Source organism: Mesorhizobium sp. M0037, from assembly GCF_040323635.1.
GTDB lineage: Bacteria > Pseudomonadota > Alphaproteobacteria > Rhizobiales > Rhizobiaceae > Mesorhizobium.
In genome coordinates, this window is the sequence record NZ_JAMYVB010000005.1 from 224,661 (window position 1) to 280,574 (window position 55,914).

The 55,914-nt window shown below is 63.4% G+C and carries 57 protein-coding genes and 1 tRNA gene (2 of these 58 running past the window's edge); 36 read left to right on the plus strand and 22 right to left on the minus strand.

Translation table 11 applies throughout. The annotated features are described in order from the left end of the window. The 8 genes from flgK to NKJ78_RS11100 form a co-directional block, all read left to right on the plus strand. A protein-coding gene (gene flgK, locus NKJ78_RS11065; RefSeq protein WP_352562433.1) for a flagellar hook-associated protein FlgK crosses the window boundary here: on the plus strand, positions 1 to 51 show its 3' end. It extends 1,404 nt beyond the left edge of the window; 51 of the gene's 1,455 nt are visible here — the last part of the coding sequence; its start codon lies beyond the left edge, outside the window; its stop codon occupies positions 49 to 51. A 3-nt stretch (positions 52 to 54) separates the two neighbouring features. Continuing rightward, positions 55 to 1,098 carry a flagellar hook-associated family protein gene (locus tag NKJ78_RS11070; protein WP_023671892.1) on the plus strand — a complete coding sequence of 348 codons (1,044 nt, stop codon included), beginning with the start codon at positions 55 to 57 and terminating at the stop codon, positions 1,096 to 1,098. Between the two features lie 30 nt (positions 1,099 to 1,128). Continuing rightward, positions 1,129 to 1,476 (plus strand): flagellar biosynthesis regulator FlaF, encoded by a 348-nt coding sequence (gene flaF, locus NKJ78_RS11075; RefSeq protein WP_023671893.1) that lies wholly within the window; start codon positions 1,129 to 1,131, stop codon positions 1,474 to 1,476. Further along, positions 1,473 to 1,916, plus strand: coding sequence for a flagellar biosynthesis repressor FlbT (flbT, locus tag NKJ78_RS11080; RefSeq protein ID WP_023671894.1), 444 nt, complete (start codon positions 1,473 to 1,475; stop codon positions 1,914 to 1,916). Before flaF ends, flbT begins: the two co-directional genes overlap by 4 nt. Next, positions 1,916 to 2,323, plus strand: coding sequence for a flagellar hook assembly protein FlgD (gene flgD, locus NKJ78_RS11085; protein ID WP_352459804.1), 408 nt, complete (start codon positions 1,916 to 1,918; stop codon positions 2,321 to 2,323). Before flbT ends, flgD begins: the two co-directional genes overlap by 1 nt. Before the next feature lie 24 nt (positions 2,324 to 2,347). Continuing rightward, positions 2,348 to 2,614, plus strand: coding sequence for a flagellar biosynthesis protein FliQ (gene fliQ, locus NKJ78_RS11090; RefSeq protein WP_023671896.1), 267 nt, complete (start codon positions 2,348 to 2,350; stop codon positions 2,612 to 2,614). A gap of 71 nt (positions 2,615 to 2,685) precedes the next feature. After that, entirely contained in the window at positions 2,686 to 4,554 is a 1,869-nt protein-coding gene (asnB, locus tag NKJ78_RS11095; protein WP_023691732.1) for an asparagine synthase (glutamine-hydrolyzing), read from the plus strand. A 223-nt stretch (positions 4,555 to 4,777) separates the two neighbouring features. Continuing rightward, entirely contained in the window at positions 4,778 to 6,421 is a 1,644-nt protein-coding gene (locus NKJ78_RS11100; protein WP_023671898.1) for an MFS transporter, read from the plus strand. A gap of 23 nt (positions 6,422 to 6,444) precedes the next feature. On the opposite strand, the gene NKJ78_RS11105 is transcribed toward NKJ78_RS11100, so the two are convergent. The 8 genes from NKJ78_RS11105 to NKJ78_RS11140 all read right to left on the minus strand — a co-directional run bounded on the left by NKJ78_RS11105 (position 6,445) and on the right by NKJ78_RS11140 (position 13,220). Continuing rightward, positions 6,445 to 6,813, minus strand: a complete 369-nt coding sequence (locus NKJ78_RS11105; RefSeq protein WP_081725355.1) for a cupin domain-containing protein — start codon at positions 6,811 to 6,813, stop codon at positions 6,445 to 6,447. Between the two features lie 58 nt (positions 6,814 to 6,871). Beyond that, positions 6,872 to 8,257, minus strand: coding sequence for an NAD(P)/FAD-dependent oxidoreductase (locus NKJ78_RS11110; protein WP_352459802.1), 1,386 nt, complete (start codon positions 8,255 to 8,257; stop codon positions 6,872 to 6,874). Between the two features lie 35 nt (positions 8,258 to 8,292). Next, complete coding sequence (locus NKJ78_RS11115; RefSeq protein WP_023686365.1) at positions 8,293 to 9,408, minus strand: ABC transporter ATP-binding protein; 1,116 nt, start codon at positions 9,406 to 9,408, stop codon at positions 8,293 to 8,295. Next, positions 9,405 to 10,202 (minus strand): ABC transporter permease, encoded by a 798-nt coding sequence (locus tag NKJ78_RS11120; RefSeq protein ID WP_352459801.1) that lies wholly within the window; start codon positions 10,200 to 10,202, stop codon positions 9,405 to 9,407. Before NKJ78_RS11120 ends, NKJ78_RS11115 begins: the two co-directional genes overlap by 4 nt. Further along, on the minus strand, positions 10,202 to 11,074 hold the full coding sequence (locus tag NKJ78_RS11125) for an ABC transporter permease (protein WP_023691735.1): 873 nt from the start codon (positions 11,072 to 11,074) through the stop codon (positions 10,202 to 10,204). The genes NKJ78_RS11120 and NKJ78_RS11125 overlap by 1 nt, the downstream gene beginning before the upstream one ends. Positions 11,075 to 11,096: 22 nt before the next feature. After that, positions 11,097 to 12,173: an extracellular solute-binding protein gene (locus tag NKJ78_RS11130; RefSeq protein WP_023728389.1), complete on the minus strand. Its 1,077-nt coding sequence runs from the start codon at positions 12,171 to 12,173 to the stop codon at positions 11,097 to 11,099. A 37-nt stretch (positions 12,174 to 12,210) separates the two neighbouring features. Next, positions 12,211 to 12,864: a helix-turn-helix domain-containing protein gene (locus tag NKJ78_RS11135; RefSeq protein WP_027049833.1), complete on the minus strand. Its 654-nt coding sequence runs from the start codon at positions 12,862 to 12,864 to the stop codon at positions 12,211 to 12,213. A gap of 71 nt (positions 12,865 to 12,935) precedes the next feature. Then, positions 12,936 to 13,220, minus strand: coding sequence for a hypothetical protein (locus NKJ78_RS11140; RefSeq protein ID WP_023671906.1), 285 nt, complete (start codon positions 13,218 to 13,220; stop codon positions 12,936 to 12,938). A 170-nt stretch (positions 13,221 to 13,390) separates the two neighbouring features. On the opposite strand from NKJ78_RS11140, the gene NKJ78_RS11145 reads away from it, so the two are divergent. Further along, entirely contained in the window at positions 13,391 to 13,705 is a 315-nt protein-coding gene (locus NKJ78_RS11145; RefSeq protein ID WP_155921527.1) for a hypothetical protein, read from the plus strand. A gap of 39 nt (positions 13,706 to 13,744) precedes the next feature. Here NKJ78_RS11145 and NKJ78_RS11150 read toward each other — a convergent pair whose 3' ends face one another. Further along, positions 13,745 to 14,044: a putative quinol monooxygenase gene (locus NKJ78_RS11150; protein ID WP_023671907.1), complete on the minus strand. Its 300-nt coding sequence runs from the start codon at positions 14,042 to 14,044 to the stop codon at positions 13,745 to 13,747. A 123-nt stretch (positions 14,045 to 14,167) separates the two neighbouring features. Between NKJ78_RS11150 and flhA the strand changes: the two genes are divergently transcribed. From flhA to NKJ78_RS11185, 7 genes are all read left to right on the plus strand, one after another. Beyond that, positions 14,168 to 16,255 carry a flagellar biosynthesis protein FlhA gene (flhA, locus tag NKJ78_RS11155; RefSeq protein ID WP_023671908.1) on the plus strand — a complete coding sequence of 696 codons (2,088 nt, stop codon included), beginning with the start codon at positions 14,168 to 14,170 and terminating at the stop codon, positions 16,253 to 16,255. Next, on the plus strand, positions 16,252 to 17,004 hold the full coding sequence (gene fliR / locus NKJ78_RS11160; RefSeq protein ID WP_023686374.1) for a flagellar biosynthetic protein FliR: 753 nt from the start codon (positions 16,252 to 16,254) through the stop codon (positions 17,002 to 17,004). Before flhA ends, fliR begins: the two co-directional genes overlap by 4 nt. Before the next feature lies 1 nt (position 17,005). Beyond that, positions 17,006 to 17,389 (plus strand): hypothetical protein, encoded by a 384-nt coding sequence (locus NKJ78_RS11165; RefSeq protein ID WP_023701060.1) that lies wholly within the window; start codon positions 17,006 to 17,008, stop codon positions 17,387 to 17,389. Positions 17,390 to 17,679: 290 nt separating this feature from the next. Next, positions 17,680 to 18,252, plus strand: coding sequence for a rod-binding protein (locus NKJ78_RS11170; protein ID WP_023701058.1), 573 nt, complete (start codon positions 17,680 to 17,682; stop codon positions 18,250 to 18,252). Positions 18,253 to 18,265: 13 nt separating this feature from the next. Continuing rightward, positions 18,266 to 18,682 carry a hypothetical protein gene (locus NKJ78_RS11175; RefSeq protein ID WP_023671919.1) on the plus strand — a complete coding sequence of 139 codons (417 nt, stop codon included), beginning with the start codon at positions 18,266 to 18,268 and terminating at the stop codon, positions 18,680 to 18,682. Positions 18,683 to 18,710: 28 nt separating this feature from the next. Then, positions 18,711 to 19,259: a hypothetical protein gene (locus tag NKJ78_RS11180; RefSeq protein ID WP_023683275.1), complete on the plus strand. Its 549-nt coding sequence runs from the start codon at positions 18,711 to 18,713 to the stop codon at positions 19,257 to 19,259. A 195-nt stretch (positions 19,260 to 19,454) separates the two neighbouring features. Continuing rightward, complete coding sequence (locus tag NKJ78_RS11185) at positions 19,455 to 19,739, plus strand: SCP2 sterol-binding domain-containing protein (RefSeq protein WP_023671921.1); 285 nt, start codon at positions 19,455 to 19,457, stop codon at positions 19,737 to 19,739. Positions 19,740 to 19,808: 69 nt separating this feature from the next. On the opposite strand, the gene NKJ78_RS11190 is transcribed toward NKJ78_RS11185, so the two are convergent. Next, entirely contained in the window at positions 19,809 to 20,405 is a 597-nt protein-coding gene (locus NKJ78_RS11190) for a GNAT family N-acetyltransferase (protein WP_023701057.1), read from the minus strand. A 90-nt stretch (positions 20,406 to 20,495) separates the two neighbouring features. After that, the gene (odc2, locus tag NKJ78_RS11195; RefSeq protein ID WP_023671923.1) at positions 20,496 to 21,629 is read right to left on the minus strand and encodes an ornithine/lysine decarboxylase; all 1,134 of its coding nucleotides are present in this window, start codon (positions 21,627 to 21,629) and stop codon (positions 20,496 to 20,498) included. Between the two features lie 541 nt (positions 21,630 to 22,170). Here odc2 and NKJ78_RS11200 point away from each other — a divergent pair. From NKJ78_RS11200 to NKJ78_RS11215, 4 genes are all read left to right on the plus strand, one after another. Further along, positions 22,171 to 23,370, plus strand: a complete 1,200-nt coding sequence (locus tag NKJ78_RS11200) for an amidase (RefSeq protein ID WP_023737662.1) — start codon at positions 22,171 to 22,173, stop codon at positions 23,368 to 23,370. A 2-nt stretch (positions 23,371 to 23,372) separates the two neighbouring features. Next, the gene (locus NKJ78_RS11205; protein ID WP_352562438.1) at positions 23,373 to 24,272 is read left to right on the plus strand and encodes a LysR family transcriptional regulator; all 900 of its coding nucleotides are present in this window, start codon (positions 23,373 to 23,375) and stop codon (positions 24,270 to 24,272) included. A gap of 89 nt (positions 24,273 to 24,361) precedes the next feature. Beyond that, entirely contained in the window at positions 24,362 to 25,039 is a 678-nt protein-coding gene (locus NKJ78_RS11210) for a DUF1007 family protein (protein ID WP_023737661.1), read from the plus strand. Further along, positions 25,039 to 26,205 (plus strand): nickel/cobalt transporter, encoded by a 1,167-nt coding sequence (locus NKJ78_RS11215; RefSeq protein WP_032923663.1) that lies wholly within the window; start codon positions 25,039 to 25,041, stop codon positions 26,203 to 26,205. Before NKJ78_RS11210 ends, NKJ78_RS11215 begins: the two co-directional genes overlap by 1 nt. Positions 26,206 to 26,215: 10 nt before the next feature. On the opposite strand, the gene denD is transcribed toward NKJ78_RS11215, so the two are convergent. The 4 genes from denD to NKJ78_RS11235 are packed head-to-tail and all read right to left on the minus strand — an operon-like array spanning position 26,216 to position 29,149. Then, positions 26,216 to 27,199, minus strand: a complete 984-nt coding sequence (denD, locus tag NKJ78_RS11220; protein ID WP_023737659.1) for a D-erythronate dehydrogenase — start codon at positions 27,197 to 27,199, stop codon at positions 26,216 to 26,218. An 11-nt stretch (positions 27,200 to 27,210) separates the two neighbouring features. Continuing rightward, the gene (locus NKJ78_RS11225) at positions 27,211 to 27,417 is read right to left on the minus strand and encodes a hypothetical protein (RefSeq protein ID WP_023686390.1); all 207 of its coding nucleotides are present in this window, start codon (positions 27,415 to 27,417) and stop codon (positions 27,211 to 27,213) included. Between the two features lie 58 nt (positions 27,418 to 27,475). Beyond that, positions 27,476 to 28,447: a cation diffusion facilitator family transporter gene (locus tag NKJ78_RS11230; protein WP_023737657.1), complete on the minus strand. Its 972-nt coding sequence runs from the start codon at positions 28,445 to 28,447 to the stop codon at positions 27,476 to 27,478. Positions 28,448 to 28,462: 15 nt separating this feature from the next. After that, a complete protein-coding gene (locus tag NKJ78_RS11235; protein ID WP_023737656.1) occupies positions 28,463 to 29,149 on the minus strand; it encodes a GNAT family N-acetyltransferase in 687 nt (228 codons plus the stop codon). 83 nt (positions 29,150 to 29,232) lie between these two features. Between NKJ78_RS11235 and NKJ78_RS11240 the strand changes: the two genes are divergently transcribed. Next, complete coding sequence (locus NKJ78_RS11240; protein ID WP_023737655.1) at positions 29,233 to 30,417, plus strand: pyridoxal phosphate-dependent aminotransferase; 1,185 nt, start codon at positions 29,233 to 29,235, stop codon at positions 30,415 to 30,417. A gap of 12 nt (positions 30,418 to 30,429) precedes the next feature. Here NKJ78_RS11240 and NKJ78_RS11245 read toward each other — a convergent pair whose 3' ends face one another. Together NKJ78_RS11245 and NKJ78_RS11250 are read right to left on the minus strand one after the other, a co-directional pair. Beyond that, positions 30,430 to 31,191: an SDR family oxidoreductase gene (locus NKJ78_RS11245; protein WP_023737654.1), complete on the minus strand. Its 762-nt coding sequence runs from the start codon at positions 31,189 to 31,191 to the stop codon at positions 30,430 to 30,432. A 332-nt stretch (positions 31,192 to 31,523) separates the two neighbouring features. Further along, positions 31,524 to 32,261, minus strand: coding sequence for a tellurite resistance TerB family protein (locus tag NKJ78_RS11250; RefSeq protein ID WP_023671935.1), 738 nt, complete (start codon positions 32,259 to 32,261; stop codon positions 31,524 to 31,526). Positions 32,262 to 32,464: 203 nt separating this feature from the next. Between NKJ78_RS11250 and NKJ78_RS11255 the strand changes: the two genes are divergently transcribed. Continuing rightward, positions 32,465 to 32,827: a YybH family protein gene (locus NKJ78_RS11255; protein WP_352562434.1), complete on the plus strand. Its 363-nt coding sequence runs from the start codon at positions 32,465 to 32,467 to the stop codon at positions 32,825 to 32,827. A 23-nt stretch (positions 32,828 to 32,850) separates the two neighbouring features. Here the strand turns inward: NKJ78_RS11255 and trhO are convergent, their stop codons facing one another. After that, positions 32,851 to 33,777: an oxygen-dependent tRNA uridine(34) hydroxylase TrhO gene (gene trhO / locus NKJ78_RS11260; RefSeq protein ID WP_023686394.1), complete on the minus strand. Its 927-nt coding sequence runs from the start codon at positions 33,775 to 33,777 to the stop codon at positions 32,851 to 32,853. 174 nt (positions 33,778 to 33,951) lie between these two features. Here trhO and NKJ78_RS11265 point away from each other — a divergent pair, with 174 nt between their 5' ends. Next, on the plus strand, positions 33,952 to 34,590 hold the full coding sequence (locus NKJ78_RS11265; RefSeq protein WP_023671938.1) for a 2-dehydro-3-deoxy-phosphogluconate aldolase: 639 nt from the start codon (positions 33,952 to 33,954) through the stop codon (positions 34,588 to 34,590). A 137-nt stretch (positions 34,591 to 34,727) separates the two neighbouring features. On the opposite strand, the gene NKJ78_RS11270 is transcribed toward NKJ78_RS11265, so the two are convergent. The 3 genes from NKJ78_RS11270 to NKJ78_RS11280 all read right to left on the minus strand — a co-directional run bounded on the left by NKJ78_RS11270 (position 34,728) and on the right by NKJ78_RS11280 (position 38,671). Beyond that, positions 34,728 to 34,801: transfer RNA gene (locus tag NKJ78_RS11270), tRNA-Gln, on the minus strand. Between the two features lie 115 nt (positions 34,802 to 34,916). Further along, a complete protein-coding gene (mepK, locus tag NKJ78_RS11275; RefSeq protein WP_352459799.1) occupies positions 34,917 to 36,743 on the minus strand; it encodes a peptidoglycan L,D-endopeptidase MepK in 1,827 nt (608 codons plus the stop codon). Between the two features lie 389 nt (positions 36,744 to 37,132). Beyond that, complete coding sequence (locus NKJ78_RS11280) at positions 37,133 to 38,671, minus strand: sigma-54-dependent transcriptional regulator (protein WP_023686396.1); 1,539 nt, start codon at positions 38,669 to 38,671, stop codon at positions 37,133 to 37,135. Positions 38,672 to 38,817: 146 nt separating this feature from the next. Here NKJ78_RS11280 and NKJ78_RS11285 point away from each other — a divergent pair, with 146 nt between their 5' ends. The 12 genes from NKJ78_RS11285 (at position 38,818) to NKJ78_RS11340 (ending at position 53,176) form a co-directional block, all read left to right on the plus strand. Beyond that, positions 38,818 to 40,656: a M3 family oligoendopeptidase gene (locus NKJ78_RS11285; protein ID WP_023737651.1), complete on the plus strand. Its 1,839-nt coding sequence runs from the start codon at positions 38,818 to 38,820 to the stop codon at positions 40,654 to 40,656. Positions 40,657 to 41,068: 412 nt separating this feature from the next. Next, a complete protein-coding gene (locus tag NKJ78_RS11290; protein ID WP_352459798.1) occupies positions 41,069 to 41,785 on the plus strand; it encodes a helix-hairpin-helix domain-containing protein in 717 nt (238 codons plus the stop codon). A gap of 163 nt (positions 41,786 to 41,948) precedes the next feature. Next, a complete protein-coding gene (locus tag NKJ78_RS11295; protein ID WP_352459797.1) occupies positions 41,949 to 43,094 on the plus strand; it encodes an aminodeoxychorismate synthase component I in 1,146 nt (381 codons plus the stop codon). Then, positions 43,043 to 43,705 carry an aminotransferase class IV family protein gene (locus NKJ78_RS11300; RefSeq protein WP_031253204.1) on the plus strand — a complete coding sequence of 221 codons (663 nt, stop codon included), beginning with the start codon at positions 43,043 to 43,045 and terminating at the stop codon, positions 43,703 to 43,705. Before NKJ78_RS11295 ends, NKJ78_RS11300 begins: the two co-directional genes overlap by 52 nt. 52 nt (positions 43,706 to 43,757) lie before the next feature. Further along, positions 43,758 to 44,681: a heme-dependent oxidative N-demethylase family protein gene (locus NKJ78_RS11305; protein WP_023737647.1), complete on the plus strand. Its 924-nt coding sequence runs from the start codon at positions 43,758 to 43,760 to the stop codon at positions 44,679 to 44,681. A gap of 2 nt (positions 44,682 to 44,683) precedes the next feature. Further along, on the plus strand, positions 44,684 to 45,922 hold the full coding sequence (locus NKJ78_RS11310; protein ID WP_023737646.1) for a hypothetical protein: 1,239 nt from the start codon (positions 44,684 to 44,686) through the stop codon (positions 45,920 to 45,922). Positions 45,923 to 46,049: 127 nt separating this feature from the next. Next, positions 46,050 to 47,495, plus strand: a complete 1,446-nt coding sequence (locus tag NKJ78_RS11315; RefSeq protein WP_352459796.1) for a homospermidine synthase — start codon at positions 46,050 to 46,052, stop codon at positions 47,493 to 47,495. A gap of 188 nt (positions 47,496 to 47,683) precedes the next feature. Further along, positions 47,684 to 48,061, plus strand: a complete 378-nt coding sequence (locus NKJ78_RS11320; RefSeq protein ID WP_023686405.1) for an Omp10 family outer membrane lipoprotein — start codon at positions 47,684 to 47,686, stop codon at positions 48,059 to 48,061. Positions 48,062 to 48,258: 197 nt separating this feature from the next. Then, a complete protein-coding gene (locus NKJ78_RS11325; RefSeq protein ID WP_352562435.1) occupies positions 48,259 to 50,286 on the plus strand; it encodes a 5'-nucleotidase C-terminal domain-containing protein in 2,028 nt (675 codons plus the stop codon). A 155-nt stretch (positions 50,287 to 50,441) separates the two neighbouring features. After that, positions 50,442 to 51,506, plus strand: coding sequence for a ferrochelatase (gene hemH / locus NKJ78_RS11330; RefSeq protein ID WP_023686407.1), 1,065 nt, complete (start codon positions 50,442 to 50,444; stop codon positions 51,504 to 51,506). Positions 51,507 to 51,664: 158 nt separating this feature from the next. Then, positions 51,665 to 52,615 (plus strand): SPFH domain-containing protein, encoded by a 951-nt coding sequence (locus NKJ78_RS11335; protein WP_023686408.1) that lies wholly within the window; start codon positions 51,665 to 51,667, stop codon positions 52,613 to 52,615. A 96-nt stretch (positions 52,616 to 52,711) separates the two neighbouring features. Beyond that, on the plus strand, positions 52,712 to 53,176 hold the full coding sequence (locus NKJ78_RS11340; protein ID WP_023686409.1) for an NfeD family protein: 465 nt from the start codon (positions 52,712 to 52,714) through the stop codon (positions 53,174 to 53,176). 82 nt (positions 53,177 to 53,258) lie between these two features. On the opposite strand, the gene NKJ78_RS11345 is transcribed toward NKJ78_RS11340, so the two are convergent. Continuing rightward, on the minus strand, positions 53,259 to 54,254 hold the full coding sequence (locus tag NKJ78_RS11345; RefSeq protein WP_023828225.1) for a KpsF/GutQ family sugar-phosphate isomerase: 996 nt from the start codon (positions 54,252 to 54,254) through the stop codon (positions 53,259 to 53,261). Positions 54,255 to 54,404: 150 nt separating this feature from the next. Here NKJ78_RS11345 and NKJ78_RS11350 point away from each other — a divergent pair, with 150 nt between their 5' ends. Then, on the plus strand, positions 54,405 to 55,914 hold the 5' portion of the coding sequence (locus NKJ78_RS11350) for an outer membrane beta-barrel protein (RefSeq protein ID WP_352459795.1). 275 nt of this gene lie beyond the right edge of the window; only the first 1,510 of its 1,785 coding nucleotides appear in the window; it begins with the start codon at positions 54,405 to 54,407; its stop codon lies beyond the right edge, outside the window.

Genomic DNA, 55,914 nt, shown 5'->3' on the forward strand with positions numbered 1-55,914 from the left:
ATGAAAACCGTCGACGACATGCTGTCGGCCCTGCTCGATGCCGTAGGATAAGCCATGAAAGCCACATCCGTCTCATCAGCCGCCCTCTCCAACGCCGCGCGCTATCAGCAGATGCGCATGCAGGCCGAACTGGTCAAAGCCACCAAGGAATCGACGACCGGCACCGTCGCCGATGTCGGTCTGGCGCTCGGCGCGCGCACCTCGCAGGCGGTCACCTTCTCGCGCGACCTCGACCGGTTGAACGTCATCATCGATTCCAATTCGCTGGTCACCGCGCGGCTGTCCTCGACGCAGGCTGCGCTTGGCCAGCTTTCCGACACTGCGCAGAATTTGCTGACCGCGCTGACCGCCGCCGGCAATTCCTCGAGCACCATCACGCAGCAAGCCGGCAAGGCCGCCGTGCAGCAGATGACCTCTATCCTCAACGCCAGCGTCAACGGCGAATATCTGTTTGCCGGCACCAACACCGACGTCAAGCCGATCGACGATTTCACCGCCGCGGGCTCGCCGGCCAAGGCGGCGTTCGACGCTTCCTTCTCGTCGTATTTCGGCTTCACGCAGGCCGATCCGCTCGCTGCCAACATCACCGCCGCCCAGATGGACGGCTTCATCACCAGCAATGTCTTGCCGCAGTTCATGGGCTCCGGCTGGCAGGCCAACTGGTCGAACGCCACCGACCAGCAGATCGTCAGCCGCATTTCGCTGGGCGAAACCACCCAAACCTCGGCCAGCGCCAATGACGACAGCATCCGCAAGCTCGCCATGGCTTCCGCCCTGATCACCGGCCTGCTGTCCGGCAATATCAGCCAGGCGGCGAAGACCACCGTTGTCGGCCGCGCCCAGGCGATGGTCGGCGAGGCGCTGGGCGGGCTAGGGCAGCTGCAGGCCGAGACCGGCCTTGCCGAGAAGCGGGTCTCCGACGCCAGCGACCGCATGAAGACGCAGGTCGACCTGTTCGAGCGCCATATCCTTGATCTGGAAGGCGTCGACCCCGCCGAGGCAGCCACCCGCGTCGCGGATCTGACGCAGCATATCGAGACGTCCTTCGCGCTGACCGCGCGCCTGCAGCAGATGAGCCTGCTGAACTACCTGACCTGACAATCTCAACCGCAACGGTAGAGCCAAACGATGTACCAATTCTCCTACGCCGACATCCAGACCGACTCCGTTGCCGATGCGAAAGATCGCGAGCGGCAGCTTTTGACCCGCTCGATCGAAATGCTGGCGGCGGCGGCGGCGGTCGGCCACACCTCGATGGAGGCGGTCGAAGCGCTGCACTTCACCAACCGGGTCTGGACCACCTTCGTCGAGGATCTCGGTTCCAGCGACAATGTCCTGCCCAAGGAACTGCGCGCCAACCTCATCTCCATCGGCCTGTGGCTGCTGCGCGAGGCCGAGGACATCCGCCAGGGCCGCACCGACAATTTCGAAGGGCTGATCGAAGTGTCCCAGATCATCCGGGACGGCATTCAATGACCAACACGCTGAAGATATCGCTGAAGCCGAACGAGAAGATCTACATCAACGGCGCCGTCATCCGCGTCGACCGCAAGGTCACCGTCGAGCTGATGAACGACGTACAGTTCCTGCTCGAGAACCATGTCATCCAGGCCGACGATGCCTTGACGCCGCTCAAGCAGCTCTATTTCATCCTGCAGGTGATGCTGATGAACCCGGCCGGCGCCATCGAGGCGCGCGCCATGTTCCGCCGCTCGCTGCCCTTGCTTTTGGCAAGCTTCGAGGATGAGCAGATCAGTGGCGCGCTGAAGCAGATCGACCGCATGGTCGGCGAAGACCATATCTATGAAGCGCTGAAGGCTATCCGTGCGCTTTATCCGCTCGAACGCCGCGCACTTGGCGGCAATGACGATGTTCAGGGTGCGAAGCGCCCGCTGGCCGTGGGAGCACAATACTGATGAATGTGGACATGACGACGACGATCCCCACGGGCGCCAACCAGGGCACCCAGCAGACGTCGAAGACAGCGGTCGACTACCAGTCGTTCCTGAAGCTGTTGATCGCCGAGATGAAGAACCAGGATCCGACGAAACCGATGGATTCGACGCAGTATGTCGCCCAGCTCGCCACCTTCTCGCAGGTAGAGCAATCGGTGCAGACCAACACCAAGCTCGACCAGATCATGCAGTCCTCGGCGCTGTCGCAGGCCGATGCCTTGATCGGCCGCTCGATCACCTCGGCCGACCGCAAGACGACCGGCGTCGTGGCCTCGGTCAAGCTTGCAAGCAACGGCGTGATCGCCGTGTTGCAGAACGGCACCGAAGTGCCGGTCGGCGCGGGCGTTTCGATAAAGCCGGCCAGCTAGACAGTTCCATAGAGGCGCGCTCACATGAACGAGGCCGACGCACTCGACATCGTCCAGTACGCGGTATGGACGGTGCTTGTTGCTTCCGCGCCGGTGGTGCTGGTCGCCATGGTGGTCGGCATCGGCATTGCCCTGATCCAGGCCCTGACCCAGATCCAGGAAATCACCCTGACCTTCGTGCCCAAGATCGTCGCCATCATGCTGGTCGTGGCGCTGACCGGTCCGTTCATCGGCAGCCAGATCTCGGCCTTCACCAACGTCATTTTCGAGCGCATTGAAAACGGGTTCTAGGCAGCGCTTGCAGGCGGCTGTGTTCCGGCTAGATTGCAGGCCATGACTCAGGCAGAACTCACCGGCAGGCCATGTGCGGAATAGCCGGCGTCTGGCGCAAACGAAACCCGATCGACGCCAACGACCTGTCGGATGTCGCCAGCATGATGCAGGCGTTGGTACATCGCGGCCCCGACGATCATGACAGCTGGCACAACAATCGGCTGGCGCTCGGTCACCGCCGACTTACCATCATCGATCCCTCGCCCGCCGCCCGTGAGCCGATGCTGACTTCTTCCGGCGATGGCGTTCTCGTCTACAATGGCGAGGTCTACAATTACCGCTCGCTGCGCGAAACGCTGCAGGCGCAAGGCGTCGTCTTTCGAACCATCTGCGATGCCGAAGTGGTTCTCGAAGCCTTGCATCACTGGGGCCCCGAAAAAGCCGTGCCGCTGTTCGACGGGATGTTTTCCTTCGCCTATTTCGACGCTCGCAGCAGTGCGCTGTGGCTTGCGCGTGACCGTCTTGGAATCAAGCCGATGTCGGTGGCCGACACGCCGGAGCGAATCCTGTTCGCCTCGGAGGACAAGGCGATCCTCGCCTGCGACGGTTTTCCGCGCGACATCGACAGCCGCGAGATCACCTTGCGGCTTGCCTGGCAGAGCCGCGATTCCAGCTACAGCCTGTTCGACCGCATCGAGCGCCTGCCGCCCGCCGGCCTGTGGAAGATCACCGATGGCGTTATCGAGAAGCGCCGCTTCTGGCATGTGCTGGACGTGCTGGAGACCGCGCGCATTACCGGCGATGCATCCGCTGATGCTGAACACATGGCGACGCTCGAGGCGTTGCTCAAGGACAGCGTCGGACTTCACTGCATCGCCGATACCAGCGTTGCCACCGCCTGCAGCAGCGGTGTCGATTCCGGCCTGATAACGGCGCTGGCAAAGCGGTTCAGGCCGGAAGTCCACGGTTATGTCGTCGACCCGCAGCTCGGCAACAGCGAGGCCGAAGACGCCGAACGCACCGGCCGCCATGTCGGCGTGCCCTTGCGCCGGGTGCCGGTCGACAGGAACCGGTTTTTCGAACTTTGGCCAAGGGTAATCTGGCATCTTGAAAGCGATGGCTGGCACGCCAGCCATGTCGCACTGCTGGCGCTTGCCGAACGATGCCGGGCCGATGGCGTCAAGGTGCTGCTCACCGGCGAAGGCGCAGACGAATTGTTTGGCGGCTACCCCTTGCAGGCCTTGAGCATGAAGAAGTGGCGTTCCTGGTCGTGGCCCCGGCGCCTGGTCCATTCGAAGCGCTCGCTCGACCGGAGATTCGAGCAACAGCGTCATGCCCCCTACAAGGTCTCGGCTGGAAGCCACTCACAAATGGATCGCAGCATGGTCCTGCGTGCTTTGTCGCCGGAGCTGAATTTTCTGCAAACCGAGATCTTCGACCGCCTGGAGCCGGTTATGCCGCCCGCGGATCGCGCCTTTCTCGGTAGTTGCCTCTACGACCTCTATTCGCATCTGCAGGACATCCTGCACCGGCACGACCGGCTGAGCATGGCGGCGTCCGTGGAACTGCGGGTCCCGTTCCTGGAAAACCGCCTGATCGACTTCGCCATCCATTTGCCGAGGCGGCAGAAATACCGCGACAAAACAGGAAAATGGCTTTTGCGAAAGGTCGCTGAAAAGCATATTCCGCGCCAGAACGTCCAGGCGCGCAAGATCGGCTTCGAGATGTCGTCGCAATTTTCGGCCGGCACGGAGACTTTGCTACGCGGCGGTTTCCTGCGCGATGCCTTGAAATGGCCCGCCGCGAATTTGGAGGACATGGTCCAGTTGGCGCGGCGCGAGCAACCGTCCAGGCTGCGGCTTGTCGGCATGGAGCTTTTCCTGCGCCTTCACGCCGGCGGCGAGACGACAGGCACGCTGACCGAAGCCTTGCATACCGCTGCCCGGGACAGAAGCTGACTTCGCGCGCGGCCGACAGCCCCGCGCAGTGGACCAATGAGAACATCGCTCTGGGTAGCGGACCATTCCCGGCTGACGTATTTTCGCCTTGCTATCCTGTTGTTGGACCATGATCTTTTTCGAAGACGCGTTCGCCCTTTTGGATGTCGTGCTCTATTTCAAACGGATGCCATGATTGTCGTCCCCGCGGACGAAACCAGCACGTTAAGGTGGGACAGGTCTGATGATCGATGACGAGCCGGACAGCGAACGCGTTTCGGCGCTGGCGCCGTTCCGGCACGGCATCTTCCGCGCCGTCTGGTCGGCCAGCCTGGTGTCGAATTTCGGTGGCCTGATCCAGGGCGTCGGCGCCGCCTGGATGATGACCACCATCGCCACGTCGCCCTATCAGGTGGCGCTGGTCCAGGCCTCGGCCACTCTGCCGATCATGCTGTTTGCACTCGTCGCCGGCGCCATCGCCGACAGCTTCAACCGGCGCAAGGTGATGCTGATCGCCCAAATCTTCATGCTGGTCGTCTCTGCACTTCTAACGCTGTTCACCTGGAACGGCTGGATGACGCCGTGGACGCTGCTTGCCTTCACCTTCCTAATCGACAGCGGCACGGCGCTCAACAACCCGTCCTGGCAGGCATCGGTCGGCGACATGGTGCCGCGCAACAAGCTGCCGGCCGCGGTTGCACTCAATTCACTGGGCTTCAACCTGACACGCAGCGTCGGCCCGGCGATCGGCGGCATCATCGTTGCCGCCGCTGGTGCGGCTGCTGCGTTCGCCGCCAATGCGCTGAGCTATATAGGTCTCATCATCGTGCTCTTCCGCTGGAAGCCGGAGCTGCCGGTCTCGACGCTGCCGCGCGAGACGCTGGGCGCCGCCATGGGCGCCGGCCTGCGCTATGTCGCCATGTCGCCCAACATCGGCAAGGTGCTGGTCAGGGGCTCCGCCTTCGGCTTCAGCGCCGGCGCGGTTTTGGCGCTGCTGCCGCTGGTGGCGCGCGACGTCGTCAAGGGCGATGCCTTGACCTACGGCATCATGCTCGGCGCCTTCGGCATCGGCGCCGTCGGCGGCGCGCTGATAAGCGTGCGTCTCAGACAATTGCTGTCCAGCGAGACGATGGTGCGGATGGCCTTCGCCGGCTTTGCCGTCTGCGCCTTCAATGCCGCCATCAGCCTCAATGCGTGGCAGACTGCGGCGGGTTTGCTCATCGGCGGCGCCTGCTGGGTGATCGCGCTGTCGCATTTCAACGTCACGGTGCAGATGTCGACGCCGCGCTGGGTCGTCGGCCGGGTGCTGTCGGTCTACCAGACGGCGACCTTCGGCGGCATTGCGCTGGGCAGCTGGATCTGGGGCGTCGTTGCCGATGCGCATGGCGCCGAAACCGCGCTGATTGCGGCGGCCATCGCGATGCTTGTTGGCGGCGCCATCGGCCTGTTCCTGCCGCTGCCGCAGCAGACGACTCTCAACCTCGACCCGCTCAACCGCTTCAAGGAGCCGCATCTCGGCCTCGACCTGAAGCCGCGCAGCGGCCCCATCGCCATCATGATAGAGTACATTATCCGCGACGAAGATGTACCCGAATTCCTCGCCACCATGGCCGAGCGCGGGCGCATCCGCCGCCGCGACGGCGCCCGCAACTGGACGCTGGCTCGGGACCTAGAAAATCCCGCAGTCTGGATCGAACACTACCACACGCCGACCTGGCTGGAATACATCCGCCACAACCGGCGCGCCACCCATGCCGACGCCGTCGTCGGCGAGCGGGTGCGGGCGCTGCACAGCGGCGACGAACCGCCGCGCGTGCGCCGCCTGATCGAGCGCCCGACGACCGCCGGCACCGCGCTGGTCTCGCCGAAGGGGCCGATCGATCACTGAGCTCGCCATAGCCGTAGCGCCGGTCAGCCGGCGCTCTGGATCATGTAGAGCTTGCGCGTGGTCTCGCGTATCAGCCACTCGCCCTTCCAGCCCTGCGGCAGGACGAGGAGATCGCCCGGACCGAGTTCCCGCACCTCGCCATCGATGCGGCTCAGTTCCACGCGCCCCGAAATGATGTGGCAGATCTCCGACGAGTCCGAACGATCGGCGGTGAAGCGGCCGGGCGTGCATTCCCAGATGCCGACATCGACAGTCCCGTCCGGCGATTGAAAGAACGAGCGCACGGCCTCGACCTGATCGCCTTCAATCGAGCTTGGCTTAGGAGAGAACGCGCCGATCTCGGCCTTGGCGAGATCGTGGAAGGTCGAAAGATCGATCAAGTCTAGCTCCATGGATAAGAGCAATTCCAGGAAAGGGGTCTGCCCCGGAATTGCGTGAGAACAAATGGCTTTAGTGGCCGGTGATGCTGTCGGCCAACGCGGCCAGCTTCGAGGTGCGCGCAAGCCCTGCCGCCTCGCGGCCATCGGCAATGCGATAAAGCTGGTACATCGAATGCACGCCCAGCCAGCGGAAGGGCTCCGGTTCCCATGGCCTGACCTTGCGGTTGACCCAGGGCAGCTTCGTCAGCTCGGTGTTTGCCCCGAGAACAAGGTCAGCCAGCGTGCGCCCCGAAAGGTTGGAGCTGGACACGCCGAGGCCGACATAGCCGCCGGCCCAGCCGATGCGGGTCGCGGGGTCGAGGCCGACCGTGGTGCACCAGTCGCGCGGCACGCCGAGCACGCCGCACCAGGCGTGATCGATGCGGCATCCCTTGGTCTGCGGCAAGAGCGTCGTCAGGATCGTGTGCAGCTGGTCGATCGTGGCCTGCTGCGTCTGGCCGTTGACGTCGGTGCGCGAGCCGTAGCGATAAGGCACGCCGCGTCCGCCCATCGTGATGCGTCCCTCACGCGTGCGCTGGGCATAGCAATAGGCATGCGCCGCATTGCCGAGCAGTTCGTGCCCTTCCCAACCGATGTCGCGCCACAGGTCGGGCGGCAGCGGCTCGGTCACGATCTGCGCGCTGTTGAGCGCCAGCCAGGTCCGCTCCTCGCCGGGGATGCCTGATGTAAAACCCTCGGTCGCGCGGATGATCGTCTCCGCCTGCACCGTACCGCGGTCTGTCGTCACGCTGCCCTTGGCGATGCTTGTCACCGTCGTCTTCTCATAGATCGGCACGCCCAGCCGCTCGGCGGCATCGGCAAGCCCACGCACCAGCTTGGCCGGCTGCACCCGCGCCTGGCCATGCACGACGAAGCCGCCCATGACGTTACGGATGTTGATGCGCGTGCGCGTTGAGGCGGCGTCCAGCATCTCGACGCGGTTCGGGTCGACATCCCAGGAACGGATCGTCTCGCATTCTTCGCGCACGCGCTCCAACTGCGCTGCGTTGGTGGCCACCGTCAGATTGTCGACGCGGCGAATGTCGGCGTCGATGCCTTCCTCGGTCGCGACCCGGATCACTTCGTCGACGCAGCCTGCCATCGCAGCCTGCATCGCCATCACGCCTTGGCGGCTCGATGTCTTGAGATATTTTTCGCGCGACCAGCTGAAGCCGCCCGACAGCCAGCCGCCATTGCGCCCCGAAGCGCCGAAGCCGGCAAATTCGCGCTCGACGATCACGACGCGCAGCGATGGCTTCGCCTTTTTCAGATAGTAGGCGGTCCACAGGCCGGTATAGCCGGCGCCGACAATGGCGACATCGGCCTCGATGTTTCCAGGCAAGGGCGGGCGCGGAACGGGAACCGCCCCCAGATCCGCATACCAGAACGATATGTCGCCGTTGCGCTTGGCTTGCATGGAATGACTTTCAGATGGGATCAGGCCAGATGGGATCAGGTGAGTGTGGTGTCGGCGCTTGCGTCGTCCGCCAGCAGCTTGGCATCGCTGCCGTCGAAGCAGAGCTCGACCTTGTCGCCGAGGCCAAAACTCTCGCCGGTCAGTGGTGAGCGCACGATCGCGGCCGAGCCGTCGGCGAGCTTAACTTCGTATTTCGATTCCGAGCCGAGATAGATGGCTTCCGCGATCGTCCCCGACAGGCGGTTGGCGCCATTGGCAGCACTTTGGCCGGCTCTTCGGATCGCGAGCTTTTCGGGACGCAGCAGCATCACCGGACTGGCTTCTCCCGACAGCTTACGCGGTACCGTCACCGTCTCGCCGGCGATGCTCAGCGCGGTGCTGTTGCCATCGCTGCGCGCCTTGCCGCGCAGCACGGTGGAATCGCCGATGAAGCGGCCGACGAACAGCGTTGCCGGCTCGTCATAGAGCTGGCGGCCGGTGCCGACCTGCTCGATGCGCCCGCGGTTGAACACGGCGATGCGGTCCGACAGCACCAGCGCCTCTTCCTGATCGTGCGTGACATAGACGAAGGTGGTGCCGAGTTCGCGATGGATGCGCTTGATCTCGAGCTGAAGCCATTCGCGCAGCTTCTTGTCGAGCGCGCCGAGCGGCTCGTCCATCAGGAGCAGCGGCGGGTCGAAGACGATGGCGCGTGCCAACGCCACGCGCTGCTGCTGGCCGCCCGACAATTCGCTGGGATAGCGATGCGCGAAATCGCCCATCTTGACCATGTCGAGCGCCCTTGCCACGCGTGTCTGCCTCGTCGCCTGGTCGACGCCGCGAAGCGTCAGCGGATAGGCGACGTTGCGGCCGACGCTCATATGCGGGAACAGCGCGTAATGCTGGAAGACGACGCCGATGTTGCGCTTGTGCGCCGGCACGCCGACGACGCTTTTTTCCCCGACCAGAAGCTTGCCGCTGGTGACATCGGTGAAACCGGCAATCACGTTGAGCGTCGTCGTCTTGCCCGAGCCGCTGGGGCCGAGCAGCGTCATGAACTCGCCGGGCTCGATGCGCAGCGACACGCCGTCCAGCGCCTTGAAGCCGCCATAGGCCTTGCTGATCGCTTCGAGATCGATCGCCGCGCCCTTGCTTGTCGGCTTCGGATTCATTGGCGTCCTTTCCGCTCGCGGCCAAGAAGGAGCATGCCGCCGCCGATCAGGATCGTGGTCGCGAAAAGCAGGATCGTGCCGACAGCCGCCACCGTCGGATCGGCGTCGCGCGTGATCGAGGCAAAAATCTGCACCGGCAATGTCTTGAGATAGGCGTTCGTGATGAACAGCGACACGACAATCTCGTCGAACGAGGTGGCGAAAGCGAACAGCAGGCCTGAGAGCACGCCCGGCGCGATCAGCGGCAGCGTCACCGTGCGAAACGTGGTCAGTGCGCCGGCGCCCAGGCTCGCGGCGGCTGTCTCCAGCCGGCGGTCGAACACTTCGAGACTGGCCGAGACCGCGATCAGCACGAAGGGCAGCGCAAGGATGGTGTGGGCCAGCACGAAGCCGAGCAGCGTGCCGACGAGCTGCGTGTCGAGATAGACGGCATAGATGCCGATCGCCAGCACCACGCCCGGCACCACCATCGGCGTCAGCATCAGCATACGCAAAAGGTTCGCCGGCCGCGCCTTCATGCGGTCGAGGCCGAAGGCGGCAAGCGTGCCGAGCACCGTTGCCAGGACGGCAACGATGGAGGCGACTTTCAGCGAGTTCAGGAAGCTGTTCGACCAGTCCGGATTGGTGGCGAAATTCTGGTACCACTGCCAGGAAAAGCCTTGCGGCGGAAACGCCAGCGATTTGATTTCGTTGAACGACATCGGCACCACGACCAGCGTCGGCGCCACCAGCCATATCGCCACCAGCAGGCAGACGAGCCCGAGAAGAACGCGGGTGAGCGGCTTCATCTCCATCAGCGCCGCCCCGCTTCCCGATGACTGGACCGCATCACAGGTGCTGCCAGCGCCAGCAGCACGAAGGTGGTGACCAGCAGAACGACGCCCATGGCGCCGCCCCTGCCCCATTGCAGCAGGCTGAGCACCTGCGTCTGCACCAGCGTCGACAGCATGGTCGAGCGCGGGCCGCCGAGCAAAGCAGGCGTGATGTAGAAGCCGAGCGACAGGATGAAGACGATGATCGCGCCGGCATAGACGCCGGGCAGCGACAGCGGCAGATAGACGGTGAAGAACGCGCGCGACGGCCGCGCACCGAGGCTTTGCGCCGCACGCATCAGCCTGAGGTCGATGCCTTGCATCACGGAATAGAGCGGCAGGATCATGAACGGCAACAGCACCTGCGCCATGCCGATGACCACGCCGGTCTGGGTGCGGATCAGCTTGACGCCGCCGAACCCGACCGAGCGCAGCAACGAATTGATGACGCCCGAATCCTGCAGCAGGATCACCCATGACAGCGTTCGCACCACACCACTCACCCAGAACGGGATCAGCACGCAAAGCACAAGCACCAGCCGGACGCGCGGCCCGACCGCGGTCATCAGATAGGCATAGGGATAGGCCGCGATGACGCAGACCAGCGTCACCCAGGCCGAAATGACGAAAGTCCGCTGCAGCACTGTCAGGTTGACCGGCGCGCCGAAGAACCAGGCATAGTTCTGCAGCCCCCACTCAGGTTCCGACAGGCTGCGCAGCACGATGGTGAGCAGCGGATACCCGATCACCGCGACGAGCAGGATGAGCGCCGGCGCCGTGAGCGCGAACGGCCGCCATGCCCGACCCGGCCGCGCATGGGCGGCGGGTTGGGCGATGGGTTCGGACGCGCTCACGGCCTGGCTCTCACTTGGCTGTTCAGTTGCCTGCCATCAGCGCCGACCACTTCTCCTGCGCCACCGGGAAGTTCTCGACCCAGAACTTGATGTTCTGCTTGTAACCCTGCTTCTGGCGCTCGGGCGTGTTGGTCAGGAAGGCGGCGACCGACGCATCGACCTTGGGCTGCGCGTCATTGTTGATCGGCGTATAGGAGGTCTGCTGCGCCAGGATCTCCTGCGCCCCCTTGCCGAGATAGGCATTGAGCAGCGCATAAGCCGCATCCGTATCCTTGACGCCGACCGGAATGGTCATCTGGTCCATCACCACCAGCCAGTCCTGCCAGGCCGGCGCATATTTGGCGCCGTTCTTCACCGCCGTCATGGCACGTCCGGTCCACATCATCAGCATGTCGGCTTCGCCAGATTCGGCAAGCTGCTGCGACTCAGCGCCGGTCTTCCAATAGATCGTGTCGGGACCGAGCTTGCGGATGACATCGATGGCCTTGTCGATGTCGGCCGCCGTCATCGCCTTCGGGTCGCCGCCAGACGCCTTCAACGCCTGCTCCAGCAGGCCGCCCGTCGGGTCGCCCGAACCGTCGAGCGCGCGCGTGCCGGGGAATTTTGCCGTGTCGAAGAAATCGGCCCAGTTCTTGGGCGGGTTATCCCCATACTTCTCCTTGTTGTACATCAGCACGACGCCGTAGTTCATGGCCGGCACCGAGCATTCGCCGACCTGGCCCTCGGGCACCTTGGAGACGTCAAGCTTGCTGAAATCAAGCTTCTGGAACAGCTTGCCGCAATAGACGTAAGGCGGCAGGTCGGCGGTGTCGACGACGTCCCAGGTGACGTTGCCGGATTCGACCTGCGCCTGCAGCTTGGCGATCTCTGTCGGCCCGTCATTGAGCAGCGTGGCGCCGGACTTTTCGACGAACTCCTTGAGCGCGGCGGCCTGGCCGTCCTGGTAGATGCCGCCATAGGAGACGAGCGTCAGCGTCTTGCCCTTGAGCGAGCCTTCCTTGACCTCACCCGCGACAGGCTTTTCCTGCGCGAACGCTGCGGTTGCCAGAACGCCGAGCGCCAGCACGGCGCCAAGGCCAAGATGTCTTGTTTTCAGCATGATTATTGTTCTCCCATTTGACCCGCATGGATTGAACCTACCTGGCTGCGAGCGGTTTCCAGGCCCTGTATTGATCGAGTTCGGCGCGCACCGAAGTCGGTGGCGCAATGATCCACATCACCTCGGCTCGGCCACTGCCGATGTTCTCTGAGCGATGTGCTGTCGATGTCGCGTATTCGATGCTGTCGCCCTCTTCCAGCACATGCCTGACATCGCCGAGCGAAACCTCGACGATGCCGCGCAGCACGACGAGCATCTCGTGCGCGTCGCCATGGGTGTAGAGCGCTGGGCCGGTCGAGCCGCCGATTTCGAACTCGCCGACATAGACTTCCATGTCGCTTAAAGGGGGACGCGAGAGCAGCATCTTGCGGCAGCCGTCGCTGGGCGGCAGGCTCGGCCGCTCGCTGCGCAGCAAGACCCCGCGCTGCCCGGCGGCACTATCCTCGAACAGCATCGCCACGCTTACACCCAGCGCCGAGGCCATCTGGTTGAGCGAGGCGGTGCTGGCGCCGGTCAGGCCGCGCTCGAGCTGGCTGATGAAGCTGGCGCTGGTCCCGGTCAGCTCGGCGAGTTCGCGCAGCGAAAGCCGCCGGCCGAGACGCAGGCTCTTCAGCCGCTGGCCCAGCATCTGATGGGCATGCGTCGCCGTCGAGGCGACGCCATTCTTGACCGGAGCCTGGTCGGTGCTCATCCCGTCTTTTTCTCCCACTGAACAATTTGTACAGTGACACTGTACACGTGGCAAGCGCCGAGTAGGGACATTTAAGATGCCGGCCGAGGCCTAGTCTTCGCCCGGTCGCGCCGCGCCTTGTCGAGTTCCTCCGCGTAGCGCCGCATCAGATGGCCCTCGGTCAAAAGCCCGACAACGGCCCGGTTGTCGAAATTCTCGACCACCGCCAGTTCCTCGGCGACGGCGCGCTGGATGGTTTCGGCGGTGGACCGGACGTTCATGGTCGGCACCAGCACCGCATGCCGGAATTTGGCCGGCGCCAGCACCGGCGTCTCACCATCGGACGGATCGCTGTGCAGTTCGGCGACGATCAGCACGCCGACATAATGCCGGCTGCTTGCGGCGCCATTCTGGCGCTGAGGCGCAGTCAGGCTTGCCGCCCCGCTTCAATTCCCCGCGAGCGTGTCGAGGTATATGAGCGATCGCTTACGCAATCGACGCAGCTGTGTTATTTTTGGCCGTCTCTATTTCCCTCAAGGAGGAGAAGATGAGTGCGCGGGGATTTTTTTCATTAGCTGTTGGCATGATTTTTTTGAGCTCGTCTGCGGTGAGCAATTCAAGCATGGATATGCCGGTTAGGTCTGTTGTGTCACACCCGATGTCTCTTTTTTTGGCGGGAGGCAATCCGGAAAACCAAAGCCGGCCGGCAAAGGAATTTATCCAGACTGCACAACAAGATGTTTGCTGTCCCGGCGGCTACCCTTGGTATCGCAATTCGACGAACACCTGCTACGGCAGCTATGAAGACTGCCACGATACCGATGGCGGCGGATGGTCCTGCAGACAGGTCAACGCCTGCTAGATTTTCTTGGGCCCACGCCTTCTTGACTGTGCCCGGTCCTCAGATCGGCTTCGGCTCGCCGGCCTCATAGAGCATGAGGTTGCGCTCGCCTATGCCGAGCGATGCCCAGCTCGCCCGCCAATCGGCGATGTGAGGCGAGCGGAAATGCGCGTCGAGCGCGGCCCTGTCGCTCCACACCTCGGTTACATGGATGAGCCCGACGTCGAGCACGTCCTGCGCGTAGGAGTATTCGATGCAGCCGGGCTCCGCACGGCTGCCCAGTATCATGCGCCGCATGGCCGGCCTTGCCTCGTCGAGCAGTTGCGCAGGCAGGCGAATGGTGCCGATGATCACCAGCATGATCTCTCTCCTCAAGGCCTCTGTCGTCCTGGCAAGTAACCAGTCCTCCCACCCTCGCGCAAGCTTGACCGGTTAGGCTCGAAGGGCTGTCGCGTGCTCGGCAGGCTTGTGATTGGGGACGATATGGCCGTCAGCGAAAGCTTAGCGACAGGAACAGTGGCCAAGAACGGCCGCGATGTCTTCTTCGCCATCGGCATCGTCATCATCCTGGCCGTGCTGTTCCTCCCGATCCCCGCCTTCCTCATCGACATCGGCCTCGCCTTCTCGATCGCACTGTCGGTGCTGATCCTGATGGTGGCGCTGTGGATCCAGCGGCCGCTCGATTTCTCGTCCTTCCCGACCGTGCTGCTGATCGCCACCATGCTACGGCTATCGCTCAACATCGCCACCACGCGCATGATCCTGTCGCACGGCAATGAGGGCACGCACGCCGCCGGCTATGTCATCGCCGGCTTCTCCAAACTTGTGATGGCCAGCGATTTCGTCATCGGCCTGATCGTCTTCATGATCCTGATTGTGGTCAACTTCATCGTCATCACCAAAGGCGCCACCCGTATTGCCGAAGTCGGCGCCCGCTTCACCCTCGACGCGATCCCCGGCAAGCAGATGTCGATCGACGCCGACCTGTCCGCCGGCATGATCGACGACAAGACAGCGCAACTGCGCCGCCGCGAGCTGGAAGAGGAATCCTCCTTCTTCGGCTCGATGGACGGCGCCTCGAAATTCGTCCGCGGCGACGCCATTGCCGGCCTCATCATCACCGCCATCAACATCGTCGGCGGCATCGCCATCGGTTACATCAGGCACGGCATGGGCATGGGCGAAGCCGCCGATGTCTTCATCAAACTGTCGGTCGGCGACGGCCTCGTCACCCAGATCCCGGCGCTTATCGTTTCGCTCGCCGCCGGCCTGCTTGTGTCCAAGGGCGGCACGCGCGGCTCGACCAACCAGGCGGTGTTCGGCCAGCTCGGTGCGCATCCGCGCGCGCTCTATGTCGCGGCCTCGCTGCTCGTCCTGCTCGGCCTGATGCCCGGCCTGCCGTTCTTCCCGTTCTTCACGCTAGCCGCCGGCATGGCCGGCCTTGGCTACGTCATCCCGATGCGCGCCAACCGCGAGGCTGCCGCCGCCGAAGCGATCAAGGATCTGGAGAAGGCGAACAAGGTCGAGGAAGAGAAGAACTCGGTCAAGGCTTCGCTGACCACCGCCGAGATCGAGCTTCTGATCGGCAAACAGCTGTCGACGCGGCTGCTGGTGTCGCATCAGGAACTGGTGTTCCGCATGGCCAAGATGCGCAAGAAATTTGCCACGCAATATGGCTTCGTCGTGCCGGAAGTGCGCGTCGCCGACGATTTCGGCATCCCGCCGAAAAGCTACCAGATCAAGGTCCACGGCACCGTCGTCGCCGAATACCAGATGCGCGTCGGCGAGATCATGGTGCTGCTCGGCAACCGGGATTTGCCCGACGTTCCCGGCGAGGAAATCCGCGAGCCGGCCTTCGGCATGCGCGCCTTCTCGGTGCTCGAAACCTTCGCCGAGGATCTGAAGCGCGAGAACTACACCTTTGCCGACAACATGTCGGTGCTGCTCACCCATTTGTCCGAGGTGATCCGCAACAACCTGCCGCAGCTTCTGTCCTACAAGGACATGAAGGCGCTGCTCGAGCGCCAGGATCCGGAATACCGCAAGCTCGCCGACGAGATCTGCACCTCGCACATCTCCTATCCCGGCCTGCAGGCGGTGCTGAAATTGCTGCTGGCCGAACGCGTATCGATCCGCAACCTGCATTTGATCATCGAGGCCATCGCCGAGATCGCGCCGCATGTGCGCCGCACCGAGCAGATCGTCGAGCATGTCCGCATCCGCATGGCCCAACAGATCTGCGGCGATCTCTCCGAGGGCGGCATGCTCAAGGTGCTGCGCCTCGGCAACCGCTGGGACCTCGCCTTCCACCAGAGCCTCAAGCGCGACGCCAAGGGCGAGGTGCGCGAATTCGACATCGACCCGCGCCAGCTGGAGGAATTCGGCCAGGACGCGACCAAGGCGATCCGCAAGCATCTCGAGGCCGGCGAGCGTTTTGTCCTCGTCACCGCGCCCGATGCGCGGCCTTATGTGCGCATGATCATCGAGCGCCTGTTCACGACGCTTCCCGTTCTCTCCCATGTCGAAATCGCCAAGGGCGTCGAGATCAAGGTGCTCGGGACGATCTCGTGAACATACTGTCGCAAGGCGTCGTCATCGCCGCCTTCCTCGCCTTCTGTCGCATCGGCGCCTGCTTCATGCTGATGCCGGGCCTGTCCAGCGCCCGCGTGCCGATCCAGGTTCGGCTGTTCGCGTCGATCGCCGCAACCGGTGGCCTGCTCGCCTTCCTGTGGGACAAGATCTTTCCCTTCGTCGATGCGCGTCCGCAGGTGCTGGCGCCGATGATCATCTCCGAACTTTTGGTCGGCGGGCTGATCGGCGCGATGACCAGGCTTTACATGGAGGCGCTGCGCTTCATGGGTTCGGCCATCGCCATGCTGATCGGCTATGGCGGCACAGGCGGACCGGCGATCGAGGAGCCGGAACCGCAGGCGGCGCTCGCCGCCATCATCTCGTTTTCGGCGCTGCTGCTGCTCTTCGTTTTCGATTTCGACCACGAGATCATCCGCGCTCTGGTCGCCTCCTACACGGTGGCGCCGGTCAACGTCTTCTTCAATCCGCAGGCCGCCCTGGTCGATCTCACCGACACGGTGTCGGACGCCTTCTTCCTGGTCATCCGGCTCGGCAGCCCGTTCATCGCCTATGCCATCCTGGTCAATTTGACGATCGGCTTCGTCAACAAGCTGACGCCGCAAATCCCGGTCTACTTCATCTCGCTGCCTTTCGTCATCGCCGGCGGCATGATCATCTTCTATTTCGCCATCGGGACCATGCTGTCGCTGTTCGTCGACGGCTTTGTCGACCTGACGCTGGCGAGGTGAGATGAGCACGCGCAAGGAACGGCTGAAGAAACTGGTCAAGGTGCAGGAGCAGCTGAAGGCCCTGCACGAGACGCGCCATGCGGCCTTCCTGGCGGCAGCGGCAACCGCCGAAACCGAGGCCAAGGAACTAGTCCAGCATTTCGACGCCGACCAGTCGATGGCGGTGCTGTTCCCTGACCTCTACCATCGCCGCATCGCCAATGCGCTGGTCCGGCAGGAAGCGAGCTTGGAAAGCGCCAGGCAGGAGGTCACGCTCATCGCCACTGCGACGGCGCGCACCAACATGGTCGAGCGCGCCTACAAGGACGTGCGCCGACAGGACGAACGCGAACGCTCCGACCGCGACCGGCTCGATCTGATCGCGCAGAGGCGAGGGCAGGAATAATCGGAAGTTAGAGCCGGGTCACCTGCGGACGGCGTTCGGTTTCGTTCCGTGCGGCGGGCTGTGTTGGGTGTACGGCGCCGTGTTCGGCCTCTGCGCCTACGCCACCTACGATCTGACCATGGCGACGCCGGCAGCGCCCACCGCAAACGACCAGATCGCATCGACCCAGCCGGAGTTGCCGCTGCTGATAGCAATGCCTAGCATCCGGCGAAGGATTTCGAGCCGGCAAGCCTGCCACAAGCTTGCTGCGGCATGGTCGCTCAGGAAACCCGGCAAAGAGGCGGACTTTCTTGGCGATTTCTCCACCCAGCGACATCGTTCTCGATGTTGCCCGAGCCGTCGACCCGACGGATATCGAGGCTGCCCGTGCCGCGCTGGCCAAGCGGGCCAACGGCGTTGGCGGCGCCTTTTTGGTCGACATGGCGGCTTCGGTGGATACCGGCTCGATCTTGTCGCGTGCCACGGCCGACAAGGCCGCGGCAGGCGCCGATCCCGCGGGAAAATTCAAGAAGTTCGAGGCCATGGTCTTGCAGACCTTCATCCAGAACATGCTGCCCAAGGACACAGAGGGCGTCTACGGCAAGGGGCTGGCCGGCGACATGTGGAAATCGCAGCTTGCCGAGCGTGTCGCCGACGTCATGGCCGAGCGCGGAGGGATCGGCATTGCCAAATCGCTGCTCGCCGACCACTACAAGGACGGCAAGCGCACCGTGCCGATCGGCCCGGTGTCAACCGGGCCGCACAAGACCGAGATCGACCAGCAGGCGCGGCTGTCCACCTCGCTGGTCGAGGAATTGCAGCGCAAGGCCGCACGGTCGATGACCGGCGACGAGACGACCATCAAAACCGAAATCAAGATCTAGACCAGGATTTTCAATGGCCGATTTTTCAAAATACTCTTCCAACCTGCCGGCGCGTACGTCCGAAGCGCCGATCCCGTTTGCACGGCCGGGCAACCTTGCCGCCATCATCGGCCGCATCGAGGAAGCGGTCGAGGAAGAGACGGCCGGTTTGAAGAACGACACCAGCTATGACCTCAAGGCCTCCAACGCCCGCAAGAGCCGCTACCTCTATGAGCTGACCCGCGCCATGAAGGGCGCCAACGAGATCGAATTCCTGGAACAGCATCGCGACAGTCTGGCGCGGCTGCGCCAGAAGCTCGCGAAAAACGAGGCTGCAATCCTCGCCCACCTCAACGCGGTCAACGAAGTCGCCACGCTGTTGAAGAACGCCATTCAGCGCGCCGAAGCCGACGGCACCTATTCGGCCGGTGAATTCGGTTGGGCGAGCTGATGATCTCGGCAACAGGCGGGAACAACCGGTGATCAAATTCATCGCCGCCGCGATCTGGATCTGCGCCGCCACGCTTGGCGCGGTGTTCTATTCGTTCCAGGCGGCCGGTGAGCGCGGCGTCGGCGAGACGCCGAAACCGATGCTGGGTGGCCTCGACTACGTCAAGACCGACATCATCTCGGTGCCGCTGATCCGCGATTCCAAGATCGACGGCTATTTCCTCACCAAGCTCGTCTACACGGTCGAGCCGGCCGAGATAAAGAAGATGTCGATCCCGGCCGAAGCGCTGATGACCGATCAGGTCTATTCCTATCTCTACTCCAATCCTCAGATCGACTTCACCAAGAAGGAAACCATCGATCTCGATGCCTTCCGCAAGGCCATACGCGACACCGTCAACGCCCGCGTCGGCGCCGACCTGGTGCATGAAGTGCTGATAGACCAAGTCAACTTCCTGACCAAGGATGAAATCCGCGACAACGCCATGCGCCGCCGCAAGGATCCGGCCACGCCGACCGAACCGGCCCCGGCGGAATCGGCCCAGGCCGAGGCGGCGAAGCCCGCTGCTGAACACTAACCTTCGTCGCAGGGTGAATGTTCTCTGCCGCATTCCTTCCGACTGAAACGAGATGACGCATCGCGCGTTGACGTTTACGTCAACTCGAAGCTATATGCGCCAAGCGACCAGGATCGCGGCACGCGCGAGACAGCGACTTCGGCGGAGGCCGGTCACTGAAGCGCGGCAAAACGCAACGAGACCAGGAGAACAGTCATGAGCGTTCAGGACATTGCCGAGAAGATGAGGTCGCGCGTGGCGAGCGCCGGGTTCGAACATTCCGTGAAGTTCGATACCGGCAGTGACGGCGTCATCGTCATCGACGGTGCAACCGTCTCGACCACCGACGCGCCGACCGACTGCACCATAAAGCTGTCGCTCGACGATCTGGATTCGCTGATCGCCGGCGACCTCAACCCGACCATGGCGTTCATGTCCGGCAAGATAAAGGTCGAAGGCGATATGTCGGTCGCCATGGCGCTCAGCCAACTGATCGGCTGAGCCCTTCGCAAAAACAAAACGCCGCCCTCGCTGAAATGCAAACGACCGGCGGCGTTTGTTTTTGGACAATCAGGCGGCCAGCGACAGCCTCTGTGCCTTGAGCTTGCGACCTGCAGCCTTCAGCGTGCCATGCGCGCCGTCGAGCGCACCCTCGATCAGCTCCAACGCCAGCAAGCGGCGCCGCTCGTAAGGTCCAGGCATGGCGAGCGCGCCTGTCTTCTCCGCCGAAAAGCCGAAGCGGCCATAGTAAGGCGCATCGCCGACTAGCAGCATCGCGGCATGGCCGAGACGCGCGGCCTCGGCCAAAGCATGGCGCATCAGCGCCGAGCCGATGCCGGCGTTCTTCAGCGCCGGATCGACGGCGAGCGGCCCGAGCAGGAGCGCCGCCGGGCCGCCCTCGCCCAGCCTTACATCCCACAGCCGCACAGTGCCGATCACCGCGCCCGCCGCATCACGCGCCACGAAGGCGAGGCCTTCGGAAGGCCGGCGGCCACGCCGCAGCTTCTCCGACGATTTCTTGCGCCGCATCGGCCCCATGGCGCGATCGAGCAACGCTTCACGCGATGCAATGTCTGCCGCAGTTTCGGCGACGATGGGAATGGCGCCGGCAATCTCCCCCGTCGAGGGGGAGAATCCAATGCCATCAATGTAATTTACAATGTCCATTTCCGCGATCCTTCACGAGCGGAGCTTGTTCCACAGGCGAACCCGAGCGGACGCAAACGTCCACCTGAGGTGATCTGAAGGCCGAAGCCGTCAGATCACGTAGGATCGGAGAGGCTCGAAGCCGTTGAAGGCGACCGCCGAGTAGGTGGTCGTGTAGGCGCCGGTGCCTTCGATCAGCACATCGTCGCCGATGGTCAGCGACAGAGGCAGCGGATACGGCGTCTTCTCGTACATCACGTCGGCCGAATCGCAGGTCGGGCCGGCGAGCACGCAAGGTGCGGTCTCCGAACCGTCATGGCGGGTGACGATCGGATAGCGGATCGCCTCGTCCATCGTCTCGGCCAGACCGCCGAACTTGCCGATGTCGAGGAACACCCAGCGCACATTGTCGTTTTCGGCCTTCTTCGAGATCAGCACGACTTCCGACTTGATGACGCCGGCATTGCCGACCATGCCGCGGCCCGGCTCGATGATGGTCTCAGGGATCGCATTGCCGAAATGCTTGCGCAGCGCCGAGAAGATGGCCTGGCCATAGGCCTGGGCCGCCGGCACGTCACGCAGATAGCGCGTCGGGAAACCGCCGCCCATATTGACCATCTTGAGGACGATGCCTTCGTCGGCGAGCGTGGCGAACACCTTCTTGGCGTCGGCCAGCGCACGGTCCCACGCCGTCAGGTCGGTCTGCTGCGAGCCGACATGGAACGACACGCCATAGGCGTCGAGGCCGAGCGTCCTGGCATGGCGCAGCACGTCGACGGCCATCGCCGGCACGCAGCCGAACTTGCGCGACAGCGGCCACTCGGCGCCTTCGCCGTCGGTCAAAACGCGGCAGAACACGCGCGCGCCGGGAGCGACGCGGGCGATCTTGTCGACCTCCTCGACGCAGTCGACGGCAAACAGCCGAATGCCGAGCTGGTAGGCGCGTGCAATGTCACGCTCCTTCTTGATGGTGTTGCCGAAGGAGATGCGGTCCGCCGGCGCACCGGCGTCCATCGCCATCTCGACCTCGGCAACGGAAGCGGTGTCGAAGGACGAGCCCATCGCAGCAAGCAGGCGCAGGATCTCCGGCGCAGGGTTTGCTTTCACCGCATAGTAGATTCTGGAATCGGGCAGCGCCTTCTCGAAGGCACGGAAATTGTCGCGCACGACATCGAGGTCGACGACGAGGCAGGGGCCGGACGGACGTCGGGTGGCGAGGAAGTCGAGGATGCGCTGGGTGGCCATCGGGGTCTCTCCATTAACGCCTTGCGGCGCGCAATAAGGCTGCGGGACGCGGGCTTTCGGCCTCGCGAACACGCGGTCAAACAAAGGCGGGACGGAAATCCATGGAACCAGCCGGTGGAGACCCCGGAACCATGAAACGCCATCTCGCGGCGGTGAACCTTGGCCTTGCCCGGCCTCGGTTCGCTTTGTCTGCCTTGGCTTGGATGGGAGACCCGTCCGCACTGCCGGCAATGAAGGTGTGCCTCTTCAGTAACCCCGGTCTTTGGACGACCGGCAGAACACCAGAAAGGCCCGCACCGTCGTTGCTTCAAGGTGTCCTCGGGCTGGCGGTTGGCCGCTAGACCGACTGGAGGGGTTAGCTCCAGTTACCTTACCGATTTCCCTCACCATTCGAGGATCGGCGGACACCCACAGGCACGTGCGACTTTGGGCAAGCGCGATATAAGATCGAAAGATTTCACAATCAATAAAAATCGTATCCCAGGTTGTAAAATTTCCGGCATCGAACAATGCTGGGCCTACTGTATACGGATATCGAACGATGCCAGGCACGCACGGCCCGCTCAACGCCTTTCTTGACCTGCGCCGCATGCCGGTCGCCAATGCGGAACTGGGGCCGCTGGCCGGGCTCAGGCTGGCGGTAAAGGACATTTACGACGTCGCCGGCTACCGCACCGGTTGCGGCAATCCGGTGAAGTTCGACGAGGCGCATGCCGCGTCCAGCACGGCACCGGCCGTGCAGATGATTCTCGACGCCGGCGCGCGCTTCATCGGCAAGACGCAGACCGACGAGTTCGCTTTCTCGCTGATGGGCCAGAACGCGCATTTTCCGTTTCCGGTGAACCCGGCCGCTCCCGATCGCGTCACCGGCGGTTCCTCGTCAGGCTCGGCGGCGGCGGTGGCCGGCAAGCTTGCCGATATCGCCACCGGCTCCGACACCGGCGGCTCGATCCGTGCCCCGGCGAGCTTTTGCGGGTTGATCGGGCTGCGCACCACGCATGGCCGCATTTCGCTCGAAGGCACGATGAAGCTGGCGCCGAGCTTCGACACATTCGGCTGGTTCGCCGACGACATCGAGACCTATGAGACAATCGGCAAATTGCTGCTCGGCCGCGACCCGCATCCGTATCCGCTCACCCGGCCGCTTTCGATCCGCTGGCTGGACGCTTTCGTGGCCGGCCCCGCTGAGGCAGCCGAATATGCCAGGATGAGAGCGCTGGCCGCCAGTCTTATCGGTGAGCCGGCGCCGGTAGAGTACAGCTTCGCCTCCTTCCCCGACGAGCTCTACTGGTGCTTTCGCCGCCTCCAGGCCGCCGAGGCATGGCAGCAGCATGGCGCCTGGATCATTTCTGGCGAGCGCGATCTCGGGCCGGGCGTCGAGGAGCGCTTTGGTTTTGGCCGCACGATCGACGAAAAGACCGCGCGGGCCGAGGCGGTGCGCCGCCTGACGTTCCGCTCCGAGCTAGCCGCGCTGCTCGGCCAGGACGGGTTTCTTGTCCTGCCCACCGTTCCAGGCCCCGCACCTCTGGTCAAAAGCGAGCCGCAGCAGCTCCAGGCCTACCGCGAAAGGGCCTTGCATCTTTTGTGCCTTTCGGGTCTTTCAGGCTTTCCGCAAATCACCCTGCCGCTGGGCTCGGTTGACGGTGCCCCTTTCGGCCTCTCGCTGCTCGGCCCTCCCGGCAGCGACATTGCCCTGATACGGCTCGGCCGGCGAATTCTCGATGCGGCACGAAAGGCCTGATGATGGATACACTGACCCGCATGCGCGCCTTCATCGACGTCGTCGATGCCGAAGGCTTTTCGGCGGCCGCGCGCAAGATCGGTCGCTCCAAGGCGCTGCTGTCGAAATATGTGCGCGAACTCGAGGACGAACTCGGCGCGCTGCTGCTCAACCGCACCACGCGGCAGTTCTCGTTGACCGAGGCCGGCCATACCTATTACAGCCGCGCTTCGGAAATCGTGCGCGAGGTCGACAGCCTGGCCGACGCCGTGCGCGAATCCTCCGGCGACGTGCGCGGCAGGATCAAGCTGTCGGCGGCGCGCACCTTCGCCGATGCGCCGATTGGCCAGTCGCTCATCGACTTCGCCAAGCAGCATCCCGACATCGTCCTCGACATCCATCTCGACGACCGCTTTGTCGATCTGGTCGAGGAAGGTTTCGATCTTGCCGTGCGCATCTCGCGGCTGGAGAACTCATCGCTGATCGCCCGCCGCCTGGGGCCGTTTTCGATCAAGCTTTGCGCCTCGCCGGAGCTGATCGCCAAGCACGGCAAGCCGACGCGCCCGCAGGATCTCGCCAACTTGCCCTGCATCGTCGACACCAATGGCCGCTCGCTCGCCAACTGGCGCTTCAGGGGCGATGGCGAGGAGTCAGTCAGCGTCAACGTATCGGGTCCCATCGAGGTCAACAGCCCGATGGCAGCGCGAGCCGCCGCCGTGTCCGGCCTGGGCTTCACCATCCTGCCCGATTTCATCGCCGCCCCCGACCTCGCATCCGGGCTGCTGGTGTCGTTGCTCGACGACCGCATCCAGTCGGGCAGCGGGATTTTCGCCGTCTACCCGCACCGTCGCTATCTGCCGGCCAAGGTCCGTGTCTTCGTCGATTTCCTGGTGCAGTGGTTCAAGAACCGCGAGAGCGCCTGACCCGGTCTTGCCGTGCCGCGGTCCCAATTTCGCCCCGTTTCTGGTAACCTCTCGACATCTCTCCGAGGCCGATGGAACAGCGACCGAGAATGCATCTGAAACGGCACGCAATCATGCTGGCTTCGGCCTTGGCGGCGCCTTTTGCCGCCGTCGGAGCGGCTGGCGCGCATCCTCATGTCTTCGCCGAGGCCCGCCTCGACGTGATCCTCTCTCCGGATCACCAAAGTGTGAAAGCGCTGCGTCACCTCTGGCGTTTCGATGATCTGTTTTCGAGTACGGTGATGATGGAGTTCGACAAGAACTCCGACCTGAAGCTTGACGACAAGGAGCTGAAGGATGTCGCCGACACCGTTCATGCCTCGCTGGCCGAGTTCAATTATTTCCAGCTCGTCACCGTCGACGGCAAGGACGTGCCGATGACGCCGCCACCGCATCTTATGGCCAATTTCGAAAACGACCAGCTGATCATCCTGTTCGAATCCGAACCCAAGATGCCGATCAAGCTCGCCGGCAAGATCGATTTCGGCGTCTACGATCCAACCTTCTATACGGCGATCGACTTCACCGAGGATAGCAACATCACGGTGGAAGGCCTGCCCTCGAACTGCACCAAGAGCGTCATCCGGCCCGACCCGGACGAGGCGATCAAGGAAAACCAGAAGACCCTGACGGACGCGTTCTTCAACGACCCGACAGGCACCGACATGAGCAAGATCTTCGCCACCAAGCTCGAACTGAATTGCCCGCCAGAAGGATATATCCGGTGATGAAACCGTCCCTGCGTTTGGCATTCGGCCTCGTGGCCGCTGCCCTGCTGATGACGCACTTTCTCGGGCAGGCCCATGCCCAGAGCTCACTCGGCATCGGTGTCAATGACGGCATGGCGCCCACCACCGGCCCGTTCGCCCACATCCTGATGTGGATCAATCTGCGCCAGCAGGAATTCTACCGCGCATTGGCCACGGCGATGAAAGCAATGCGCGAGGACGGCAGCAAGATGTGGCTGCTGATCGGCCTGTCCTTCGCCTACGGCATTTTCCACGCCGCCGGCCCCGGCCACGGCAAGGCGGTCATCTCGTCCTACATGGTGGCCAATGAAGTGGCGCTCAGGCGCGGTATCCTGCTGTCCTTCGTCTCGGCGCTGCTGCAGGGCCTGACCGCGATCCTGGTGATGCTGCTTGCCTATTTCGTCCTGCGCGGCACCGCCATCTCGATGACCGACGCAGCCTGGTTCATGGAGATCATGAGCTATGTCTTCGTCACTCTGTTCGGCGCCTGGCTGCTGTGGCGCAAGCTTGGGCCCACGGTCCAGCGCTGGTTCGGCAGGGCGCCCGCCTACAGCCTGTCGGCAGCCCACGCCGGTCATTCCCATAGCGGCCATTCGCATGCCGGTCACAGCCACGCGGCGCAGGCGCATTCGCACGCCTTGCATGTGCATCACGACCATTCGCATGATCATCACGCAGCGCACGACGACGACACGCACGATCATTCCCATCACGACCACGCCCATCACGATCACGCCGCTCACGATCACCCAGCCGGCGAGGTCTGCGACACATGCGGCCATTCGCATGCGCCCGATCCGGCGCTGCTGTCGGGCGATCGCTTCGACTGGCGCACGGCCTGGTCGGCAGTAGCCGCCGTCGGCATCCGTCCCTGCTCCGGCGCGCTGATTGTGCTCAGCTTCGCGCTGCTCAACGGCCTGTGGCTCGGCGGCCTGCTCTCGGTGCTGGCGATGTCGATCGGCACCGCCATCACAGTCTCGGCGCTGGCGACGATCGCGGTGACAGCCAAGAACTGGGCGGTCTATTTCGCCGGCGATGGCCGCATGGGCAACCGCATCCACACAGTCGTCGAAATCGGCGGCGCCGCCTTCGTCTTCCTGTTCGGGCTGTTGCTGTTGTCGGCGAGCCTGTCCGGAGCTGTGTGACCTCGGCGGGTCAGGCCTGACCCGCGATATCTCCGCCCAGCTCATCCTCGATATGAGCGCGGATGATTTCATCGAAACTGTTTTCGGCGCTGAAGCCGAGGCCCCTTGCACGGCGCGCCTCGAAGCGCGTCGGCCAGCCCTTGACGATCGCCCAGATCGTTTCGTCGGGCTCCTCACGGATCAGGCTCGCCACCTCGGCGCCTGCAGTGCGCTCCAGCGCCTCGATCTGCTCGCCGACGGTGACGGCAACGCCGGGCATGGTGAGGTTGCGGCGCGGCCCGACAGCGGCACCGTCGAGCCCAGCGGCATGGATCAGGAAGTTCACCGCCGAACGCGGGCTGGCATGGGTATGCAGCACCGAACGCGGCACCGGCAGGATCGCCTCCTGCCCGGCGAGCGGCTCGCGGATGATGCCGGAGAAAAAGCCCGAAGCCGCCTTGTTCGGCTTGCCCGGCCGCACACAGATGGTCGGCAGCCTTATGCCGATGCCGTCGAAGAAGCCGCGCCTGGAATAGTCGGCAAGCAGCGCTTCGCTCATCTGCTTCTGCGTGCCGTAGGAGGTCAGCGGCGTCGGGTGGAAATCGTCCGGGATCACATCCGGGAACGGCGCGCCGAACACCGCGATCGACGAGGTAAAGACGAGGCGCGGCGAAAAGCCCGCCAGCCGCACGGCGTCGAACAGCGCCCGTGTGCCGTCGAGGTTGACGCGGTAGCCGAGATCGAAATTGGCTTCCGCCTCACCCGACACGATGCCGGCGAGATGGAACATGACGTCGGGGCGTGAGGCGACCAGGCTCTCGGCAGCACCGGCATCGGCAAGGTCGCCGGTATGCGTGGCGATGCTGACGCCGTCCATCGCCGGCGCCTGCGGCGGCACGATGTCGTGCAGGTCGAGCCCGGTGATCTTGCGGCCGTTGAGCGTGCCGTCCTTGGCCAGCCGGTCGACAAGTTTGCGGCCGACCATGCCGGCGGCGCCAGTAATCAGGATGCGCATTTCAAAGCCTCTTATTTGCCCTTGTTCTGGCTGCGGCCCCGCAACCAGAACACCAGAAAGAATGCCAGCACGAAGGCGATGCCGACGATGCCGGCAAGTACGGTCGAGACATTGCCGACGGCCAGCATCACGGTCGGCAGATAGAACGCCGCGATGCCGAACAGCAGCATGATCCAGGCTGCGGCAATCAGCGCGTTTCGCGTGTCGCGATCCATCATGCCGTCCCGCCACAGCGGGAACTCGTCAACTCGGATGCCAATGCCATGAAATTCCCTGTCAGTGATAATGGCCGTGATGCGGTGGCGCACCATGGTCGTGGTCATGATCGTGCTCGTCATGGCTGTCGGCGCACTGGCCGAATTCCGGTTCGACCGTCGCGTGGCTGATGCCGTGTTCGGCGGCGAGCCGCTTCTTGATGGCGCTGACCGCCTGGTGCGGATCGACGCCATCGTTGAGGCAGGCATGCAGCGTCGCCATGTTGCTCGACCCGTCCAGCGACCAGACATGCATATGGTGCACCTCGCGCACGCCCTTGATCGTACCGGCAATATCCTTGGCGATGAGATCGCGGTCGAGCCTTGCCGGCACGCCTTCGAGCAGCACATGGGCGGCTTCGCGCATCAGCGACCATGCGGTGGACAGGATCAGCAGGGAGACCAGCACCGACAGGATCGGATCGATCGGCGTCCAGCCGGTGGCCAGGATGACCAGCGCCGCCACGATCGCCGCCGCCGAACCGAGCAGGTCGCCCAGCACATGCAGGATGGCGCCGCGCATGTTGAGGCTGTCGTGGTCGCCGCCATGCAGCACGAAGAACGAGGCGAAGTTTACCAGAAGGCCGGCGATCGCCACCACCAGCATCGGCCCGCCCAGCACCGGCGCCGGCGTCATCAGCCGGCCCCAGGCTTCGTAGACGATCCACAGCGCAATGGCGAAGATGGCAATGCCGTTGGTGTAGGCAACCAGCGTCTTGACTCGGCCGAAGCCGTAGGTGAGGCGCACCGTCGCCGGCCGCCCGCCAAGATGGAAGGCGTACCAGGCAAGGCCAAGCGCAATCGAGTCGGCGAGCATGTGGCCGGCGTCGGCCAGCAGCGCCAGCGATCCCGTCAAAAGGCCGCCAAGCCCTTCGGCCACCATGAAGCCGGCGGTCAGGCAGGCTGCGATCAGCACACGCTTCTTGTCGGTCGAGCCATGCACGTGGCCGGCGCCATGCCCAGCATGCGAACCATGATCATGGCTGTGCGCCATCGAAAAAAACTCCTGTTACGCGCCGAACTCGGCGCGGAAATCCTCGAGCCGCCGCTTCTGCCGGCCTTCGCCATCGAAATTGGCAGGATCGAGCCATGCCTCATAGGCTTTGCGCAGCGCCGGCCATTCCTTGTCGATGATCGAGTACCATGCCGTATCGCGGTTTTCACCCTTGACCACAAGATGCTGGCGGAAAATGCCCTCGAACTTGAAGCCGAACCGTTCCGCCGCGCGCTTCGAAGGGTCGTTGCGGTTGTTGCATTTCCACTCGTAGCGGCGATAGCCCAGCCCGTCGAAAATGTACTTCATGAACAGGAACTGCGCCTCGGTCGCTGCCGGCTTGCGCGAGATCAGTGGCCCCCAATAGATGTTGCCGATCTCGATGACGCCATAGGCAGGATCGATGCGCATCAGCGTCTGTCGCCCGGCGACCTTGCCGCTGGCCTTGTCGATGACGGCGAAGAACAGCGGATCCTCGCTCGCCTCGACCTTGTCCAGCCATGGCTGGAAATCGGCGCGGGTTTGCGGCGGGTGGTCGGGCAGCCAGGCAAAGCGTCCATCGATGTCGGGCACCGACGACGCCTCGTACAACCCATCGCCATGCTTTTCGGCGCTCAGCGGTTCGAGCCGGACATAGCGGCCGTCAATGGGCTTGCGCTCGGGCCGCGGACGCGCTTGCCAATCTTTGAGATTTTCCGACACGCAAAACTCCAATCCGTTTGACTTTTGTGAGCAGACGCTCACAAAAACGCGACCTAACAGCAAGAACCACACGGACGGGAAAAATGCTCCACACGATTTCGGCCTTCGACCGTCTCGGCGAGGAAAACGCCTTTGCCGTGCTGGCGCGGGCGACCGCACTGGCTCAACAGGGCCGCGACATCGTCAATCTCGGCATCGGCCAGCCCGACTTCAAAACGCCGCAGCACATTGTCGAGGCCGCGATCAAGGCGCTGCGCGACGGTCACCATGGCTACACCCCGGCCAACGGCCTGCTGGCGACGCGCGAAGCGGTGGTGCGGCGCACGCTGGCCACCACCGGCGTCGAGGTCTCGCCGGAAAATGTGATGATCCTGCCCGGCGGCAAGCCGACCATGTTCGCGGCCATCTTGATGTTCGGCGAACCCGGCGCCGAGATCCTCTATCCAGACCCAGGCTTTCCGATCTACCGCTCGATGATCGAGTTCACCGGCGCCGCGCCCATTCCGGTGCCGATCCGCGAGGAGAACGGCTTTGCCTTCTCGGCAGAAGAGACGCTGGCGCTGATCACGTCGAAGACGAGGCTCCTGATCCTCAACTCACCGGCCAACCCGACCGGCGGCGTCACGCCGCGCGCCGAGATCGAGAAGCTGGTGAAGGGACTGCAAGCGCATCCGCAGGTCGCTATCCTCTCCGACGAAATCTACGACGTCATGACCTATGACGGCGAGACGCATTTTTCGCTGCTCAATTTTCCGGAAATTCGCGACCGGCTGATCGTGCTCAACGGCTGGTCGAAGACATGGGCGATGACCGGCTGGCGCATGGGCTGGTCGATCTGGCCGAATGGCGACAAGGGCGCGCATCTCTACGACAAGGTGCGCAAGCTGGCGGTCAATTGCTGGTCCTGCGTCAACGCGCCGAGCCAGTTCGCCGGCATCTCCGCCATCGACGGCCCCCAGGACGATGTCGACAAGATGATGCGCGCCTTCGACAACCGCAGGAAGATCGTGGTCGAGGGGCTGAACGCGCTGCCCGGCGTCTCCTGCATCACGCCCAAGGGCGCATTCTATGCCTTCCCGAATGTTTCGAAGACCGGCTGGAAGGCCAAGAAGCTCGCCTCGGCACTGCTCGAGGAGGCCGGCGTGGCGCTGATCGGCGGCCCCGATTTCGGCATTCTCGGCGAAGGCTACATCAGGCTCTCCTACGCCAATTCCGAAGAGAACATCTTGCGCGCGCTGGAGCGGATCGAGTCGTTTTTGAAGAGGTAGGCCTTCGGCTCTTCACCCACGCCCCACGAACGGCATCTTGGTCGCCATCACCGTCATGAACAGCACATTGGCATCGAGCGGCAGGCTGGCCATGTGGACGACGGCGTCGGCGACGCGCTGGACGTCCATCACCGCTTCGGCGGCGATGGTACCATTGGCCTGCGGCACGCCGACCGTCATTGCGTGCGCCATATCGGTCAGCGCGTTGCCTATGTCGATCTGGCCGCAGGCGATGTCATGGGGCCGGCCGTCGAGCGCCAGCGTCTTGGTCAGCCCCGATATGGCGTGCTTGGTCGCGGTATAGGGCACCGAGCCCGGCCGTGGCGCATAGGCCGACACAGAGCCATTGTTGATGATGCGGCCGCCCATTGGCTTTTGCTTGCGCATGACGCCGAAGGCGGCGCGGGCGCATAGGAACGATCCGGTGAGATTGACGCCGACAATATCGTTCCAGACCTCGACCGGGATCTCGTCGATCGGCGTCGACTTGTAGCTCATGCCGGCATTGTTGAAGAGCAGGTCGACGCGGCCGAAGGCTGCGGCCACCGTCTCGAACAGGTCATCGACTTCGCCGGCCTTGCTGATGTCGCAGGCAACCGCCAGCGCCTTGGCGTCCGTTTTCCCGGCCTCGGTAATGGCGGCATCGAGCACCGCTTTGCGGCGGCCGCAAAACACCGTGTTCCAGCCCGCCTTGAGCAGCGCCGTGGCGACGCTCTTGCCGATGCCGGTGCCGGCGCCGGTAACAATGGCGGTTTTCTCTGTGAGGACTGTCATGATTTTGCTCCTGCGCGCCGCGCATCCCCGGCACAGATCGGGGTGCATCCGAATGCACCGACCCATCGCAAATGAAGGCGATCATGGCAAGTCGGACACTAATGCATGTCGCTCAAAAGTGGCCCCGGTTCTGAGAGAACGACATGCATCCGGACAAAAACATGAAGCGCCACGCGCTTTATGTGATCGGTCCGACAAAAAGGGCGGTCATTGGCGACCGCCCCCTGATCTGAACCGGGCTTGGGAGGAGGAAAAGCCGATCCGACTAACTAAAATCATGCGCTTCCTCGGTAAACGAGAAGTTAACGCTTTTCCCGCCGCGGCTGCGTTGTCTACCAGCGCGGGTTCGGCGCCGTGCCTGACGGAACCGGCACCTTGGCCGCCGACACCGTCGCCTCGACATGATCGACGAGCGCATCCGGCAGGCCGAGCCGGCCGGCGAGCAGGTCGAGATAGCCGCGTTCGGCGCGCGTATCGGGGTCGATCGTCAGTCGGGACGCCGTGTAGAGCTCGAGCCTCTGCTCATCGGTCTTGGCGCCTGCGACCAGCGTATCGAGGTCGAGCGGGCTGTCCAGCTCGGCCATCAGAAACTTTTCCGCTTCCGTGCCGATGCCGGCCAGACTGAGCTTGCCGGCGATCTTTTGGCGTTCCGCGTCATCGACATGGCCATCGGCCTTGGCCGCCGAGATCATCGCCCGCACCAGGGTCAGCGTGAACTCGTCCTCCCCCTGTGGCGCCTGTGAAGGATGAAAGCCGGTGTCGGCGGGCGGCGGCAGCAATTCCGGCTGGCCGGCCGCCGGCGCCTGCTCGGGTGCATTGCCGGCCTTGTAATTCTGGTAGGCCTTGTAGGCGAGACCGCCGATCGCAGCCAGTCCGCCGAGCTTCACGGCCGTGCCGGTGACCTGCCGTCCCGTGCCGGTTCCAAGCAGCACCGCGGCCAGCGCACCGGCGGCCAGCGGATTGTCCTTGGCCATCTGCACAGCCTGCCCGGCCTTGTCGCGAACGGTGCCGGTTGTGCCGGGAACTTGCGAGCCGAGCAGATCGTCGAGAAGCTTCTTGGGGTCGAACATGGTGCCTCCAGAAAAGGGCCCGCGCCAACGTGGACGGGCAGGTTTTGGACGTTGCAGACGTAGGTCCCGATTGTTGACATTACAATGACGGACCGGCGCTTTGCTATCGGCGCCGGCAATGCCGCAAATCAAATTCGATGTGTCGAAACCCGCCTCGGCTTCGGTTAGTGTCGCCGCAACGTCGGCGAGGGAGGAGTTTTGCCGTGACCGATCAGCCAGACCGCGACCAAGCACGAGATCCCCAGGATCTGGAGCGCCTGCTAATTGATCGGCAATGGGCGGGAGACATTGAGGGCATGGAAGCGCTGTTCGAACCCGATGCCGTCATCGACACCGGAGCAGCCGAATTGACGCGTGGCCATGAGGCGATCCGCGCTTTGTTCGAAGCCTTTGCCGCGAGCTGGCGAAAATTCCAGCGCGGCGAGCAGCGCCCGGCGGCCATTAACGGCGACCTCGCGTTGACGTCGACCAGGCTTGCCGACGGCTCGATAACCTCAGAGGTCGCGCGCCGGCAGGCCGACGGCACATGGCTGTGGGTGATCGACCGCTATTCTGTCGTGTGGTGATCCAGTCAGGGCGTCGGCGGCACTTAACTGCCGATATGTCCCCTGCCCTGCGCCTGCGCAAGTTCGACCTGGCGCTGGCGCTCGGCATAGCGGGTGCGATCCTCATCCGAGCGTGCCTCGTAGCAATGCGGGCATGACACGCCGGTGGAAAAATGCGGCGACAGCCGGTTCTCCGGCGTCAGCGGATGCCGGCAGGCGCGGCAGAGTTCGGCCTCGCCTTCGGTCAACCCATGCGACACCGAGACCCGCTCGTCGAAGACGAAACACTCGCCCTGCCACAGGCTGTCTTCGGCCGGCACCTCTTCAAGATATCTGAGGATGCCGCCCTTGAGATGGAACACATCCTCGAAGCCGAGCGACTTCACATAGGCCGTCGCCTTTTCGCAGCGGATGCCGCCGGTGCAGAACATCGCAACCTTGCGGCCGTCGAGTTGGTCGCGGTGTTTTTCCACCCAGGCCGGGAATTCGCGAAAGCTCGACGTGCGCGGGTCCACCGCGCCCTCGAACGTCCCGATCGACACTTCGTACGCGTTGCGTGTGTCGATGACGATGGTGCCGGGGTCCGAGATCAGCGCGTTCCAGTCGGCCGGCGCGACATAGGTCCCCGCACCCGTCGCCGGGTCGAGGTCTTCGACGCCCATGGTGACGATCTCGCGCTTCAGCCGCACCTTCATGCGATGGAACGGCATTTCGGCGGCAGTGCTGTATTTGACCTCGAGATCGGCAAGACCCTCGATGGCCTCGAGATAAGCGATCAGGTCGGCTATGTCGGCTTCGCTGCCGGCGACCGTGCCGTTAATGCCCTCCTGCGCCAGAAGCAGCGTGCCCTTGATGCCGCGCCCGCAGCAGAAGGCGGCAAGCGGCGTGCGCAAGACCCGCAGCGCGTCGAAGTCGCCCAGCCTCGCAAATTTGTAGAGCGCGGCGACGCGCACGGGTTCATGGTTGGTCATCGCCAAGCCACTAGACCGTGGTCAAAGCGGATTCAAGGCAGAGCTAAAGACACTTCGTCGGTATTCGCCCGCAGGCTCGTTGGCCGACATGTGACATCGCGGCAGGCCGGGTTTCGTGGACTCGGAATCGGCCTTCTGCTAATCGGTTGAAATCACCCAGGGAGAGAAAAGCCATTGCCCAGCAAGACCGAAAAGCTCCTGTCGCTGCTCAATGGCCAGCCGGTCATTCCGGTGCTGAAGATCGCCAATGTCGCGGACGCCGTCCCGCTCGCCCGGGCGCTGGCCGCCGGCGGCCTGCCGGCGATCGAGATCACGTTGAGAACCGCCGATGCGCTGGAAGCGATCCGCCGCGTGGCCGGTGAGGTCGAGGGCGCCATTGTCGGCGCCGGCACAATTCTCGATGCCAAGCAGTTCGACCAGGCAGCGGCGGCTGGCTCGAAGTTCATCGTCAGCCCCGGCATCACGCGCGAGTTGCTGGCGGCGGCCAAGGACAGCGACGTTCCCTTGCTGCCCGGCGCCATCACGCCCGGCGAGATCATGGCTGCCCGCGAGGCCGGCCTGCGGTTCCTGAAATTCTTCCCGGCCGAACAATCCGGCGGCATCGCCTCGCTGAAGGCCTTTGCCTCGCCGCTGGCCGACGTGAAATTCTGCCCGACCGGCGGCATCTCGGCCAAGAACGCCGCCGACTATCTCAGCCTGTCCAACGTTATCTGCGTCGGCGGCTCGTGGGTGGCGCCGGACGAGTTGGTCAAGGCCGGCAAGTGGGATGAGATCGAGGCGCTCGCACAGAGCGCGAGCAAGCTCGGAAAATAACCTCCGCTACTTTATCTTTGCGCAATCCCAAGGGAAGCGCTCCGCGCTTTCCCGGGAAAATCACAGTGTTCCCGGAATTGCACTCGGCACAAAAACCCGCCAGCTGCGCCGACCGGGTTTGCTACGCGTTGAGATTTTGGTTCCCGCTCAAGGGCTCGAACCTCGATTCACGCCTTCAAAGGGCGCTGTCCTACCATTAGACGAAGCGGGAATGCAGGCTGGTGGTTAGCATTCCGGGACGCTAGAAGCCAGCGCTGGAGATTCGCCAACAGCAAAAAGCCGCGCGGGTTGCCCAGCGCGGCTTCGATGTTTACCCCGTCGAGCTCTTACTTCGTCTGGAAGCGGGCGACCGAAAGGAATTTCACGGCATTGCCGGTGAAGCGGTTGGCATCGGCCATCTGGTTGTCCGCCTGGAAGCCTGCGGTGTAGACCTCGCTCGGCGGCGTATGCACGATGTTGTAGGCATAGCGCGGCGCTGTCGTCGGGCTGGAAACGGTGGCGATGTTGTCGCCGCTGCTCAGCGCCCAGCGGGCCGCCTGCGGTTCGGCCGCCACCACCACTGCCTTCGGTCCTGGCTTCAGGTCGCGGGCCGAAGCCCTGGCTTCCTTGCGTGTCGTCTTGACGCCGGCGCCGATCACCGAGGCTGGATCGGTACCGGCGGGACGGGCAGCAATAGCGCCGCGCGGCGATGCGGCATCGACACCTGACGGATCGTTGAACGCAGAGCGCGGCTCAAGCGACGCAACCTGATAGTCGTCGGTAGCACCGGCTGTATCGGCGGCGCTGGCCTGTTCGAGAACCGCCTTGACCTCGTCCGGACGCTGCGACGGCAGCACCGAGAACGCGTCGGTTGCGGTCTGCTTGTGGGCAGCCGTATCGGCCAGCGCCAGCAGAACGCCCTTGTCCTGCGGCGCAAGCTCAGCCGGCGGCGAAGAGCGGTCGGGACGCCAGGTCGGCAACGGGACGTTGACCGCGACCTGCGCCGGAGCGGCAGCTTGATCGGCCCCCTGGTCGGCATTGCTCGCATCGGCCGTTCCGAACGGCACATTGGCCGGCGCCTGCGCCGTCGCCACCGTCTGTTCGGTGGTGGCATCGGCCACGCCGAACGGCACGGTCTCAGGTTGTTGCGCGCCGACATCGGCCTTCGGCCGCGGTGCGAAAGCGGGCAGCGGCACTTCCTTGGCGGGCAGCGCGGCGATGATCGTCTCCGGCGTGTCCTGCGGCTCCGCATCGTCAGCGCTGTCGTCGGCAAGCTGCGGAATGTTGGCGCGCTTGGCGTTCTGCGGCGACACGATCGCGATGCCAGGCAGATTGCTGTTGTTGTTGCTCGTGGCAGCCAGCACCGGCTTCACGCTTCTCGGCGGCGGCGCGGCGGTAGGGACATCGGCGCTGTCGTCGGCTTCGTCTTCACCGCCACCGCCAAAGAACGCGGACAGGAAGCCACCGGATTTCTTGGTGCTGCCGCCTGCGCTGGCCATCATGATGGCAGGAGAACCGGCGCCCTTGCGTGCCTTGTAGGAGGCGAGCGCTTGGTCATAACCCGGCAACGGCCTGCCGTCGCTCGGCACATGCAGCGTCTTGCCATTGGGGAACAGGCTGACCAGTTCCTGGCGGCTGATGCCTGGCCAATGCCGCACATTGCCGACGTCCATGTGGACGAAGGGCGAACCCGACGACGGATAGTAGCCGACGCCGCCGCCCTGCATCTTCAGGCCGATGTTGCGCAGCTTTTTCAGCGGCACACCCGGAATGTAGAAGTCCATCGCCTTGCCCAGCATATGCTGGCTTTCCTTGGCGACACCGCGGCTGCGGCTGCGCAGCATCGAATTGGTCGACGGCGAGCGATAGCCGCAAACGACCTGGATGTAGTCGGTGGCGCCGGCCTGCCGGTAAGCTTCCCACACCAGATCGAGCAGGCGCGGATCCATCTTGGTCGGCTCGTTGCGACGCCAGTCGCGCAGGATGATGTTGATCTTCCTGAGGCCTGCCGGATCGTAGCGGCCATTGCGCTTGTAGACGATCTCGGCCTTTTCGTGCGTGTGGAGGTGATAGAGCTTGAGCGAGCGCGTTTCAGCGCTAGCGCCGGCAGCAGTTGCGGCGAGGAAAGCGAGCGCAACGATCAACGCTGCCAGCCATCTCGGCCAGACGCCCATGTGATCGCGCCGCCCGTTTCTGTGTCGTTCGACTTTGTTCAAATCAAAAGGCCTTGCAGGCTGCCGTTTGTCCCCGGATTTGTCCAAACGGATGCGTGGTTCTCACATCCGAATATCGATCCTAATGGTTAATCATCGCTTATTGAAGCCGAAATGCGGTAACACCGTGGCGATATCCCGTCAAAAATAATACACAGGATTTCTTGGTAAACTGCTGGTTTAGATCAAGATTCAGCCTTTTCCCGCTACACGATCTGTTACCGCTGGCCTTAATGCGTGAACAACGGCGTCGCATCAGCCATATTCCCGCCCCAACCCCTTATGCAGCGCCGGATGTGGCATGGCAAGCTGGTCCCGGCGTTGCGTTGGCAAGCTGTGGAATTCGGCGTTCAGGAGGCAAGGCGGTCGAGGCGGCCGGTTTCCGGGTCGATGCCGTATTCCTTGAGCTTGCGGTAGAGCGTCGAGCGGCCGATGCCGAGACGCCGTGCGACCTCGCTCATCTGGCCGTTGTAATGGTCGATGGCGAGCTTGATCATTTCGAGTTCGACATCGGCCAGCGCACGCACATTGCCACGCTCGTCCAGCGCCCTCAATGTGCCGAAACGCTGAAGCAACCTGGCCGGAGGGGCGAGCTCGGCAGCTGCCGTACCGGCGTCATCAGTCTGCGCGCCATCGCCTTGCGATCCGGTGCTCAAGGCCATGCCGGGGTCCGACAAGGACGCATCGGCGTCGAGATTGACGGTGCCGTCGACCTGCGCCCGGATCTGCGGAAATTCGTCAGTCGTGAGCACATCGCCTTCGGCAAGCACCGAGGCCCTGAACACGGCGTTTTCCAGCTGCCTGATGTTTCCCGGCCAATCATAGGCCTGCAGCATGGCCAGTGCGGCATCCGAGATGCCGTGCAGGCGATTGCCCGCCGGCGCCACCTTGTCCATGAAATGCTTGACCAGATAGGGGATGTCGTCGCGGCGGTCGCGCAGCGGCGGCACGACGATCGGGTAAACGTTGAGCCGGTAGAACAGGTCCTCGCGAAACTTGCCGTCCTTGACCTGCTGCAGAAGGTTGCGGTGCGTGGCCGAGATCAGCCTGATGTCGACCCTGACGGTGGAACGGCCACCGACCGGATCGACCTCGCCATCCTGCACGGCGCGCAACAGCTTGACCTGCACGTCGAGCGGCAGGTCGCCGATCTCATCCAGGAACAGCGTGCCCGAATGCGCCTCGACGAACTTGCCGGTGTGCTTTTCGGTGGCGCCGGTGAACGAGCCTTTTTCGTGACCGAACAGGATCGATTCGACCAGATTGTCGGGGATGGCGCCGCAATTGACGGTGACGAACGGTTTTGTGCGGCGTTCGCCGCTGCCCTGGATGGCGCGCGCCACCAATTCCTTGCCGACGCCTGATTCGCCCTCGATCAGGATCGGGATGTTGGAGGCCGCAGCCTTCTGGCCGAGGCGGATCACCCGGTCCATCGCCGGGCTGTGCGTGATCATGTCCTTGAAGGTCAGGTGGCCGCCGCGACGCCGCGACGTGCGCTTGACCTCGTCCTCGACCGCCTCGACCTTGAGCGCGTTGCCGATCGCGGTCTGCAGCCGGTCGGGAGACGCCGGCTTGACGACAAAATCGAAGGCGCCGTGGCGCATCGCCGAAACCACCGTTTCGATGCCGCCCTGCGCAGTCTGCACGATGACGGGAACAGTGATGCCGCGCTCGCGCATCGCCTTCAGCACGCCGATGCCGTCGAGGCCCGGCATGACAAGGTCGAGGATGACTGCCGAAATATCCCTCGCATTGGGTCCGTCAAGCGCGCTCAGACCGGCCTCGCCGCCATCGGCAACGATGGCGCTGTGGCCGAATTTCGTCACCGCCGCCTCGAGCAGCCGGCGCTGCACGGGATCGTCATCGACTATAAGAATGGAACCTGTCATGACTGATTTGAGTTGCCCGCCTTGGGAAATTCCCATGGATCATCTTGGCACAGGGTTCTAAACAAGGTTTCAAAAAACCCGGTGAACGAATTCCTTAGGATTTGACCGGCTTGTCCTTTCCCCTTGATTCCAGAAGGTAATTGTTGATGAGCAGGATTCTCGGTCGGCAGCTTGCGGCGGTAGCGTCCGGTCAGGGCGCGGCGGAACTCGGCGACCTGCCGGAATGGAATCTCGCCGATCTTTATTCCGGCATGGAGGCGCCCGAACTGAAGCGCGACCTTGCCAAGGCGGCGGCCGATGCCGTCGCCTTCGAGAACCGCTGGAAGGGCACGCTGGCTGCGGAGGCCGAGCGCGGCAGCGCCGGCAGGCTTGGCGAGGCGCTGACAGCCTATGAGGCGCTGGAGGAACTGATCGGCCGCATCGTCTCCTATGCCGGCCTGATCTATGCCGGCAACACCGCCGATCCGCAGCGCGCAAAGCTCTATGGCGACATCCAGGAGAAGATGACCGACGCCAGCGCGCATCTTCTGTTCTTCGCGCTGGAGCTGAACCTGATCGACGACAAGGCGCTCGAAGCAGCCCTCGCCGCCGACGCCGGCTTTGCCCATTACCGCCCCTGGGTGCTCGACCTCAGAATGGACAAGCCCTACCAGCTCGAGGACCGGGTCGAGCAGCTGTTCCATGAGAAATCGATCACCGGACGCGGTGCCTGGAACCGGCTGTTCGACGAGACGATGACCGATCTGCGCTTCGACATAGACGGCGAGGAACTGACGCTGGAGCCGGCGCTGAACCGCCTGCAGGACGCCGATGGGGAGGTCCGCCGCCGCGCCTCCGAAGCGCTGGCCGCAACCTTCCGCAAGAGCCTGCGCACCTTCACGCTGATCACCAACACGCTGGCCAAGGACAAGGAGATTTCCGACCGCTGGCGCGGCTTCGAGGACATCGCCGATTCACGCCATCTCGCCAACCGCGTCGAGCGCAGCGTGGTCGATGCGCTGGCGTCGGCCGTGCGCGAGGCCTATCCGCGCCTGTCTCATCGCTACTACGCGCTGAAGGCGCGCTGGCTCGGCATGGAGGTGATGAACCACTGGGACCGCAACGCCCCCTTGCCCGAAACGCCGCAGGCCGTGATCCCTTGGGACGACGCCAGGAACACCGTGCTGTCGGCCTATCAGCGCTTTTCCCCCGATATGGCGGAGATCGCCCGCGTCTTCTTCGACCGCAACTGGATCGACGCGCCGGTCAGGCCCGGCAAGTCGCCCGGCGCCTTCGCCCATCCGACCGTGCCTTCGGCGCACCCTTACGTGCTGCTCAACTACATGGGCAAGCCGCGCGATGTGATGACGCTGGCGCATGAACTCGGCCACGGCGTGCATCAGGTGCTGGCCGGCGGCCAGGGCGCCCTGATGGCTTCGACGCCGCTGACTTTGGCCGAGACGGCCTCAGTATTCGGCGAGATGCTGACCTTCCGTTCGCTGCTCGACCAGACCACCGACAAGCGCGAGCGCAAGGCGATGCTCGCCCAGAAGGTCGAGGACATGATCAACACGGTCGTGCGCCAGATCGCCTTCTACGAGTTCGAGCGCAAAGTGCATGCAGAGCGTAAGAACGGCGAACTGACCTCCGACAAGCTCGGCCAGTTCTGGCTCGAGGTGCAGGCAGAAAGCCTGGGGCCGGCGATCAAGCTGCGCGAGGGCTATGAGGTCTTCTGGACCTACATCCCGCACTTCGTCCACTCCCCCTTCTACGTCTACGCCTATGCCTTTGGCGACTGCCTGGTGAACTCGCTCTACGCGGTCTACCAGAACGCTGAGCATGGCTTCCAGGATAAGTATTTCGAGATGTTGCGCGCCGGCGGCACCAAGCATCACTCGGAGCTTCTCGCGCCCTTCGGCCTCGACGCCACCGACCCCGCCTTCTGGCAGATCGGGCTTGGCGTGATCGGCGGCCTGATCGACGAGTTGGAAGCGCTCGACAGTTAATGCGCGCACCCATTGGACCGATGGCGCAGAGTGGCAGGTTCAGCAGCGGCCTCGACTTTGCGGAATCGCAGAACAGTTTAGCCGGAATGCATGCGACGGCAGCTCTGTTCTTGTTCTAAATATCTGTTCTTGAATAACTCTCCGGCGAAAATTCCGTTAGCTTTCCCGAAGCCGTATGATAGCTTTCCGACTGAAGCTCAGCCGGGCGCGCGGCTTAAGGCCGGACAGTATCCCGGCCCATGGCAGCGGTCTGACGAATGCGACAGCGACGGTTGGCAATGGGCGGAAAGCCGAACGCCGACACTCGACGACAGACCGGCTGTTCCCTGAGCCGCCGAACCACATTGGATGATCCGATCTGCCAAGGTCATGACTTGGGACGGCGGCGGACGGATCCGACTGGAGAGAGACGATGACCTTCTTTTACATTGTCCTGGCGTTCCTTGTAGGTGTGTTGGTTGGCTGGTTTATCTGGGGCCGGCTGCGCGGCGAACTCGACAGCCTGCGCGGCGATCTCGACCGCACCCGCAGCGAGCGTGACAGACTGCGCGCCGACGCCGATCGCCTGACTGGCGAACTCGACGCCTGCGGCAAGACCCGCGCCGATCTCGAACGCCGGCTGCGTGAAACATCGGCTCCATCCGCCAAGCCTTCAAGTTCGGCGCCGGCCGCGCTGGTATCGACAGCGGCAACGGCCAAGTCCGCCCCGGCCGCGAAACCGGCCCCCGCCAAACCCGCCGCGGCCAAACCAGCTGCGGCCAAATCCGCGGCCGCAAAACCAGCGGCCAGCAAACCTGCCGCCGCCAAGGCCGCGCCCAAAGCCGCTGCTTCAAAGCCCGCCGCCGTCCCGAAGAAGGCCGCCCCGGCAGCTGGGAAGGCCGATAATCTGCGCCGCCTGATCGGTATCGGCCCGGTCAACGACAAACTGCTCAAGGGCCTTGGCGTCACGACCTACGCGCAGATCGCCGGCTGGACCGCGGCCGACGTCAAGCGCATCGAGGACACGCTGAATTTCGACGGCCGCATCGCTCGCGAAAAGTGGGTCGAGCAGGCCAAGCTGCTTGCCGCCGGCGACGAAAAGGAGTTCGCACGCCAATTCCCGAGCGCCGGGACCGCCAACAACAGCTGATCCGTCATCGGCAACATAACCAGAAGGCGGCGCTCTCGGGCGCCGTCTTTGTTTTTGCATTCGCCACTGTCTTTGCGCCCTGCGACGCCGCTCCCTCGATTGCACGCCGCCCGGCCCCCATATAGAGCGGTTCTGGCGTCATCGACCGCAGTACCCGAGCCCCATGCCCCTGCCCTCTGCCATTTTCCGCAACGATGAAAGCGGCCGTCAGTTGGTCTTCGACCACCCGGCCGACATCATCATTGCCTATGATGCCAAGGATTTTCTGCCGGCGCTGGCGGCTGCGCAGGCGGCGAGCGATGCCGGCAAATGGCTGGCCGGCTATTTCTCCTACGAAGCGGGCTATCTGCTCGAACCGAAACTCGTGCCGCTGCTGCCTGAAGGCCGGCGCGCGCCATTGGTTTGTCTGGGTGTCTTCGATGCTCCGGCCGAAGAGGCCGTGCCGCGCAACGATGCGCCGGCCACCAATGGCCCCATCTTCGACGCCAGGGCCAGTTGGTCCGCTCAGGACTACGCCAAACGCTTCGCGCGCCTTCACGACCACATCCGCAAGGGCGACTGCTACCAAGGCAACCTGACCTTTCCGGTCCGTGCCCAATGGTCGGGCGATCCGGTTGCTGCCTTCGACGCACTGACAGGACGCCAGCCGGTCAAGTATGGCGCACTGATTTCGCTCGGCGATCCCATCGTCTTATCGCGTTCGCCCGAGCTGTTCTTCGAGATCAATGCCTTAGGCATGATCGAAACCCATCCGATGAAGGGCACCGCACCGCGCGGCGCGACCAAGGCCGAGGACGCGCGGTTGAAGTCCTTCTTGCGCAGCGACGAAAAGAACCAGGCCGAGAACCGGATGATCGTCGATCTCCTGCGCAATGACATCTCACTGATCAGCGAGGTCGGCACGCTGGAAGTCCCGGAACTGTTCCGCATCGAGAGCTACCCGACCGTCCACCAGATGGTGAGCCGTGTGCGGGCGAAGCTTCTGCCTGATCTCGGCATCCGCCAAATCTTTGGCGCGCTGTTTCCCTGCGGCTCGATCACCGGCGCGCCGAAAATCCGCGCGATGGAAATCCTGCACGAGCTGGAAGACACACCGCGCGACGTCTATTGCGGCGCCATCGGCTGGATCGCGCCTGGCGGCATGATGCGCTTTTCGGTGGCGATCCGCACTATATCGCTCTTTTCCAGTGGCGAGGCCGTTTACAATGTCGGCGGCGGCGTCGTCTTCGATTCGACGGCGCAAGGGGAGTATCAGGAGTGTCTGCTGAAGGCGCGCTTCGCGACGGGGACACCGCCGATTTCGAGCTGATCGAGACGATGCGCTGGGAGCCCGGCCAGGGCTTTCTGCGCTTCGAACGCCATCTCGCACGCCTTTACGGCTCGGCGGAAGAACTCGGCTTTGCCTGCGATCCGCAGCGGATCGGCGAGGTGCTGGCGAATACTATCGGGGCGCAGCAGACGGCGCTGCGCACCCGGCTCGTCCTGCAGCGCAATGGCGAGGTGACGGCTTCTGTTCAGCCTTACGAGCCACTCGCCGCCGACAAGGTCTGGCGGCTGCGACTGGCGCGGGTCCGGCTCTCCTCCACCGACACGCTGCTGCGCCACAAGACCGGCCGGCGGCAAGTCTACACTCACGCCCGCTCCGAATATCTGATCACCCAGGCCGACGAAGTGTTGCTCGCAAATGAGCGCAGTGAAATCTGCGAAGGCACCATCACCAACGTCTTCGCCGATTTCGGTGATGGCATGCTGATGACACCCAGGCTCGACTGCGGCCTGCTGCCTGGCGTATTGCGCGCCGAGTTGCTGGACGAAGGCCGCGCCCAGGAGGCGATCTACAGCTATGACGAGTTGAAATCCGCCAAAACACTGTTCGTCGGCAATTCTCTGCGCGGCTTGATCCCGGCAACATTGGCCTGATACGAAGCGGCTGCGAGAATAACCGCCGGCATTGGACACTTTCTAGCGAAGCATGAATTCTCGTCAGCCCACGCACACGCCCTATGATGGCTCCTCAAAGCTCTTCACCATCGGGCTGAAGCCGCTCGAACTCGACAAGTGGATCGAGGTCGACCGGTATCTCTTCGACCATCTCGCCGAAAAGCGCCGGCTGTATGCCGAAATTCCCGACAAGGTGTTTGTCGAGGAAGACGGCACGCGCGACGCCCAGCGCGAAGTGGGCGGCCTCATCGAAGCACATCTGCTGTCGACATTTCCCGGGATGTACCGGCGCACCAATGCCGGGGTTGAGGTCATTGGCGCCAAAGCCGACTCTGACGCCACCTTCCCCGATGCCCCGCTGGTCGCAGCGTCGCTGCTCGTTCAGGAAGACCTGATCCTGATGCGCCGTGACGACACCGGCTGGCGGCTCGCCGCCGGCTCGCTGTGTTTCCCGTCATCCTGGTCGCTGGTCGAAAAATTCGGCCGGCCGCTGCAGCAGATCCACGCACCGGTGCCGGGCTTCGGTCCGGGCACCAGGCCGGCCGAGCTCATCAACCGCATGTTCGACGGCCTGCAGGGTCAGGCCGTCGAACGCTTCAACTGGTCGATCCAGGCCGGCGACGCGCTCTATCATCCGCTCTCCAATGTCGAGCGCATCGACCGTGCCACCAACCGCCCCTCGCGATTTCCCGACGGCGACGTCAACGCCCACGCCTTCATCCGCGTCGAGCGCCAGACGCTGCGCAAACTGCCTCTGTCGCGCGACATCCTGTTCACCATCCGCATCCATCTCGACCCGCTGAAAGTGCTGGCGCGGCATCCCGACCGGGCAACGCTTGCCGCCTCTTTCGCGGCGCAATTGCAGGCGCTGGATGAGGCTCAACTCGACTATAAGGGGATGACATCAGACCGTGACCGGCTGGTGCAACGCCTGCAAACCATGGCTCAGGAGTGACGATGATCCGACATGTTCTGAAGCTAGCCGTCCTGCTCGGTGCATTGCTGGCGTTGCCGGCAACAGCGCATGCGGAACCGGTGACCTATGCGGGGAAGCTCGGCAACATCGACATCGTCGTCGAGTTTACCGGTGATCCGGCGACGGCTGGAGAGGCACTGGCGGGCCGCTATTTCTACCGCTCCAAGGGCGTCGATATTCCTCTGCAGGCGAAGTCGAGCAAGGGCGCCACCTTTCAATTGGCCGAGGAAGAAGCCTGCGATGCCAAGAAGTGCGGCGACGGCCAGGCTCCACCCATCGGCGCCGTCTGGCGATTGAGTTCCGCCGACAATGGCAAGACGCTGGAAGGCACCTGGACGGCCAAAAAGACCCTGCCGCTGAAGCTGACAAGGATCGCCAGCCGTGCCCAGACGGAGACGCCGGCGACGACGCCACGCGATCTCTATGATTTCACCGACATGACATTCTCGGGTGACGATGCGCCGATCACCATGGCGGCATCGCCCTACGACTATCTCAAGCTGGATTTCGCGCCCGAGGCAGACGCCAAGGAAGGTTGGCCGGATGCAGCCTACAACTATGTCACCGATCCACGCACCAAATTCGCCAGGCCGCGCATCGTCGATCTCGCCGGCGGCGCGCCGATCGAAGCCGCCAATGCCTTGCTGCAGAACCGCCATTGGCATGACAGCCTCAGCGCCTTGACGTGCGCGGCGCTGCAATACGCCGGCTTCCACGATGGACCACCGATGGAGGGCATGGATGACGATTCGCTTGGCGGCTATGAAGACTCGACGTTCAAAGTTACGTCATTGACGCCGAAGCTGATGAGTTGGTCCGAATCCGGCAGCCTCTATTGCGGCGGTGCGCATCCGAACAACTATTCCGACGCCTATGTCATGGACGTGCGCCGTGGCGCCTTGCTTACCCTTCAGGACATGTTTTCCGATACGGTCGACGGCAAGCCAGGCCCCTCGCTGGCCACCTTCGTCAAAGAGAAGCGCAAGAAGCCCAGCGACCAGACCGAGGTGGATTACGAGGCCGAATGCGGCATCGACGATTTGATCGGCGACTTTCTCGGCGCCAGCCTGAAGCGCGATGGCGACAGGCAGGTTCTGGTCTTCGGCCTGCAAGGTTTGCCCAACGTCATCCAGGCTTGCGGCGGCGATCTCGTTGAAATGCCGGTCTCCGAAGCACAAGCGCTGTTCACACCGGAATTCGCGAAACTGCTCGAACCGTAGGCGTATCTGCGCGGCCGGGAACTAACCTTATCCCTGCTTTTCGCTTTATTGTGACAATGATCTATGGTTTGTCGCGCGGCGGTCGAACGGCCGTTTTGGCGCGTTGCTTGAAGGAGTGCTCGATAAAATGGCGAATGAAAACTGGCCCGTTTACGGTGAAATCACCGGCCCTGTCGTGATGATCGGCTTTGGTTCGATCGGACGGGGAACGCTGCCTCTGATCAAGCGCCATTTCAAATTCGACAAGTCGCGCATGACGGTCATCGACCCGCTCGACACCGACCGCAAGCTGCTCGACGAGCGCGGCATCGCCTTCGTCCAGGAGCACGTGACCGAGAAAAACTACAAGAAACTGCTGACGCCGCTTTTGACCAATGGCGGCGGCCAGGGCTTTTGCATCAATCTGTCGGTCGATACCGGCTCGGTCGACCTGATGCGGCTCTGCCGCAAGCTCGGCGTGCTCTACATCGACACCGTCGTCGAGCCGTGGCTCGGCTTCTATTTCGACGCCAAGGCCGACAATGCCAGCCGCACCAACTACGCGCTGCGCGAAGCCTTGATCAAGGAGAAGCACGACAAGCCCGGCGGCGCTACCGCGGTTTCGACCTGTGGCGCCAATCCGGGCATGGTCTCGTGGTTCGTCAAGCAGGCGCTGCTGAACCTTGCCGGCGACCTCGGCCTCGAGTTTTCCGAACCGGCGCAGGACGACCGTGACGGCTGGGCGAAGCTGATGAAGAAGGCCGGCGTCAAGGGCATCCACATCGCCGAGCGCGACACCCAGCGCACCAAGAAGCCGAAGCCGATGAACGTGTTTTGGAACACTTGGTCGGTCGAGGGTTTCATCTCGGAAGGGCTGCAGCCGGCCGAGCTCGGCTGGGGCACGCATGAGAGATGGATGCCGAAGAACGGCAAGGAGCACAAGCATGGCTCCAAGGCTGCGATCTATCTCGAACAGCCCGGCGCCAACACCCGCGTGCGCTCTTGGTGCCCGACGCCGGGCGCGCAATACGGTTTCCTGGTGACGCACAATGAGGCGATCTCGATCGCCGACTTCTTCACCGTGCGGTCGAAGAAGGGCAAGGTGCAATACCGCCCGACCTGCCACTATGCCTATCACCCCTGCAACGACGCCGTGCTGTCACTCCACGAAATGTTCGGCGCTGCCGGCAAGCCGCAGCCGGTCCACCATGTGCTTGACGAAAACGAGCTGGTCGACGGCGTGGACGAGCTTGGCGTGCTGCTCTACGGCCATGCCAAGAACGCCTACTGGTACGGTTCGCAGCTGTCGCTGGCCGAAGCCCGCAAGCTGGCGCCCTACCAGAACGCTACCGGCATGCAGGTCACCTCGGCCGTGCTCGCCGGCATGGTCTGGGCGCTGGAAAACCCCGAAGCCGGCATCGTCGAGGCCGACGAGATGGACTACAAGCGCTGCCTGGAAGTGCAGTCCCAGTATCTCGGACCAGTCAAGGGCTACTACACCGACTGGACGCCGCTCGATAACCGTCCGGGCCTGTTTCCCGAGGACCTCGACAAAAGCGACCCGTGGCAATTCCGCAACATCCTCGTTCGATAGCGGTTCCATACCCCTGCCTCACTGCCTTGCAATCGCCCGGAAATCGGGCGATTGAAGGGATGCGGACGAGAGCAGTGTGCATCCATTTGGACGCACGAGGGACGGCTCTGGAAACTTGAGGCCACGCACATCGTGTTCCCCAAAACGTCGTTTGACGATTGGGCCGATGCGTCAGGAGAGGATTTGATATGACGATTGTGCGCAAAATTCTTTCTGCGGGCGCGGCGGGCGTTCTTGCGACGATGCTTGCCGCCTGCACCACCGGCGGCTCCGACGGGCCACCGATCTCATCGCAGGCGCGAGGCGTCGAAGGCTCATGGCTGAACGCCGAAGGCAAGGCGGTCTCGACATTGAACGGCGGCGTCTTCACCACCGTTTCGGCGGAGACCGGTGAGAAATTCGCTGACGGCAGCTACACCAAGACCGGCGCCACCTCGGTCGAGATCAACGGAACCTCGCTGATCCGGCAGCAGCCAATCGCTTTCAACTGCCTGCTGGTGTCCATAAACCAGCTGAATTGCACCAGCTCCGCCGGGCAGAACTTCGTGCTGACCAGGCGCGGCTGAACCTTTCCCATGCGGCTTTGCGGATGGCGGCGCCGCGATGCCGCCGCCTTTTTTATGCCGGCAAACCGATGCCGGTTATCCGCCCTGATTCTTCTTGCATCGCCACAACCGCGATGTGAACATACCCGAAATGCTGGCTGTTATCCTGCAGTCGGGCAAGAGCGTTAAACGCCTTTGATCATATCCGGGAGACGAAGATGAAGAAGCTCGCCGCCATTGCCGCCCTCTCTGCCTCGACACTCGGCCTGTCGGCCGCACCATCCTTTGCCGACTACACGTTGAACATCCTGCATTTCAACGATTGGCACAGCCGCATCGAAGGCAACAACAAATACGAGTCGACCTGCTCGGCCGAGGAAGAGACCAAGGGTGAGTGCATCGGCGGCGCCGGCCGGCTGGTCACCGCGATCGCACAGGAGCGCAAGAAGCTCGAAGGCCAGAACGTGCTGCTGCTCAATGCCGGCGACAGCTTTCAGGGATCGCTGTTCTACATCACCTACAAGGGCACGGCGGAGGAGGAATTCCTCAATCAGATCAAGCCCGACGCGGTGACGCTCGGCAACCACGAATTCGACGATGGCGAGAGCGCGCTGGTGCCTTATCTCGACAAGGCGAAGTTCCCGATCGTCAGCGCCAATGTCGTGCCCAACGACAAGTCCGGCGCCGCAGGCAAGATCAAGCCGTCGATTGTGCTTGAGGTCGGCGGCCAGAAGATCGGCATTGTCGGCGCCGTGACCAACGACACACCGGAACTCGCCTCTCCCGGCCTCAACATTACCATCGAGGACGACGTCAAGTCGATCACCGCCGAGGTCGAGAAGCTGAAGGCGCAAGGCGTCAACAAGATAATTGCCGTCACCCATATCGGCTACAGGCGCGAGCGCGATGTCATCGCCAAGATCCCGGGCATAGATGTGGTGGTCGGCGGCCACAGCCATTCGCTTCTGTCCAACACCGACCCGAAGGGGGAAGGCCCCTATCCGACGATGGTCGACAACCCCGACGGCTCCAAGGTGCCTGTCGTGCAGGCCGCGTCCTATTCGAAATATCTCGGCGAATTCAAGGTCGTGTTCGACGACAACGGCAACGTCAAGGAAGCCAGCGGCGACCCGATCTTCCTCGACAAGTCGATCATCCCCGATCCGGCCGTTCTTGCCCGCATCAAGGAGCTCGGCGCGCCGATCGAGGCGCTGAAGAACAAGGAAGTGGCCGAGACCACCGAGGCCATCGACGGCAGCCGCGAAAGCTGCCGCACCAAGGAATGCGCGATGGGCAATCTCGTCTCCGACGCCATTCTCGACCGCGTCAAGGGACAGGGCGTCGAGATCGTCGTCTCCAATGGCGGCGGCCTGCGTGCTTCGATCGACAAGGGCACCGTCACCATGGGCGAGGTGCTGACCGTGCTGCCTTTCCAGAACACGCTGGCGACCTTCCAGATTTCCGGCAAGGATCTGGTTGCCGGGCTGGAAAACGGCGTCAGCCAGGTCGAGGACGGCGGCGGCCGCTTCCCGCAGGTGGCAGGTCTCAAATACTCCTTCGACAAGTCGGTCGCGCCCAATGCCGGCCGAGTCAAGTCGGTCGAGGTGATGCAGAACGGTGCCTGGGCGCCGATCAATCCGGACAAGGACTATCTGGTCGCCACCAACAATTACGTCCGCCAGGGCGGCGACGGCTACAAGGTCTTCGCCGAGAAGGCCAAGAACGCCTACGATTACGGCCCCGGCCTCGAACAGGTGGTTGCCGACTATCTCGCGGCGCACCGGCCCTATACGCCGAAGCTCGACGGCCGCATCACCGAGGTCGCGGCAACCGTAGCGGCTGCCCCGGCCGCCGAGCCGGCAAAACCAGCCGAACCGGCACCTGCTCCAGAGGAACCGGCAAAACCGGCCGAGGCTGCACCGGCGGAGCCGGCGATGCCCGCATTGCCGGCAGGCTCCGGCGACATCACCACCACGCCGCCGACTGTCCCGGCGGAAACCGCCCCGGCAACGCCGGCTCCGGCCGAACCGGCAAAACCGGCCGAAGCCGCACCTGCTCCGGCAAAGCCGGCTGACGCCGCCCCGGCCGAAGCCAGCCATGTCATCGTCGCCGGCGATACCTATTGGGATCTCGCCAAGAAGGCCTACGGCGACGGCGCCAAGTGGAAGGTGATCTCCGAGGCCAACAAAGGCTACGAACCACGCCGGCTTCCTGTCGGCGCGACCTTGACCATTCCGGCGAAGTAACCTCGCTTCGCACTTGCGACCAGCAAAACCCGTCCGGGTAACCGGACGGGTTTTTGGCTTTCAGGGTAAGGTGCGGCCAGACGCGGCATTGAAAACTCGCGCCACATCGCTAGGTTCGCCCGACATCGTCGGTTTCGCGGTGTCGGGAGACCTTCATGACGCTTTCCACGCCTGTCGACCCCAAAGCCGCGAAAGCGCTCGACCCGCTGCCGGCCGGACATCCGCCGGTAAAGGCAGGCAAGATCGGCGTCATGTTGGTCAATCTCGGCACGCCGGACGGTACCGATTTCAAGCCGATGTGGCGCTATCTCCGCGAATTCCTGTCCGATCCGCGCGTCATCGAACTCAACAAGGCGATCTGGTATCCGATCCTCTACGGCTTGGTGCTGACCACCAGACCGAAGAAGTCCGGCGCCAATTACGCCAGGATATGGAACCGCGAGAGGAACGAGTCGCCGCTGCGCACCTACACCCGCGCGCAGGGCGAAAAGCTGGCCGCAGCGCTCATCGACCTACCCGATGTCGTGGTCGACTGGGCGATGCGCTACGGCAACCCCTCGACCGCGAGCGTCGCTCAAAGGCTGGTCGAGCAAGGCTGCGACCGCATCCTGTCGTTCCCACTCTACCCGCAATACTCCGCGACCACCACCGCGACCGCCAACGACCAGCTGTTTCGCGCCTTGATGAAGATGCGCCGCGCGCCTGCCGTGCGCAGTGTTCCGCCCTACTATGACGAGCCGGTCTACATCGAGGCGCTCGCCCATTCGATCGAACGGCATCTGGCAACGCTAGACTTCGAGCCCGAGGTGGTCATCACCTCCTATCACGGCATCCCGAAGCCCTATTTCGAGAAGGGCGATCCCTATCACTGCCACTGCCAGAAGACGACACGGCTGTTGCGTGAACGACTGGGGTGGGATGAAAAGAAGCTGATCATCACCTTCCAGTCGCGCTTCGGCGCCCAGGAATGGCTGCAGCCCTACACCGACAAGACGGTCGAGAAACTGGCGAAGGACGGCGTGAAATCGATCGCCATCGTCAACCCAGGCTTTTCCGTCGACTGCATCGAGACGCTGGACGAAATCGGCCGCGAGGCGGCCGAGACCTTCCATCACGCCGGCGGCGAGAAATTCGCCCACATCCCGTGCCTCAACGACAGTGCAGAAGGCATGGCGGTGATCGAGGCGATGGTGCGGCGCGAGCTGTCGGGCTGGGTCTGAGGCCGCCACGTTGCGGCGATCGACCGCCGCAGTTGCGCTATTCCATGCACTAATAATCAACGATCACCTGATTGTAACATTATTGAAACACACCTAAGTGTTTGGTGAAGTCGGTTGCATGGAATCAACGCCATGGCCGGCATCTGAGGGAGATTCAAATGGACTTCAGTGGTTTCGGTATTGCGATTGGTGCGCTTGCCTTTCTGGTATTGGTGCTTCTTATCAAAGGCATCCGGACAATCCCGCAAGGCTATAATTATACGGTGGAGCGCTTTGGTCGTTACACCAAAACACTAAGCCCCGGCCTCAACCTCATCGTGCCGTTCGTCGACCGCATCGGCGCCAAGATGAACATGATGGAGCAGGTGCTCGACGTTCCGAGCCAGGAAATCATAACGCGCGACAACGCCATTGTCGGCGTCGACGGCATCGCCTTCTACCAGATCCTCAATGCGGCGCAGGCCGCCTACCAGGTCGCCGGCCTGGAGAACGCCATCCTCAATTTGACGATGACCAACATCCGTACCGTCATGGGCTCGATGGACCTCGACGAATTGCTGTCGAACCGCGACGCCATCAACGAACGGCTGCTGCGCGTGGTCGACGAAGCGGCCCATCCGTGGGGCATCAAGATCACCCGCGTCGAGATCAAGGATATCAATCCGCCGGCCAACCTCATCGAATCGATGGGTCGTCAGATGACGGCTGAACGTAACAAGCGTGCGCAGATCCTCGCCGCCGAAGGCCTCAAGCAGTCGCAGATCCTCGAGGCCGAAGGCCGCAAGGAAGCCGCCTTCCGCGACGCCGAGGCGCGCGAACGCTCGGCCGAAGCCGAAGCGCGAGCCACCCAGGTTGTATCGGAAGCCATCTCCAAGGGCGACGTGCAGGCACTCAACTACTTCGTGGCGCTCAAATACACCGAAGCGATGGGCAAGATCGGTACCGCCAACAACAGCAAGGTCGTGCTGATGCCGATGGAAGCGTCGGCACTGATCGGCACGCTCGGCGGCATAAGCGAGATCGCCAGGGAGGTGTTCCGCAGCGAAGGCACCGCCGGCGCCGCCAGGCAGGCCGCCCGCCCTCCGGTGGTTCGCCCGAATGAGAACTGAGACCTGACGAGAACTGAGGTCGCGAGCATGATCCCGAAAAGTGGGAACCGGTTTTCGGAAAAGATCATGCTCCACAGGAAGTAGGAGCGCACTCCCATGTTCGACCGCATCATTTCCGAACTTGGTCCGTGGAACTGGATGGTTCTGGGCTTCGTCCTCCTGGTGATGGAGGTCATCGCGCCAGGAATATTCATGCTGTGGATCGGCATCGCCGCATTGGTGATCGGTGTGATTTCCCTGCTCGTCTGGGACGCAAGCTTCTGGGCCTGGGAAGTCCAGGTCCTCGCCTTCCTGGCCCTGTCGCTGGTCTCGGCCCTTGCCGGAAAGAAGCTGGTTGGTGGGCGTAATACCCCTAGCGACCAGCCGCTGCTCAACCGGCGCGGCGCGCAGTTGGTCGGCAGGATGGCAACGCTGGCCGAGCCGATCAAGGACGGTCGCGGCCGCATCAAACTCGGCGACACACTGTGGCGCGTCTCCGGTCCCGACCTGCCGGCCGGCACGCAGGTGCGCGTCGTCAGTTCGGCCGACACCGATCTGGAACTGACCGTCGAGGCCGTCTGAGCGCCCGAAGGCCCGCAGCGCATTTGGCAGCAATCGAAGCGCGCCGCGTAGGTCACCCCAACGCAATGCGGTTTTAGTTTCCTCAGGCTGCGCCGATACGCAGCAAATCGTGGAAGTGAACCACCCCAACGGGCATCCTGTTTTCCGTCACTACCAGCGCACCGATATTGTATTCGTTGAGAAGCGCGATCGCCGTTCCGGCCAGCGTCTGCGGATCGACCGTCTTCGGCGTGCGGGTCATGATGTCGTCCACGGCGATATCGGCCAGGTTTCGATGCAGATTGCGCGCGACATCACCGTCAGTGATGATCCCGACCAGCTCGCCCTTCCCGTCGACGACACAGACACAACCGACTTTCTTGTTCGACAACGTCATGACCGCTTCCGGCATCTTGGTACCGAGCGCCGCTAGCGGAATCTGATCGCCGACCCGCATGATCTCGGAGACGAGAGTCAGATTGGCGCCGAGCTGGCCGCCGGGGTGGAATGTGCGGAAATGGTCGGGCGTGAAGCCGCGCGCTTCGAGCAGCGCTATGGCCAGCGCATCGCCGACCACCAGTTGCAGCAGGGTCGATGTCGTCGGCGCCAAACCGTGCGGGCAGGCTTCCGGCGCGGACGGCAGGAGCAGCACCACGTCGGCCGCGCGCGCCAGCGCCGAGGCCGCGCCCGCGGTAATCGCAATCAGCGGGATCGAGAAGCGCCTGGAATAGGCGACGATGCCCATCAATTCTTTGCTCTCGCCGGACCATGACATGGCGATGATGGCATCGTCTCTGGCGATCATGCCAAGGTCGCCATGATTGGCCTCCGCCGGATGGACGAAGAAGGCAGGCGTGCCGGTCGAAGCCAGACTGGCCGCGATCTTAGTGCCGATATGGCCGCTTTTGCCGACGCCGGTGACTATGACGCGGCCATTGATGCGCGACACCATGTCGACGGCGCGGGCGAAAGGTTCGGCCAGTTCGTTCTCCAGCGCGGCGGCCAATGCCGCCACGCCGGCCTGTTCCGTGGCTACCGTTCTCAGCGCCGAGGCGATCGAAGCCTCCAAAGGCTTCTTTTCTTGGGATCCCGCATGCATGGCTGATGCGATTAGCGCTTTGCCGTTCGCCTGTCCAACAGAATTGCCGTCCAGCCATGTCCGACAGGCACCCCTTCAACCCTCCGTTAACCATCCCCGTTTACGGTTCGGTAAGTATGGCGCGCTTGCGCCGCGCAAGCAGTGGTGACGATGTCGCGGGCCCAACCTCAAGAGAAAAAAGGTCGAACGGGCAGAGCGTTTTGCGCTCTGCTTCTGGCGACGAGCGTGCTCGCTTTGCTGCGGCCAACTGCGCTTCATGCCCAGGAGACCGAGCTGCGCGGCGAAGTTTCGGAATCGGCGATCCTGTCCGACCAGCAGCGCCGGGCCAGGCAATTGAGCAAGGCCAACACGCAGGTCAAGCCCGCCCCTGCCGACACCGCCCCCACGGGAAACACGCCAACCGCTTATGTGCCGGCCAGCGATGGCGCCTTGCCTGATGACACCGACCCGTCACAGGCCGGCGCAAACAGCATTTTCGACCCGCCGGCGACCATCGACGATTCGTTCGCCGACAAGCCGCCAACCGTCCTGCCACGCCGCCCGTCGACGGCAAAGCAACGCGCCGACGCGGATGCAGACAAGGCCAAGGACAAAACCAAGGCTGCCGACAAGAAGAAGCCTGGCAAAGCCACGGACCAGACCACCACCGGAACGACTCCGGACGGCACTGCGGCAGGCGACGCCGATCAGGACATAGCCAACCGCCGTGTCCTCACCGTCGACGGCGTCGACCGACGAAAGCTCGACCCCGGCGCCGAGCGCACCGACGCCATCGAGGGCCTGAAGAAGAAGCTCGAGGACGACCCGTACGCGGCAACCGGCATCAAGGTCGGCTCGTTCCTGCTGCGGCCGACGCTCGAGCAGGGCGTTGCCGTCACGTCGAACGCCGATTCCAGCGCTGGCGGCAAGTCGGCGGTGCTGTCCGAAACGGCGCTGCGTTTCTCCGCCGCCTCCGATTGGCGCGAGAATTCGGCGGTCATCGACGGCTACGGCAATTTCCGCAACACCATTTCGGGCCAGAAGATCAATGAGGCACGCGGCCGTATCCAAGGCACGTACAATGTCGACCTCGACAATGAACTGCGCGCCATCGCCAAGCTCGGCTACGAGATTGCGCCGGAATCGGCCTCCGCGCCCGACGCCATTGCCGGCGTCAAATCGCAGCCGATCCGCCAGACGGTCGACGGCAGCCTCGGCGTCGAGAAGGACGTTGGCAAGATGCGCTTTGCGCTGACCGGTGCGGTCTCCCACGACATCTATGGCGACGCCAAGCTAACGGACGGCACCGTGTTGTCGCAGAAGGATCAGGACAACACGCTCTACACCGCAACGTTGCGGACCGGCTATGAAATTTCCCCGGCTCTGACGCCCTTTGCTGAGATTGAGCTCGGCCGCCGGGTATATGACCAACGGATCGACAACAAGGGCTTCGAGCGCTCTTCGACCCGGCTTGGCGCACGCGCCGGTATCGAAGTCGACATGGGCGAGAAGCTCAAGGGTGAGTTCTCGGCCGGCTGGGTGAGGGAGGCGATCGACGACAAGAACCTGGAGGCGATTTCGGGAGCCACCATCAATGCCGACCTCAAATGGTCGCCCGAGCGCGGCACCATCATCGGCGTCACCGGGCGAACCACGGTCGAAGGCACAACGAATGCCGGTG

Coding starts and splice junctions, on each gene's coding strand:
- NKJ78_RS11225 (WP_023686390.1), bottom strand. CDS start 27,417: ATGATGGATCGCGACACGCGAAACGCGCTGATTGCCGCAGCCTGGATC.
- NKJ78_RS11280 (WP_023686396.1), bottom strand. CDS start 38,671: ATGACAGGTTCCATTCTTATAGTCGATGACGATCCCGTGCAGCGCCGG.
- asnB (WP_023691732.1), top strand. CDS start 2,686: ATGTGCGGAATAGCCGGCGTCTGGCGCAAACGAAACCCGATCGACGCC.
- flaF (WP_023671893.1), top strand. CDS start 1,129: ATGTACCAATTCTCCTACGCCGACATCCAGACCGACTCCGTTGCCGAT.
- NKJ78_RS11320 (WP_023686405.1), top strand. CDS start 47,684: ATGACGATTGTGCGCAAAATTCTTTCTGCGGGCGCGGCGGGCGTTCTT.
- NKJ78_RS11105 (WP_081725355.1), bottom strand. CDS start 6,813: ATGGAGCTAGACTTGATCGATCTTTCGACCTTCCACGATCTCGCCAAG.
- NKJ78_RS11135 (WP_027049833.1), bottom strand. CDS start 12,864: ATGAGCACCGACCAGGCTCCGGTCAAGAATGGCGTCGCCTCGACGGCG.
- NKJ78_RS11110 (WP_352459802.1), bottom strand. CDS start 8,257: ATGCAAGCCAAGCGCAACGGCGACATATCGTTCTGGTATGCGGATCTG.
- NKJ78_RS11120 (WP_352459801.1), bottom strand. CDS start 10,202: ATGGAGATGAAGCCGCTCACCCGCGTTCTTCTCGGGCTCGTCTGCCTG.
- NKJ78_RS11305 (WP_023737647.1), top strand. CDS start 43,758: ATGAATTCTCGTCAGCCCACGCACACGCCCTATGATGGCTCCTCAAAG.
- flbT (WP_023671894.1), top strand. CDS start 1,473: ATGACCAACACGCTGAAGATATCGCTGAAGCCGAACGAGAAGATCTAC.
- NKJ78_RS11285 (WP_023737651.1), top strand. CDS start 38,818: ATGAGCAGGATTCTCGGTCGGCAGCTTGCGGCGGTAGCGTCCGGTCAG.
- NKJ78_RS11100 (WP_023671898.1), top strand. CDS start 4,778: ATGATCGATGACGAGCCGGACAGCGAACGCGTTTCGGCGCTGGCGCCG.
- NKJ78_RS11200 (WP_023737662.1), top strand. CDS start 22,171: ATGCCAGGCACGCACGGCCCGCTCAACGCCTTTCTTGACCTGCGCCGC.
- NKJ78_RS11335 (WP_023686408.1), top strand. CDS start 51,665: ATGGACTTCAGTGGTTTCGGTATTGCGATTGGTGCGCTTGCCTTTCTG.
- NKJ78_RS11070 (WP_023671892.1), top strand. CDS start 55: ATGAAAGCCACATCCGTCTCATCAGCCGCCCTCTCCAACGCCGCGCGC.
- NKJ78_RS11340 (WP_023686409.1), top strand. CDS start 52,712: ATGTTCGACCGCATCATTTCCGAACTTGGTCCGTGGAACTGGATGGTT.
- odc2 (WP_023671923.1), bottom strand. CDS start 21,629: ATGGCCACCCAGCGCATCCTCGACTTCCTCGCCACCCGACGTCCGTCC.
- NKJ78_RS11325 (WP_352562435.1), top strand. CDS start 48,259: ATGAAGAAGCTCGCCGCCATTGCCGCCCTCTCTGCCTCGACACTCGGC.
- NKJ78_RS11245 (WP_023737654.1), bottom strand. CDS start 31,191: ATGACAGTCCTCACAGAGAAAACCGCCATTGTTACCGGCGCCGGCACC.
- NKJ78_RS11185 (WP_023671921.1), top strand. CDS start 19,455: ATGAGCGTTCAGGACATTGCCGAGAAGATGAGGTCGCGCGTGGCGAGC.
- NKJ78_RS11145 (WP_155921527.1), top strand. CDS start 13,391: ATGAGTGCGCGGGGATTTTTTTCATTAGCTGTTGGCATGATTTTTTTG.
- NKJ78_RS11345 (WP_023828225.1), bottom strand. CDS start 54,254: ATGCATGCGGGATCCCAAGAAAAGAAGCCTTTGGAGGCTTCGATCGCC.
- NKJ78_RS11295 (WP_352459797.1), top strand. CDS start 41,949: ATGCCCCTGCCCTCTGCCATTTTCCGCAACGATGAAAGCGGCCGTCAG.
- fliQ (WP_023671896.1), top strand. CDS start 2,348: ATGAACGAGGCCGACGCACTCGACATCGTCCAGTACGCGGTATGGACG.
- NKJ78_RS11250 (WP_023671935.1), bottom strand. CDS start 32,261: ATGTTCGACCCCAAGAAGCTTCTCGACGATCTGCTCGGCTCGCAAGTT.
- NKJ78_RS11240 (WP_023737655.1), top strand. CDS start 29,233: ATGCTCCACACGATTTCGGCCTTCGACCGTCTCGGCGAGGAAAACGCC.
- NKJ78_RS11205 (WP_352562438.1), top strand. CDS start 23,373: ATGGATACACTGACCCGCATGCGCGCCTTCATCGACGTCGTCGATGCC.
- NKJ78_RS11230 (WP_023737657.1), bottom strand. CDS start 28,447: ATGGCGCACAGCCATGATCATGGTTCGCATGCTGGGCATGGCGCCGGC.
- NKJ78_RS11190 (WP_023701057.1), bottom strand. CDS start 20,405: ATGGACATTGTAAATTACATTGATGGCATTGGATTCTCCCCCTCGACG.
- NKJ78_RS11150 (WP_023671907.1), bottom strand. CDS start 14,044: ATGCTGGTGATCATCGGCACCATTCGCCTGCCTGCGCAACTGCTCGAC.
- NKJ78_RS11315 (WP_352459796.1), top strand. CDS start 46,050: ATGGCGAATGAAAACTGGCCCGTTTACGGTGAAATCACCGGCCCTGTC.
- NKJ78_RS11210 (WP_023737661.1), top strand. CDS start 24,362: ATGCATCTGAAACGGCACGCAATCATGCTGGCTTCGGCCTTGGCGGCG.
- flgD (WP_352459804.1), top strand. CDS start 1,916: ATGAATGTGGACATGACGACGACGATCCCCACGGGCGCCAACCAGGGC.
- trhO (WP_023686394.1), bottom strand. CDS start 33,777: ATGACCAACCATGAACCCGTGCGCGTCGCCGCGCTCTACAAATTTGCG.
- NKJ78_RS11215 (WP_032923663.1), top strand. CDS start 25,039: ATGAAACCGTCCCTGCGTTTGGCATTCGGCCTCGTGGCCGCTGCCCTG.
- NKJ78_RS11165 (WP_023701060.1), top strand. CDS start 17,006: ATGAGCACGCGCAAGGAACGGCTGAAGAAACTGGTCAAGGTGCAGGAG.
- denD (WP_023737659.1), bottom strand. CDS start 27,199: ATGCGCATCCTGATTACTGGCGCCGCCGGCATGGTCGGCCGCAAACTT.
- flhA (WP_023671908.1), top strand. CDS start 14,168: ATGGCCGTCAGCGAAAGCTTAGCGACAGGAACAGTGGCCAAGAACGGC.
- NKJ78_RS11130 (WP_023728389.1), bottom strand. CDS start 12,173: ATGCTGAAAACAAGACATCTTGGCCTTGGCGCCGTGCTGGCGCTCGGC.
- mepK (WP_352459799.1), bottom strand. CDS start 36,743: ATGGGCGTCTGGCCGAGATGGCTGGCAGCGTTGATCGTTGCGCTCGCT.
- NKJ78_RS11290 (WP_352459798.1), top strand. CDS start 41,069: ATGACCTTCTTTTACATTGTCCTGGCGTTCCTTGTAGGTGTGTTGGTT.
- hemH (WP_023686407.1), top strand. CDS start 50,442: ATGACGCTTTCCACGCCTGTCGACCCCAAAGCCGCGAAAGCGCTCGAC.
- NKJ78_RS11115 (WP_023686365.1), bottom strand. CDS start 9,408: ATGAATCCGAAGCCGACAAGCAAGGGCGCGGCGATCGATCTCGAAGCG.
- NKJ78_RS11175 (WP_023671919.1), top strand. CDS start 18,266: ATGGCCGATTTTTCAAAATACTCTTCCAACCTGCCGGCGCGTACGTCC.
- NKJ78_RS11310 (WP_023737646.1), top strand. CDS start 44,684: ATGATCCGACATGTTCTGAAGCTAGCCGTCCTGCTCGGTGCATTGCTG.